Origin of the sequence: Rhizobium sp. Root708, assembly GCF_001429725.1 — a bacterium.
GTDB lineage: Bacteria > Pseudomonadota > Alphaproteobacteria > Rhizobiales > Rhizobiaceae > Rhizobium.
Window position 1 is genome coordinate 1 of the sequence record NZ_LMHV01000005.1, and the last position, 57,671, is coordinate 57,671.

At 60.5% G+C, this 57,671-nt stretch carries 50 protein-coding genes and 4 pseudogenes (1 of these 54 running past the window's edge); 33 read left to right on the top strand and 21 right to left on the bottom strand.

What is annotated here, in order from left to right; all coding sequences use genetic code 11:
* Positions 1 to 51 precede the first annotated feature (51 nt).
* A complete protein-coding gene (locus ASE04_RS05370; RefSeq protein ID WP_056813187.1) occupies positions 52 to 765 on the top strand; it encodes an IS6 family transposase in 714 nt (237 codons plus the stop codon).
* 278 nt (positions 766 to 1,043) lie between these two features.
* A pseudogene (locus ASE04_RS05375) lies at positions 1,044 to 1,883 on the top strand (adenylate/guanylate cyclase domain-containing protein); the annotation flags it as partial.
* A 158-nt stretch (positions 1,884 to 2,041) separates the two neighbouring features.
* Here the strand turns inward: ASE04_RS05375 and fhuB are convergent.
* The 6 genes from fhuB to msrA form a co-directional block, all read right to left on the bottom strand.
* The gene (fhuB, locus tag ASE04_RS05380; RefSeq protein WP_338012486.1) at positions 2,042 to 4,042 is read right to left on the bottom strand and encodes a Fe(3+)-hydroxamate ABC transporter permease FhuB; all 2,001 of its coding nucleotides are present in this window, start codon (positions 4,040 to 4,042) and stop codon (positions 2,042 to 2,044) included.
* Complete coding sequence (locus ASE04_RS05385; RefSeq protein ID WP_244490344.1) at positions 4,005 to 4,817, bottom strand: ABC transporter substrate-binding protein; 813 nt, start codon at positions 4,815 to 4,817, stop codon at positions 4,005 to 4,007. Before ASE04_RS05385 ends, fhuB begins: the two co-directional genes overlap by 38 nt.
* Before the next feature lie 74 nt (positions 4,818 to 4,891).
* Positions 4,892 to 7,360: a TonB-dependent siderophore receptor gene (locus tag ASE04_RS05390; RefSeq protein WP_244490345.1), complete on the bottom strand. Its 2,469-nt coding sequence runs from the start codon at positions 7,358 to 7,360 to the stop codon at positions 4,892 to 4,894.
* A 102-nt stretch (positions 7,361 to 7,462) separates the two neighbouring features.
* Complete coding sequence (locus tag ASE04_RS05395; protein WP_056813194.1) at positions 7,463 to 8,398, bottom strand: FecR family protein; 936 nt, start codon at positions 8,396 to 8,398, stop codon at positions 7,463 to 7,465.
* Positions 8,399 to 8,449: 51 nt separating this feature from the next.
* Positions 8,450 to 8,962 (bottom strand): RNA polymerase sigma factor, encoded by a 513-nt coding sequence (locus ASE04_RS05400; RefSeq protein ID WP_056813197.1) that lies wholly within the window; start codon positions 8,960 to 8,962, stop codon positions 8,450 to 8,452.
* A 146-nt stretch (positions 8,963 to 9,108) separates the two neighbouring features.
* Positions 9,109 to 9,843, bottom strand: coding sequence for a peptide-methionine (S)-S-oxide reductase MsrA (gene msrA / locus ASE04_RS05405; protein ID WP_244490346.1), 735 nt, complete (start codon positions 9,841 to 9,843; stop codon positions 9,109 to 9,111).
* 431 nt (positions 9,844 to 10,274) lie between these two features.
* Between msrA and ASE04_RS05410 the strand changes: the two genes are divergently transcribed.
* The 7 genes from ASE04_RS05410 (at position 10,275) to ASE04_RS05440 (ending at position 18,036) form a co-directional block, all read left to right on the top strand.
* A complete protein-coding gene (locus tag ASE04_RS05410; protein WP_056813202.1) occupies positions 10,275 to 11,564 on the top strand; it encodes an epoxide hydrolase family protein in 1,290 nt (429 codons plus the stop codon).
* Between the two features lie 370 nt (positions 11,565 to 11,934).
* A complete protein-coding gene (locus ASE04_RS05415; protein ID WP_056813205.1) occupies positions 11,935 to 12,657 on the top strand; it encodes a FadR/GntR family transcriptional regulator in 723 nt (240 codons plus the stop codon).
* Complete coding sequence (locus tag ASE04_RS05420; protein ID WP_056813208.1) at positions 12,654 to 13,820, top strand: PLP-dependent transferase; 1,167 nt, start codon at positions 12,654 to 12,656, stop codon at positions 13,818 to 13,820. Before ASE04_RS05415 ends, ASE04_RS05420 begins: the two co-directional genes overlap by 4 nt.
* Before the next feature lie 37 nt (positions 13,821 to 13,857).
* Positions 13,858 to 15,117, top strand: coding sequence for an ABC transporter substrate-binding protein (locus ASE04_RS05425; protein WP_056813211.1), 1,260 nt, complete (start codon positions 13,858 to 13,860; stop codon positions 15,115 to 15,117).
* An 84-nt stretch (positions 15,118 to 15,201) separates the two neighbouring features.
* Positions 15,202 to 16,137 (top strand): carbohydrate ABC transporter permease, encoded by a 936-nt coding sequence (locus tag ASE04_RS05430; protein ID WP_056813213.1) that lies wholly within the window; start codon positions 15,202 to 15,204, stop codon positions 16,135 to 16,137.
* Between the two features lie 4 nt (positions 16,138 to 16,141).
* Complete coding sequence (locus ASE04_RS05435) at positions 16,142 to 16,972, top strand: carbohydrate ABC transporter permease (protein ID WP_056813216.1); 831 nt, start codon at positions 16,142 to 16,144, stop codon at positions 16,970 to 16,972.
* Positions 16,973 to 16,977: 5 nt separating this feature from the next.
* The gene (locus ASE04_RS05440) at positions 16,978 to 18,036 is read left to right on the top strand and encodes an ABC transporter ATP-binding protein (RefSeq protein WP_056813219.1); all 1,059 of its coding nucleotides are present in this window, start codon (positions 16,978 to 16,980) and stop codon (positions 18,034 to 18,036) included.
* Between the two features lie 35 nt (positions 18,037 to 18,071).
* Here the strand turns inward: ASE04_RS05440 and ASE04_RS05445 are convergent, their stop codons facing one another.
* Together ASE04_RS05445 and ASE04_RS05450 are read right to left on the bottom strand one after the other, a co-directional pair.
* A complete protein-coding gene (locus ASE04_RS05445; protein WP_056813223.1) occupies positions 18,072 to 20,366 on the bottom strand; it encodes an FdhF/YdeP family oxidoreductase in 2,295 nt (764 codons plus the stop codon).
* Positions 20,367 to 20,462: 96 nt separating this feature from the next.
* On the bottom strand, positions 20,463 to 21,494 hold the full coding sequence (locus tag ASE04_RS05450) for a cation diffusion facilitator family transporter (RefSeq protein ID WP_056813226.1): 1,032 nt from the start codon (positions 21,492 to 21,494) through the stop codon (positions 20,463 to 20,465).
* Positions 21,495 to 21,980: 486 nt separating this feature from the next.
* Between ASE04_RS05450 and ASE04_RS05455 the strand changes: the two genes are divergently transcribed.
* The 8 genes and pseudogenes from ASE04_RS05455 to ASE04_RS05480 all read left to right on the top strand — a co-directional run bounded on the left by ASE04_RS05455 (position 21,981) and on the right by ASE04_RS05480 (position 26,651).
* On the top strand, positions 21,981 to 22,754 hold the full coding sequence (locus ASE04_RS05455) for an alpha/beta fold hydrolase (RefSeq protein WP_056813229.1): 774 nt from the start codon (positions 21,981 to 21,983) through the stop codon (positions 22,752 to 22,754).
* Between the two features lie 151 nt (positions 22,755 to 22,905).
* A pseudogene (locus ASE04_RS32145) lies at positions 22,906 to 23,064 on the top strand (GTP 3',8-cyclase MoaA); the annotation flags it as partial.
* 1 nt (position 23,065) lies between these two features.
* Positions 23,066 to 23,447: pseudogene (locus ASE04_RS31435) on the top strand (radical SAM protein); the annotation flags it as partial.
* A 1-nt stretch (position 23,448) separates the two neighbouring features.
* A pseudogene (locus ASE04_RS31440) lies at positions 23,449 to 24,150 on the top strand (GTP 3',8-cyclase MoaA); the annotation flags it as partial.
* A 14-nt stretch (positions 24,151 to 24,164) separates the two neighbouring features.
* Positions 24,165 to 24,638, top strand: a complete 474-nt coding sequence (locus ASE04_RS05465) for a nuclear transport factor 2 family protein (protein WP_056813232.1) — start codon at positions 24,165 to 24,167, stop codon at positions 24,636 to 24,638.
* Between the two features lie 200 nt (positions 24,639 to 24,838).
* Positions 24,839 to 25,411: a response regulator transcription factor gene (locus ASE04_RS05470; protein WP_056813235.1), complete on the top strand. Its 573-nt coding sequence runs from the start codon at positions 24,839 to 24,841 to the stop codon at positions 25,409 to 25,411.
* 11 nt (positions 25,412 to 25,422) lie between these two features.
* Positions 25,423 to 26,265: a formate dehydrogenase accessory sulfurtransferase FdhD gene (gene fdhD, locus ASE04_RS05475; protein ID WP_056813635.1), complete on the top strand. Its 843-nt coding sequence runs from the start codon at positions 25,423 to 25,425 to the stop codon at positions 26,263 to 26,265.
* A gap of 149 nt (positions 26,266 to 26,414) precedes the next feature.
* Positions 26,415 to 26,651, top strand: coding sequence for a hypothetical protein (locus tag ASE04_RS05480; protein WP_056813238.1), 237 nt, complete (start codon positions 26,415 to 26,417; stop codon positions 26,649 to 26,651).
* An 83-nt stretch (positions 26,652 to 26,734) separates the two neighbouring features.
* Here ASE04_RS05480 and ASE04_RS05485 read toward each other — a convergent pair whose 3' ends face one another.
* Complete coding sequence (locus tag ASE04_RS05485) at positions 26,735 to 27,982, bottom strand: oxalate decarboxylase family bicupin (RefSeq protein WP_056813241.1); 1,248 nt, start codon at positions 27,980 to 27,982, stop codon at positions 26,735 to 26,737.
* A 434-nt stretch (positions 27,983 to 28,416) separates the two neighbouring features.
* A complete protein-coding gene (locus ASE04_RS05490; RefSeq protein ID WP_056813242.1) occupies positions 28,417 to 28,887 on the bottom strand; it encodes a DUF992 domain-containing protein in 471 nt (156 codons plus the stop codon).
* Between the two features lie 222 nt (positions 28,888 to 29,109).
* On the opposite strand from ASE04_RS05490, the gene ASE04_RS05495 reads away from it, so the two are divergent.
* The 3 genes from ASE04_RS05495 (at position 29,110) to ASE04_RS05505 (ending at position 30,584) form a co-directional block, all read left to right on the top strand.
* A complete protein-coding gene (locus tag ASE04_RS05495; protein WP_056813247.1) occupies positions 29,110 to 29,388 on the top strand; it encodes a hypothetical protein in 279 nt (92 codons plus the stop codon).
* 270 nt (positions 29,389 to 29,658) lie between these two features.
* The gene (locus ASE04_RS05500) at positions 29,659 to 29,865 is read left to right on the top strand and encodes a hypothetical protein (RefSeq protein WP_056813250.1); all 207 of its coding nucleotides are present in this window, start codon (positions 29,659 to 29,661) and stop codon (positions 29,863 to 29,865) included.
* Positions 29,866 to 29,885: 20 nt separating this feature from the next.
* Positions 29,886 to 30,584 carry a helix-turn-helix transcriptional regulator gene (locus ASE04_RS05505; protein ID WP_056813253.1) on the top strand — a complete coding sequence of 233 codons (699 nt, stop codon included), beginning with the start codon at positions 29,886 to 29,888 and terminating at the stop codon, positions 30,582 to 30,584.
* Between the two features lie 56 nt (positions 30,585 to 30,640).
* Here ASE04_RS05505 and ASE04_RS05510 read toward each other — a convergent pair whose 3' ends face one another.
* From ASE04_RS05510 to ASE04_RS05520, 3 genes are read right to left on the bottom strand one after another with little or no spacing between them, the layout of a single operon-like run.
* The gene (locus tag ASE04_RS05510) at positions 30,641 to 32,257 is read right to left on the bottom strand and encodes an MFS transporter (protein WP_056813256.1); all 1,617 of its coding nucleotides are present in this window, start codon (positions 32,255 to 32,257) and stop codon (positions 30,641 to 30,643) included.
* A complete protein-coding gene (locus tag ASE04_RS05515; RefSeq protein ID WP_056813260.1) occupies positions 32,254 to 33,399 on the bottom strand; it encodes an HlyD family secretion protein in 1,146 nt (381 codons plus the stop codon). The genes ASE04_RS05510 and ASE04_RS05515 overlap by 4 nt, the downstream gene beginning before the upstream one ends.
* 8 nt (positions 33,400 to 33,407) lie before the next feature.
* The gene (locus tag ASE04_RS05520) at positions 33,408 to 34,241 is read right to left on the bottom strand and encodes a formate/nitrite transporter family protein (protein ID WP_056813261.1); all 834 of its coding nucleotides are present in this window, start codon (positions 34,239 to 34,241) and stop codon (positions 33,408 to 33,410) included.
* 277 nt (positions 34,242 to 34,518) lie between these two features.
* On the opposite strand from ASE04_RS05520, the gene ASE04_RS05525 reads away from it, so the two are divergent.
* The 11 genes from ASE04_RS05525 (at position 34,519) to ASE04_RS05575 (ending at position 46,538) form a co-directional block, all read left to right on the top strand.
* Positions 34,519 to 35,172, top strand: a complete 654-nt coding sequence (locus ASE04_RS05525; RefSeq protein ID WP_056813264.1) for a helix-turn-helix domain-containing protein — start codon at positions 34,519 to 34,521, stop codon at positions 35,170 to 35,172.
* A complete protein-coding gene (locus ASE04_RS05530) occupies positions 35,169 to 36,755 on the top strand; it encodes an ABC transporter substrate-binding protein (RefSeq protein ID WP_056813266.1) in 1,587 nt (528 codons plus the stop codon). The genes ASE04_RS05525 and ASE04_RS05530 overlap by 4 nt, the downstream gene beginning before the upstream one ends.
* Before the next feature lie 63 nt (positions 36,756 to 36,818).
* Positions 36,819 to 37,844 (top strand): ABC transporter permease, encoded by a 1,026-nt coding sequence (locus ASE04_RS05535; RefSeq protein ID WP_056813269.1) that lies wholly within the window; start codon positions 36,819 to 36,821, stop codon positions 37,842 to 37,844.
* Entirely contained in the window at positions 37,841 to 38,674 is an 834-nt protein-coding gene (locus ASE04_RS05540; RefSeq protein ID WP_056813272.1) for an ABC transporter permease, read from the top strand. The genes ASE04_RS05535 and ASE04_RS05540 overlap by 4 nt, the downstream gene beginning before the upstream one ends.
* On the top strand, positions 38,671 to 39,558 hold the full coding sequence (locus tag ASE04_RS05545; RefSeq protein WP_056813273.1) for an ABC transporter ATP-binding protein: 888 nt from the start codon (positions 38,671 to 38,673) through the stop codon (positions 39,556 to 39,558). The genes ASE04_RS05540 and ASE04_RS05545 overlap by 4 nt, the downstream gene beginning before the upstream one ends.
* Entirely contained in the window at positions 39,555 to 40,367 is an 813-nt protein-coding gene (locus ASE04_RS05550) for an ABC transporter ATP-binding protein (protein WP_056813276.1), read from the top strand. The genes ASE04_RS05545 and ASE04_RS05550 overlap by 4 nt, the downstream gene beginning before the upstream one ends.
* Positions 40,360 to 40,860 (top strand): GAF domain-containing protein, encoded by a 501-nt coding sequence (locus ASE04_RS05555; protein ID WP_056813638.1) that lies wholly within the window; start codon positions 40,360 to 40,362, stop codon positions 40,858 to 40,860. The genes ASE04_RS05550 and ASE04_RS05555 overlap by 8 nt, the downstream gene beginning before the upstream one ends.
* Complete coding sequence (locus ASE04_RS05560) at positions 40,857 to 42,929, top strand: hydantoinase/oxoprolinase family protein (protein WP_056813279.1); 2,073 nt, start codon at positions 40,857 to 40,859, stop codon at positions 42,927 to 42,929. Before ASE04_RS05555 ends, ASE04_RS05560 begins: the two co-directional genes overlap by 4 nt.
* A 12-nt stretch (positions 42,930 to 42,941) precedes the next feature.
* Entirely contained in the window at positions 42,942 to 44,606 is a 1,665-nt protein-coding gene (locus ASE04_RS05565) for a hydantoinase B/oxoprolinase family protein (RefSeq protein WP_056813282.1), read from the top strand.
* Positions 44,607 to 44,611: 5 nt separating this feature from the next.
* Positions 44,612 to 45,424, top strand: coding sequence for an aspartate/glutamate racemase family protein (locus tag ASE04_RS05570; RefSeq protein WP_056813642.1), 813 nt, complete (start codon positions 44,612 to 44,614; stop codon positions 45,422 to 45,424).
* 10 nt (positions 45,425 to 45,434) lie between these two features.
* On the top strand, positions 45,435 to 46,538 hold the full coding sequence (locus tag ASE04_RS05575; RefSeq protein WP_056813285.1) for a M24 family metallopeptidase: 1,104 nt from the start codon (positions 45,435 to 45,437) through the stop codon (positions 46,536 to 46,538).
* Between the two features lie 64 nt (positions 46,539 to 46,602).
* On the opposite strand, the gene guaD is transcribed toward ASE04_RS05575, so the two are convergent.
* The 8 genes from guaD to ASE04_RS05615 form a co-directional block, all read right to left on the bottom strand.
* Positions 46,603 to 47,964 carry a guanine deaminase gene (gene guaD / locus ASE04_RS05580; protein ID WP_056813644.1) on the bottom strand — a complete coding sequence of 454 codons (1,362 nt, stop codon included), beginning with the start codon at positions 47,962 to 47,964 and terminating at the stop codon, positions 46,603 to 46,605.
* A 16-nt stretch (positions 47,965 to 47,980) separates the two neighbouring features.
* Complete coding sequence (locus ASE04_RS05585; RefSeq protein ID WP_056813288.1) at positions 47,981 to 49,312, bottom strand: amidohydrolase family protein; 1,332 nt, start codon at positions 49,310 to 49,312, stop codon at positions 47,981 to 47,983.
* A gap of 4 nt (positions 49,313 to 49,316) precedes the next feature.
* A complete protein-coding gene (locus ASE04_RS05590; protein ID WP_056813292.1) occupies positions 49,317 to 50,174 on the bottom strand; it encodes an aromatic ring-hydroxylating oxygenase subunit alpha in 858 nt (285 codons plus the stop codon).
* 13 nt (positions 50,175 to 50,187) lie between these two features.
* Positions 50,188 to 51,588 (bottom strand): 8-oxoguanine deaminase, encoded by a 1,401-nt coding sequence (locus ASE04_RS05595; RefSeq protein ID WP_056813295.1) that lies wholly within the window; start codon positions 51,586 to 51,588, stop codon positions 50,188 to 50,190.
* 15 nt (positions 51,589 to 51,603) lie between these two features.
* Complete coding sequence (locus ASE04_RS05600; protein WP_056813299.1) at positions 51,604 to 52,539, bottom strand: ABC transporter permease; 936 nt, start codon at positions 52,537 to 52,539, stop codon at positions 51,604 to 51,606.
* Positions 52,540 to 52,549: 10 nt separating this feature from the next.
* The gene (locus tag ASE04_RS05605; protein ID WP_056813302.1) at positions 52,550 to 53,593 is read right to left on the bottom strand and encodes an ABC transporter permease; all 1,044 of its coding nucleotides are present in this window, start codon (positions 53,591 to 53,593) and stop codon (positions 52,550 to 52,552) included.
* A 1-nt stretch (position 53,594) separates the two neighbouring features.
* Positions 53,595 to 55,169, bottom strand: coding sequence for an ABC transporter ATP-binding protein (locus ASE04_RS05610; protein ID WP_056813304.1), 1,575 nt, complete (start codon positions 55,167 to 55,169; stop codon positions 53,595 to 53,597).
* 75 nt (positions 55,170 to 55,244) lie between these two features.
* Complete coding sequence (locus tag ASE04_RS05615) at positions 55,245 to 56,366, bottom strand: BMP family ABC transporter substrate-binding protein (RefSeq protein WP_056813309.1); 1,122 nt, start codon at positions 56,364 to 56,366, stop codon at positions 55,245 to 55,247.
* Positions 56,367 to 56,791: 425 nt separating this feature from the next.
* Here ASE04_RS05615 and ASE04_RS05620 point away from each other — a divergent pair, with 425 nt between their 5' ends.
* Entirely contained in the window at positions 56,792 to 57,037 is a 246-nt protein-coding gene (locus ASE04_RS05620) for a hypothetical protein (RefSeq protein WP_244490348.1), read from the top strand.
* A gap of 13 nt (positions 57,038 to 57,050) precedes the next feature.
* Positions 57,051 to 57,671, top strand: the 5' portion of a protein-coding gene (locus ASE04_RS05625) for a Rieske (2Fe-2S) protein (RefSeq protein ID WP_056813313.1). The gene runs 54 nt beyond the window's last position; the window shows 621 of its 675 coding nt (coding positions 1-621); its start codon is at positions 57,051 to 57,053; the stop codon falls past the right edge of the window.

Sequence of the window (57,671 nt, forward strand, 5' to 3'; positions counted from 1 at the left end):
GGTGGCGTCGCCTTAACCGACTGTTGCGGATCGAGGCAATAGTCTATTGGCATGACTAAAGATGCGACCGCCCACTACAAACGCCACCGATTTCCCGCCGAGATCATCGCGCATGCGGTGTGGCTTTATTATCGGTTCCCGCTGAGCCTGCGCGACGTTGAACACGTGCTTGCCGAGCGTGGGATCGACGTGTCGTTTCAGACCGTCGCAGAATGGGCGAGGAAGTTTGKCCTGAAGTTCGCCCATCAACTTCSTCGGCGGTCCCGTGGCAATTTTGCTGACAAGTGGCATCTCGATGAGATGGTCGTGTTGATCAAGGGAAAGAAATACTGGCTGTGGCGGGCCKTCGATGCCAACGGCTACGTTCTCGATGCTCTGCTACAAAGCCGCAGAAATAAGGGAGCTGCTCTTCGRTTGATGCGCAAACTGCTGAAGAGCCAGGGCGTCATGCCACGCGTGATGGTAACAGACAAGCTGCGCTCYTACTCCGCCGCAAAGCGACAGCTCATGCCGGGTATCGAGCACCGTTCGCATAAAGGGCTCAACAACCGCGTCGAGAATTCTCACCTTCCCGTGCGACGACGAGAGCGACGCATGATGCGGTTCAAGTCGGCGCGGCAATGCCAGTGTTTCGTCTCAACCCACGGCCAGATTGCCAATCTTTTCCATCTTCATCGAAAACACCTGACTGCCGCCGACCACCGCCAACTCCGCGCCCACGCCAGCACCACCTGGCGTGAAATCGCCTTGTCGATCAAAGCGTGAAATTCACGCCGAAGCAACGATCGCGTGCTCTGCTCGGTTAAGGCGACGCCACCTGAATAGCCCCTAGATTTGTAGACGCCTTCTCCCCTAAACTTGAGGCAGGAGGCCTATATGGGCAAAGGCAATTTCACAGAAGAGTTCAAACGTGATGCCGACCACCGCCAACTCCGCGCCCACGCCAGCACCACCTGGCGTGAAATCGCCTTGTCGATCAAAGCGTGAAATTCACGCCGAAGCAACGATCGCGTGCTCTGCTCGGTTAAGGCGACGCCACCCCCTGGCAGCATATCGACGTGTTCGAGGGCAGGGGATTGGTCCAGCTCATGATCGCGCCCCTATGCAACGTCGACGGGCCGGTGAGCGCAGCCGTGTTCGGAACCAGGCGTCCATCGGGCTTCACGCTTTCCGAAATCCACAGCATCGAACGGATACTGCCGGCGCTTCGCAACACGTGCGAGATGCGCGTCATGCGACAGGCCGAACTGTCCCTCCTCGACGTCTATATCGGCCCAATGACGGCACAGCGCATCCTGGCCGGTCGGATCAGGCAAGGCGAGATCGAGACGATGGAAGCAGCGCTGTTGCTCTGCGACCTGCGCGGCTTCACCGAGTTGTCGAACCGTTTGCCCGACGAAAAGGTGCTCGAACTCCTGAATGCCTATTTCGATGTCGTGGTGCCGGCCATCACCAGCCAGGGCGGCGAGGTCCTCAAGTTCATGGGCGACGCTGTGTTGGCGTTCTTCCCAAACTCCGACGCGGCCACGGCATGCGAACAGGCGCTGGCAGCGACCGGGGAAATTCTTGATGAGCTATCGAGGTTCGTACTGGATGGCGTCCGTATCGATGCGGCGGTCGCGCTCCACTACGGCCGCGTCAGCTACGGCAATATCGGATCGGGTCGACGGCTGGATTTCACCGTAATCGGTGCGGACGTAAATCTTCTGAGCCGCATCCAGACGGCATGCGGTACCCTCGGGAAGGCGATTCTGATGTCGGACGCTTTCCGCCAGCATGTGGGAAGTGAGAGCGTCGTGAGCACCAAACTCCACCATTTGAAGGGCTTCGAGGATCCCGTCGAACTCTTCACAATCTCGAGTTCCCGTCGGAACGTGACGTAAACTGGTTGGCACGCCAACCGGTGGCCGCGCCGGCGCACCAATTCAACCTCCACGTATGGGCGTTCGAGTTCAAGAGTTTGCGGGCTTGGAGCGGGAACCTCGCGTGTGCTGCGTTGATGGTGGTTTTGCGGAACAGCGATGAAAGCCCCATTGGCTAGCTATCGTTGCCTCGTTCCTTGACGAAAAATCAGAACGATGAAGTAAGGGCAACCTATGAACGCCGCGAGAACACCTGCCGGAATCTCGTAAGGGAAATCGGCACTTCGGCCGACCCAGTCGGCGACCATCATCAACAACGCACCTATGGCGCTTGACGTAAGCATGAGCGATCCGGGCCCGCGTGGGCGGGTCATCCGCGCCATGTGTGGGGCCATGAGCCCGATAAAGCTCAATGGCCCGACAATCAGGGTGGCCGCTGCTGTCAATGTCGCGGAGAACAGGAGAAGCGATGCGCGGGCGCGCGGCGGGCTCATACCGACAGATAGTGCGAGTGCGTCGCCCATCGGCAAGATTTCGATCCAGCGACGGAAGAGCGGCGACAGCAGGAGCGAGAGGATGGCGATGGCAGCGGCAATGATCGCGACGATGGAGGTAGCGCGAAACGTCGGGCCCATCGTCCATGCGAGAATGTAGGTGGCGCGCGGATCCCCACTGGCGACCACAAGCGAGATAACGGAAGTAACCAATGCGCCCACGGCCACGCCTGCCAACAAGACCGGGCCCGGCGCGAAATTATGACGCTTCGCGACGAAGACGATGATAGTCAGCGCCAACAGCGCGCCGATGATGCCACCGGCCAAAGGCATGATCGGGGAACTCATGCCGCCGAGGAAAAGCGCCGCGATTATGCCCAAGCCGGCACCGCCGCTGACACCCAAACCCTCCGGACTGGCCATGGGGTTTCTGGCGACGGCCTGCAGGATTGCTCCGGCTAGGGCCAACATCGCGCCGGCAGACGCGGATGTGAGAACCCGCGGCCAACGTCCGCCCACCAGGACAGAGATGTCGATGTTGCTGGAGAAAAGGTGTTCGGTCAGCGAAAATCCTGCGACGGCCATCATCAGCACTATGGACATCGGTAGCACGAGAGTTCGGGGAGCTGCCGCCTGGTACCTGCTTTCGGCGGTTCCGTGGAGCACGGCTGGCGGGATTTGGCGGAGCATCAACAACATGGAGAGCGCCCCGACAAGCGCGGTAATCGTTCCTGTCGGTACCTCTCCGATAATACCTGCGCTCGTTAAAACGATGCCATCCGCCAGCAGCAGCAACGCGCCGCCCAGTAGCCCTCCCCAGAGAAGTCTCTGCGGCAGTGTTCGCGCTGCGCACATGCGCGCGATGTGAGGAGCAGCCAAGCCGATGAATGCGACGACCCCGATACGGGCCACGACCATCGCTGACAGAACGGTCGCCAAGAACAGAACGGCCAGGCGCAGTTTCGAGGGGGATAGCCCGAGGCTTCGGGCCCCCGCATCGTCAAGTCCGGCGACTGCCAGTGGTCGAACGAAAAACAGCAGCACCGGGATCAAAATCAGCATCCGTAGCGACAATGCTGCGGCATTGGAAAAATCGTTCTGGATGAGTGAGCCGCTTCCCCAGATGAACACGCTGCGCAAGTATTCGTGGTGGAATAGCGCCATGACCACTGAGGCGGAACCGGCCGCAAAACTGACGATCATTCCCGAGAGCAGCAAGGTGACGGGTGCGAATTCGCTTCTGGATGCCACTCCGCAAACGAGTGCAATGGCAGCCAATGCGCCGACTACGCCAGCAAGTTCACGCTGTTCAGCCGAGACGCTGGCAAGGGTGAGCGAAGCCAGGGTGATCGCCAGTTGAGCGCCGGAAAGGACGCCAAGCGTCGATGGCTCGGCCAGGGGGTTTTTCAGGAGTTGCTGAAAGATCGCGCCGACAAAGCCCAAGGCCGTTCCGGCGAGCAGCGCGACGGCGATGCGTGGAAGAAGGGAGAAGTGAACGTAGGCTTGACCAAACGAGGTATTGTCCGGATACAGCAACGCCTCCAGGAGGCGATCAAGTGACACATATCTCAGCAATCCCGCAAAGCAGAGGGCCAGCGCGAGTATCATGGCTAGGCAATAAACGCGGGCTGGCGTCGCAAATTCGTTCTTATGCAAAGCCAAGGGCCTTTCGGAGGACTTCGGCAAATCGCATTGCTGATGGAAACGCCCCAAACACCCAAGTGGGGGGGATCGTGATGACATCGCCGCGTCGCGCAGCGGGCAGGGACCGCCATAGCGCGCTGCTGAGGAATGCATCGGGCGGGCCGGGTTCGATGATCAGCAGCCGCGCTTCAGGGTAGCGGGCGATCGCGTCGAGGCCGGCGGTGGCGAAGCCCCAATTGTTGGTGGGTTCGTTCCAGGCGTTTTCGATGCCGATAGTTGCCAGAACGTCGTTGAAGAGGCTGCCTCTGCCGTAGATATCGATCACCCTGTCATCCGTGAATTTGATGATGAGGAGAGGACGGTCGTCATAGGCTTTCGTCTCCTTGGTGATGGCGGCGAGCCTATTGTAGCTGCGATCGAGGAAGGCTTGGGCTGCGACAGAGCGGCCGATACGCTGTCCGATCGCAACCAGCGCCTCGTGTGATCGCCGCAATGGCTGTTGCTCAGCTGTGTAAAGTGGAAGGGCCATCGTCGGCGCTATTTCCTGCAGTCGCGCCGCCGAGACCCCATAATTGGCCTGCGAGAGGATCAAGTCCGGTTGCAGGGATCTCAGCAGTTCCATGTTGGGCCACGAACGCAGGCCGAGATCGATCGTGTCTTCCGGAAGGAAGGGAACGACAACGCGATCGCCATAGAGCGGAGCTTCGGCAACCGATTGCGGTGCCACGTCAATCGCAAGCAGGCTTTCGGCCCACCCCCAATCCAGGACGGCAATTCTGGGAGAAGCGACTTTGGCCGAAGCGACACCCGGCATCATAAATGCACCGAGCGCGGCGGCAAATTGCCGCCGCGTCAATTGACCGTGATGGGGTTGTTGAGGTTTTGACACCGTCACCAGCTGTATTTCAAGGTAGCGTAGACGCTGCGACCTTCGCCCCAGTAGCACCCCGTTGCTGCAATGCAGGTCGACACGTATTTCCGGTCGAACACGTTGCTCACGTTGATCGACGCCTTCAGGCCTTCGAGCTTCGGATTGGCCTTGCCGAAGTCGTAGCGGAGGGCGGCGTCAAAGACCGTGTAGCTCGGAATGCTGAACGTGTCGGCGTTGTCGCCGAATGTCTGGCCGGTATATCGCGCACCGGCTCCCACGCTGAGACCGTCCCAGTTGGTGGAAGTTTGAAGTGCGTAGTCCAGCCAGGTGGCGGCCTGATTCTGCGGCACAAACGCGAAGCGATTACCGCGGTTGGCATTATCCTTGGTAATTTCGCTGTCGGTGTAGACGTAGGATGCGATGACGGAAAGACCGTCGGTCAACTCGGCCTTTCCTTCGGCCTCGACCCCCCGCATGGTGACTTGGCCGGTTTGAACACGCTCGCCGGAGTGAATTGGATCGGGGGTGAGGACGTTGTCCTGAACCAGATGATACGCGGACAGAGTGACGAAGCTGTTCATGCCCTCCGGCTGATACTTCACGCCAATTTCGTACTGTTCTCCGACCGTAGGCCTGAACGGGTTCTTCGAGTAATCGACCCCAGCTGCCGGATTGAACGATGTCGAATAGCCGGCGTACGGCGAAATGCCGTTGTCGAAATTGTAGACAACGCCCGCTTTCCAGGTGAATCGCCCGTCGTTCTGATCGACGGCGGTCAAGCGGTTCGTACTTATCTTCAGGCTTTTGGTGTCGGTATTGGCCCAGTCGTACCGAGCGCCGGCAGAAAAGGCAAAGCGATCCCACTCCACTTGATCTTGCGCGTAGATACCCAGTTGGCTCCGGTGCTGGTTCGTCCGGGTGTCTATCGGCGGACGCGTGATGGAACTTGCGCCATAAACAGGATCGTAGCCGTTGAATGGGATGAAGATCGGCGAAAGCACAGACTCTTCATAGCGGCTGCTCTCGTAGGAGTAATCGAGCCCGAATAAAGCGGTGTGCTCGAGTTCGCCCGTAGAAAACTTGGCGATGGCCTGATTGTCGACGGTGACGGCGCGCGCGCTTTCCGGGAACGCCCACGCGTAGCGATAGAAGGCCGCCGGGTCGCAGGCGCCCGGGCAGTAGGGCTGGACACGCTGCGTATCCGTCCCGACATATGAATAGCGAAGGTTTTGGCGCACGGTCCACGTGTCATCGAATTCATGTTCGAACTCGTAGCCGACCGACGCCTGATCGCTCTTGTAGTGATCATAGCCCGGTTCGCCTGGGAAGGCGCCGCGCGGCAGTTCCGGATAAACCCCCGTGTAGAGTGTGCCGTTTGCCGTGAGCGCGGGTGCGCCGCCACCGCCCGGCGAGTTGATCTTCTGGTAGTCGGCATGAACAGTCAGAGACGTCGCTTCATCCGGCTTGATGGTGAACGACGGCGCGATATAAGCTTTCCGTTCCTCGACGAAATCATACTGCGTGTCTGTCGCGCGGCCAACGCCCACGATGCGGTAAAGGAAGGCATCGTCACCGTTGATCGGGCCACCAAGATCGAAAGCGGTCTGGATACGCTTGTCCGTTCCAAGCTGCAACTCGACCTCGTTGCTGGCTGTTGCGCTCGGTCGCTTCGACACCATGTTGATCAAGCCACCCGGCTCGCCTTGTCCATAGAGGACGGATGACGGGCCTTTGAGAACTTCCGCTCGCTCAAGGCTATACGGTTCGACGCGCGGCTGCGCATAGCCATGGGAACCGAACGGCAAGCGAAGGCCATCGAGATAACGCCCCGGTCGAAAGCCGCGAATGGTGAACCAGTCGTAGCGGGAGTCGTCGCCGTATTGGCTGATAACGCCCGGCGTGTACCGCAGTGCCTGCGTCAGCGTTGCCGAGCCTTGTGCCGTCATCTGATCCTTGGTGACGACGTTGATAGCCTGCGGCGTTTCCTTCAGCGGCGTGTCGGTCTTCGTGCCGGTTGCGCTCTGTTTGGCGACAATGCCATCGACGGGACCAAGTGCCTGCTCGCCAATCACGTTGATCGGCTGAAGCACGGTCGAGCCATCCGCGGGCGCAACACTTGTGCCCGCGGCAGGGTTCACCAGAACGACCGTGCTCGGTGATGAGAAGCGGAAAGACAGGCCCGTTCCGGCCAAAAGTCGCGACAGGCCCGCCTCGGCGGGCATGTCACCCGAGAGCCCCGACGTGCGCAGGTTGCCGGGCAACGCGCCGTCGAACACGACGTCGACGCCCGTGATCGACGAGTATCGGACGAGCGCGGCCGACAGGGATTGCCCTGGAATTGAGAACTGATAGCTCTTGCCAGCCGTCTGGGCATGAAGCGTCGTCGCTGCGGCAAGTGGAAGGACGGATATGCAAGCCGCGAGAAGGGCCCCGCGCGCAACTTTCAGCTCGCTTCGATGGGTCTTTCCCGAATAGTTCAACACAGACACAAACGCCCCCTTGAAAACATAGTCACCACCCCGGCGTCGCGGGGGGCTTCAAAGGTGTGACGATCCAGCCTGGAAAAAACCTGAGTAGTTTCTGAAATATTTTTATCGCGGGTATATCAGCGCCAGCCAGGGGGAATAGGTGTCCACACGGATTGGAAGGCCGTTCTCGAGCGTTTGAAGGATACTGCCGGCCCGCCTGATATCGACGATCAGCGAGATCGGCCGCCTTGCAAGAGTGCTGTCCATGACAATCATCTTTCCGCGACGCCACTTCGAAAGCGCGCGGACGGCATCCTCCAGCGGTGTGGAAATAAACACCAGCTTGCCGTCGCGCCAGGAAAGCCGGGATTCGACGTCGGTCTCGGAAGGTTTTGAGATTTTGTCGTTGGCGAACACAACGGATTGTCCCTCATGGACATCGAGCGCCTCGAATGGCGAGGACACTCTTACCGAATGTTCGGAGACGGCGACCACTATCTGATCGTCGTCGTCGGAAACGGAAAACTGCGTTCCGAGAGCAACGGTGCTGAGGATGCCGGCATTGACGACGAAGGGACGGGAGCTGTCTTTGGCGACCGAGAAGAACACTTCCCCTTCGACCAGAGTGATAGTGCGCGCCGTCGCTGTATAGGACAAAGAGATGGCAGATGCCGCAGAAAGCTCTGCGGTCGATCCGTCGGGCAACGCAACAGTTCGGGTTTCTCCGGTGCCCGTCCTGAAGTCTGCCGGGAGCGGCCGCATATAGGCCGCCGTTGCCAATGCGGAGGAGGCGACAACCACAGCGATGCCGCCTGCTTTCAAAAGCTTGCGGCGCGACAGTCGCGCCGCGTCTGCTTTGTCCGGGACCATGCCGGCGCCAAGCCAAAGCCGCTCAATCTCGGCATAGGCTGCGGCATTCGATGCGTCGACTTCCAGCCATGCCCGGAAATTCGCCAGGTCATTTGCAGTTGCACTGTCATCCAGCAGGCGTGCGAACCATTCGGCAGCGCTTACTGAGGCCTCAGCCTGCGTTCGCGATTTCTCGTTAGCATCGCGCATTTTCTCAGGCTTCCCCAACGGTTCAGAGATGGACCGACCGGCGCACGCCGATCATTCGTCTTTCAGCATTTCGCTTCGCAGACGTTCAAGTGCAACGACCATATGGCTGAAAACCGTCTTGGAGGAAATCCCGAGTTGAGCCCCAATCTCCGCATAGGTGAGGCCATCGATGCGAGACATCAGGAAGACTTGCTTGGCCCTCGGTGGCATGTCGTCAATGACAGCGGAGATGCGCCGTAGCTCGTGCACGCCGATTGCGATTTGCTCGGCGGAGGGAGACGGATCTGATACCCTCTCCAATCCATCGATGCCGTCGACGAAGGGCGCGATCTTTTTCCGTCGCTGATGGTCGAGGGCGAGATTGCGACCCGTCGTCATAAAATAACCGGCTAGGTCGGCAACCTCGCGCAGCAAGGACCGCCGCTCCCAAAATCGAAGGAACGTATCCTGCAACAAGTCCGCTGTCGTGGCCGAGCATTTAACCCGCCGGTAGATGACAGCCGAAAGACGCGTGCGTACATGGAGAAACGTATCGAGAATGTCGGGGCGATGAGCAGTGTCCATGCGTCGCTGCTAACATCCGCGAACGGAATGGCGCAACAGTAAAGTTGATTATAAATGTCATATTTATAAGGCGCGATTTTTTTGCCACAAGGAGTAACCCGGAAGCGGCCGCCCCGCAGCACGGCGCGGCCGCCACCGGTGCGGGTTCATCCACGATTGTCGGTGGTCAGGAGCGGCTGATCCTTCCAAAGTTTCGGGAAAAGCTTGTTTAGGGCGTCCACTTTTGGCTGTTCGACAAACGCGATGTATGGCTGGGTGGGGTTGTGAACCAGGTAGTCTTGGTGGAAAGCCTCGGCTGCGAAAAACGCTTTACCCGGTTCGATCGTTGTGACGATTTTCGACTCAAACGAATTGTCTGCGTCCAGCTGCTCTATGTAGCTCTTGGCCACTTTGGCTTGGTCGGGGGTCTGAGGGAAAATTGCGGATCGATACTGTGTTCCGACGTCTGAGCCTTGCTTGTTGAGTTCCGTCGGATTGTGAGCAACCGAGAAAAATACCTGCAGCAATTTTCCGTAGGTGATCTTCCGGGAATCGTACACGATTTGCACCGCTTCAGCATGTTTCGTTGTGCCGGTTTCCGTAAGCTCGTAGGTTGCGGTTTCTGCCGTGCCGCCTGCATATCCCGCTTTTGTCGAGACGATTCCGGTTACATGTTGGAAGATGCCTTGAGTTCCCCAAAAGCAGCCGCCGGCGAAGACAGCAGTTTGCAACGGTGCGCGGTCAATCACATCATGGACCGGCGTTGCCAACACCTTTGCCTGCTCAGCTGCGGCGGTTCCCTGCGTAAACCAGTTTGCATAGAAGGCTCCCAGCAGCCCTCCTGCAAAAATAAGCGGTCGGACTGGTGCTGCCCGGCGAACCAATGACATCAGAGTACGCAATTTTTCTCTCCTCAACGAGATGGATGTTAGGGAGCGCCCTGGAACAGCGCTTCGTTCCCTGAGAATTCACGCTGTTGATGTATCGTTGATGTGTTGAGCCTTCCGGTGTTTTGTAATCCAACGCTTTCGATGGCCGTGGAGATACACTAGACGACAATTTGCCCGCGCACTTGCTTCAATAGTCTGTCGTCATCTGGCGCTATCCGGCGGGCTGAGCGCCCTGCCGCCATTGCTCGGTCGGTCCCTGACGTTTGTCCATTTGTTTGGTGGAGCTGCAGGGTATCAACACTGAAACTGCTCTGTAATTCACTGTAGCATCTTCGTTGGAAGACATCTGCCGATACAATTCGCCAAACTTCGGCACACATCCGAGATACATCCATCTCGGACATCTTGGGGGTACCTTTTCAAACCCCATACGGAGTTTTCCGATGACGTCCTTCTCTCTTAATATTAACCGGCGCAATTTCATGACAGCAGCCGCGATTGCCGGCGCAGCGACCATGCTCAAGCCCGCGATGTCTTTTGCGGCCGCCGCTGCATCAGACGAAATCCGTGCATTCAAGGTGAATGTGCCGGACAGCGCTATCCAAGACCTGAAGCAGCGCATCGCGAACACGCGCTGGCCCGCCAAGGAAAATGTGCCTGATGACTCCCAAGGTCTTCAGCTTGAACGGCTGCGGAACCTCGTCGACTACTGGGGAACCGACTACGATTGGAGGAAGATCGAGGCCAAACTGAACTCACTGCCGATGTTCATTACCGAGATTGACGGTCTGGACATCCATTTCATCCACGTTCGGTCCAAGCATGAGAACGCACTGCCTCTCATTATGACACACGGATGGCCGGGCTCTGTTCTCGAAATGCTCAAGGTCATCGATCCGCTGACAAATCCGACCGCGCATGGCGGCACCGAGGAAGATGCATTCCATCTGGTTGTCCCCTCGATCCCGGGATTCGGCTTCTCCGGCAAGCCAGCCGTGCGTGGCTGGGGATCCGACCATATCGGTCGCGCATGGGCGACGCTGATGCAGAGGCTTGGATACGACAAGTATGTTTCCCAGGGCGGTGACTGCGGATCGGTTATTTCCGAGCGCATGGCACACCAGAACGTCCCAGGATTGCTCGGCATTCACCTCAATATGCCAGCGGTGGTTCCCAAGGAGATCGTCCGCATCCTCGCGGTCGGCGATCCGGCGCCTGCGACCCTCGATGGCAAGGAGAGGGCTGCGTTCGACAAGCTGGCGGAGTTCTACAGGGACAATGCAGGCTACGCACAAATGATGGTCACACGTCCTCAGACTATCGGCTACTCGCTGGACGACACGCCGGTAGGGATGGCTGCCTGGATGTACGATAAGTTCGTTACCTGGACATACACCAACAAGCAGCCCGAGAAAGTCCTGACCAGGGACGAGATGCTGGACGACATCTCTCTCTACTGGTTCACCCAGACAGGGACATCTGCCGCCCAGATCTACTGGGAAGACAAGACGAACAATTTCAACGCTCTCGGCACCATCCCCTCGGTTCCAGTAGCCGTCAGCGTCTTTCCGGGCGAAATCTTCCAGGCGCCCAAATCCTGGACCGAACGCGCATTCGGGAACCTGATCTACTTCAACGAAGTGGATAACGGCGGACACTTCGCCGCCTGGGAAGCACCGGATCTGTTCACCAAGGAAGTCCGTGCGGCGTTTCGTTCGCTGCGCTCAGCTTAACTGGATGGCCGCCGTTTGGCGGCGGCCATCCTTCCCGCCCCGGGAGGTTGCCTGCGGGAAGCTGTCAGCTGTCGACCTTCCACTCCCCGGCGCACCAACATCAACCGCTGCGCATTGCTCTTTCTGCCGCCAGGCATCGCAGGGCAGCCATTGATCGACGCCACTAACTGGCCAAAGGCCTTGTGGCTGATCGCGACTACGATGCTCGGGTCAGTGTTGCTTCGGTGCGCAAGCGGTGGTCACGCACACATTCCCACGCAGAAGGATCGCAACGACATCCATCGACCTCTTGACGCGTCTCCATCTTTGAGAAATGCTAAGATGTCAGACCAATTTAAGAGTCTGGCTGCCTATAAAAATCTGGGGAACCATGAAGGCACCAATCAGCGACAGGCCGCTCATCCGGCCGCTTCCGGCAATGGATCGGGCACGTCAGGTGACCGATGCGCTGGCCGAGTATGTGCAGAGCGCGCAGCTGAAGGCAGGCGATCGGCTGCCGGCGGAGCGTGAGCTGATGGCGGCGCTGGTGGTTGGCCGTTCGACGATCCGGGAAGCGATCCGTCATTTCCAGGCCCTCGGCGTCATCGAAACGCGCAAGGGCAGCGGCACGTATCTGCTGAAGCCGGTTTCGAAGGCAACGATTCACATGCCGCTGTCGCTCGATACCGGTCATCTGCGCGACGTTCTTCTGCAAACTCTCGAGGTGCGTCGCGGGATTGAGTGCGAGGCCTGCATGGTCGCCGCGCGCAAGCGCACCGACAAGGATCTGATCCTGATCGAGCAGAATCTGAACGAGATGGAGCGTGTCCACATAGAGAAGGGCACCTCGGGTCCGGAGGATCTCGCCTTCCATCTGGCAATTTACGACGCTAGCCACAATCCGCTTTTCCGTCAGCTTCTCGAGCAGATGCGCGAGACCTTCTGGCAGTTCTGGGAGCATCCGTTCGAGCGCGAGGATTTCGCCCGCCGCTCCTTTCCCTTTCACCGCACGCTCTTCAACGCGATCGCCGCCCGGGATACCGAGGCCGCGCGGGAAGAGACACTAAAAATCCTCGAGGTTGTCGAGGAAGATATCAAGGAAATGTCGAAATGAATAACGGCGCCGACGCGTTCGATCTTGCCTCGCTCATCACCGCCCACGACGAAGGAAACTTCGCCGAAGCCGTCGTGCCGCCGATCTTCCAGACGTCGCTTTTCACCTTCTCCGATTATGACGATATGATTTCCTCCTACCGTGGCGAGAAGGTGCGGCCGATCTATACGCGCGGTCTAAACCCCACCGTTCGCATGTTCGAGGAAATGCTGGCAAAGCTCGAAGGTGCAGAAGATGCGCTCGGTTTTGCAAGCGGCATGGCGGCGATCTCCTCGTCCGTTCTATCCTTCGTCGAGCCTGGCGACCGGATTGTCGCGGTCAAGCATGTCTATCCCGATGCGTTCCGCCTGTTCGGCACGATCCTCAAGCGCATGAAGGTCGAAGTGACCTATGTCGACGGCCGCGATGAGGAGGCTGTCGCGAAGGCGCTGCCCGGCGCCAAAGTCTTCTACATGGAAAGCCCGACCAGTTGGGTGATGGAAGCCCACGACGTCGGCGCGCTCGCCGCACTTGCCAAGAAGCATGGCGTCGTCAGCATGATCGACAACAGCTGGGCGACCCCGTATTTCCAGCAGCCGATCTCGCTCGGCGTCGATATCGTCATCCATTCTGCCTCGAAATATCTCGGCGGCCATAGCGACGTCGTCGCCGGTGTCGTCGCCGGTTCGAAGGAGATGATTGCCCGCATCAAGGCGGAGGCCTATCCCTATCTCGGCGGCAAGCTTTCGCCGTTTGATGCATGGCTCTTGATCCGCGGCCTGCGCACATTGCCGATCCGCATGCGGGCGCATGAGGCTGCGGCGATGACGATCGCCAAGCGTCTGCAGGAGCTCGACGTGGTCGAGACCGTCTGCCATCCGGGCCTTGCCAACCGCCTGCCTGCAGGTCTGAACGGCACATCGGGCCTGTTCTCCTTCATATTCCGCGAGAGTGTCGATATTCGCGCCTTCGCCGATCACCTCAAGCTCTTCAAATTGGGAGTGAGCTGGGGTGGGCATGAAAGCCTGATCGTACCAGGCGAGGTCGTCCTTCAGCAGAAGGCTCAACCGAATTCCGCGCATACCTTCGGGATCCATGCGCGGTCCGTACGCCTCCACGTCGGTCTCGAAGGAACCGAAGCCTTGTGGAAGGACATCGAGGCGGCGTTGGCGGTCGCCTCTTAAGTTCACAACCTGAAAAACCTGAAAAGGGGGAGCAAGCATGAAAAGACTGATCACCGCCACTCTACTCGCCACGATGATGGCTGGTACGGCGCTCGCCGATACCACGCTGAAACTGGTCGAGGTCATCACCAGCCCCGAGCGCACCGAGACCTTGAAGTCGATCGTTGCGAAATTCGAGGCTGCAAATCCCGGCACCAAGGTCGACATCATCTCGCTGCCCTGGAACGAAGCGTTCCAGAAGTTCGCCACCATGGTTTCGGCGGGCGACACGCCAGACGTGATGGAAATGCCGGACACCTGGCTTTCCCTCTATGCCAACAACGGCATGCTCGAAAGCCTTGAGCCATACCTTGCCAAGTGGGAATACACCAAGGGCCTGACGCCGCGCGCGCTGGAACTTGGCCGCGACGTCAAGAACACCGCCTACATGCTGCCCTACGGCTTCTACTTGCGCGCCCTGTTCTACAACAAGAAGCTGTTCCAGGAAGCCGGCGTTGCCGAACCGCCGAAGACGCTCGACGATTTCGTCGCCGCCTCCGAGAAGGTTTCCAAGCTGCCTGGCAAGTCGGGCTACTGCCTGCGCGGCGGTCCGGGTGGCCTGAACGGCTGGGTGATGTTCGGCGCGACGATGGCCGGCTCCAACAAGTTCTTCAATGAAGACGGCACTTCGACCATGAACAGCGAAGGCTGGGCTAAGGGTCTCGAATGGGTCGTCGACCTTTACAAGAAGGGCCTGACCCCGAAGGACAGCGTCAACTGGGGCTTCAATGAAACTGTTGCCGGCTTCTATTCCGGCACCTGCGCCATGCTTGACCAGGATCCGGACGCTCTCATCGCTGTCGCCCAGCGCATGAAGCCCGAGGATTTCGGCGTTACCAAGATGCCGGTCGGCCCGAGCGGCAAGGGCTTCACCACGATCGGCTTTGCCGGCTGGTCGATGTTTACGACAAGCCAGAACAAGGACCTGTCCTGGAAGCTGATCGAGACGCTTGAATCGCCCGAGGGCAACATCGAGTGGAACAAGCGTACGGGCGCACTTCCGGTTCATACCTCGGCCGAGAAGGACCCCTTCTACGCCAGCGAACAGTTCAAGGGCTGGTTCGACGAACTGGCCGACAAGAACATCGTACCGACGGTGATGCCGACCTACCTTGAGGAATTCGCGTTCTTCAAGGATTCGCTGGCCATCAAGACGACGCAGCAGGCACTTCTCGGCGATATCACGCCGAAGGAACTGGCTGACCAGTGGGCAGACTATCTGACCAAGGCGCAGCAGAAGTTCCTCGCCAAAAAGTAATGGACCACCGGCGGCGGACTTGTCCGCCGCCTCCTTCACTGTCTTGCGACGGCGCAGATTGCGCCGAAGAACGGATTTTGCCTGATGACCCTCACTGCCGATACGCTGGAAAGGCGCCAGGATCGACGCCCTTGGCCAAAGCGCGTCGCCGATGCGTCCGAACCATACCTCTACAGCGCGCCCTCACTGATCCTGATCATTGCGGTGATGCTGGTGCCACTGGTTATCGGGGTGTCCTACGCGTTTCGCGATATCCAGCTGCTCAATCCGTTTTCGGGCGGCTTCATCGGGCTCGACCATTTTCGCGCACTTTCGAAGGACGCAGCCTTCTACGGCGCGCTGAAGAATACACTCTGGTGGACGGGCGCCTCCGTCCTGCTCCAGTTCGTCTTTGGCCTCATCCTGGCCCTTCTGCTTGACAAGCCGTTCTGGGGCAGGGGCATCGTGCAGGCTCTCGTCTTCCTGCCCTGGGCCGTCCCGTCCTTTCTTGCCGGTCTGAACTGGGCGTGGCTCTTCAATCCCGTGATCGGACCGATCCCGCACTGGCTGTTCGGGCTTGGCCTGATGAGCGAGCCCAACAACATCCTTTCCGATCCGCATTATGCGATGTGGGGCCCGATCATCGCCAACGTCTGGTGGGGCATCCCCTTCTTCGCGATCACGCTGCTTGCAGCCCTGCAGGCGATCCCGCGCGATCTCTACGAGGCTGCTTCCATCGACGGCGCCGGCTGGTTCCAGCGCTTCCGCTCAATCACCTTGCCGTTCCTCGCGCCGACCATTGCGATCACCGTGCTTTTGCGCACTGTCTGGGTGTCCAACTTCGCCGACCTGATCGTCGTCATGACCGGCGGCGGGCCGGCTGACCGGACCCAGATCGTCGCAAGCTACATCTTCACACAGGCTTTCAGGCGCCTGGACTTCGGTTACGCCTCGGCGATCGCGCTGGTGCTGCTGGTACTGCTGCTTGCCTATTCGATGCTGATCATCCTGCTGCGGCAGACCCTGCTGAACAAGGATTGATGCCATGAAGCGATCCCTCCTCCCCACCATCGCGCATCGCCTGGCCATTCTCTGCTACATCGTCTTCGCGCTGTTTCCGCTGTTCTGGCTTCTCAAGGTTTCGGTGACCCCGAACGACCTGCTCTATACCGAGGGTGTCCGCATGTGGCCATCGCGGACGACATGGGAACACTATACCTTCGTCATCCAGCACAGCGCCTTCCCGACGTTCTTCAAGAACAGCCTGATCGTCTCGGGCTCGACCGCGATCGTCGTGACGATCTGCGCCTCGCTATCCGGCTATGCGCTGTCGCGGTTCAATTTCCGGGCGAAATACTGGATCGTCGCGCTGATGCTTTTGACGCAAATGTTTCCGCTCGTCATGCTGGTCGCGCCGATCTTCAAAATCCTGACGCCGTTGCATCTGACGAACAGCCTCGCTGGCCTCGTTGTCGTCTACACTGCCTTCAACGTGCCCTTCGCGACCTTCCTGATGCAGTCGTTCTTCGACGGCATTCCGAAGGACCTCGAAGAGGCGGCAATGATCGATGGCGCAACGCAGTTTACCGCCTTCCGGCAGATCATCCTGCCGCTGACGCTGCCTGGTATCGCGGCAACGCTCGGCTTCGTCTTTACCGCAGCGTGGAGCGAACTGTTGTTCGCCCTCATGCTGATCAACGGCAACGACGCTGCGACCTTCCCGGTCGGGCTTCTGACCTTCGTTTCCAAATTCTCCGTGGATTTCGGGCAGATGATGGCGGCGGGTGTGCTCGCGCTCATCCCAGCCGGTCTCTTCTTCCTGCTCATCCAGCGTTATCTCGTCCAGGGCCTGACGGCCGGCGCGGTCAAGGGTTAATCACAATGGCATCGATCGATATCCAGAACGTCAAGAAGGCCTATGGCCCTGTCAAGGTGCTGCACGACGTCGACCTCCGGATCAAGGACGGCGAGTTCGTCGTACTCGTCGGCCCGTCCGGCTGCGGTAAGTCGACCTTGCTGCGCATGATCGCGGGCCTCGAGGACGTCACCGGCGGTGAAATCCGCATCGCCGGCAATCGCGTCAACGAGCTGCATCCGAAGGACCGTGACATCGCCATGGTGTTCCAGTCCTACGCGCTCTACCCGCACATGAATGTCGCCGGTAACATGAGCTACAGCCTGAAGCTTCGGAAAACCGCCAAGGAAAAGATCGCCAGTGCCGTCGGCGCCGCAGCATCCAAGCTCGGTCTCGATCCGCTGCTGGAGCGTCGGCCGAAGGCGCTTTCGGGTGGCCAGCGCCAGCGCGTCGCCATGGGCCGCGCCATCGTGCGTCAGCCGAAGGCCTTCCTGTTCGACGAGCCGCTGTCGAACCTCGACGCGCGCCTGCGCGAACAGATGCGGGCGGAAATCAAGAAGCTGCACTCCGATCTGAAGGCGACGTCGATCTACGTCACACACGACCAGATCGAGGCGATGACCCTGGCGGACCGGATTGTTGCCATGCATGGCGGCGTCGTGCAGCAGGTCGGCAGCCCGCTCGAACTCTACGACCGCCCGGCCAATCTCTTCGTCGCCGGCTTCATCGGCTCGCCGGGAATGAACTTCCTCGATGCGATCTATGCGGATGGCGGCATCAAGCTGAAGGATGGCACGATCGTACCGCTGGCAGCTCCACTATCGCTGGCAAACGGCGCCAAGGTCACGCTTGGAATCCGGCCGGAGCATGTCGTCATCGCGGATGCGGGGCAGGGGATCACCGCCGCTATCGAGCTGATCGAACCGACCGGCTTCGGTATCATCCTCCACCTGTCGCTTCACGGCCTGCCGTTCAAGATCTTCACGCAGAACCGCGAAGCGCTGGCGGCTGGCCCACATGTCAACGTCGTGTTTCCTGCCAAACATCTGCACGTCTTCGACGACACCGGAAATCGGGTCGACTAAGCCCGATTTCACGTCGGCGGACGGCAAAGGTTGGCCTAGCCCTGACTTGCAGCAACAGTAACCGGCACGCCTTTATACGAAGGTGTGCCGGAAAGCCGGTCGTAGTGCCGCAGCGACACGACGGCATTCATTTCGGGATAGTAGCCGGCAATCGATCCCCGTGGGATGTTGTACTCGACCGCCGTGAAGCGGCTGACGCGATGCGACGTGCCGTCAGAGCCGACGAGCCCGCGGATGTCGATCAGATCGCCATCCTTGAGGCCGCGGCCGGCAAGGTCGTCCCTGTTCATGAAGATCACGTCCCGTCGCCCGAAGACGCCGCGATACCGGTCGTCGAGGCCGTAGACGGTCGTATTGTACTGGTCGTGGCTGCGGATCGTGGTGAGGACAAGTGCCTCGGGATTGCGGATTAGCGGATCCTCATCCAGCCCGGGCGCAACCAAGAAATTTGCCTTGCCCTTTGGCGTGTTCCATCGGCGGTATGACGCCGCTACGTCAAGCCGGAAGCCGCCGCGGATGCGGACGCGCTTGTTGAACTCGTGAAAATCGGGAAACACCTCTTCGATCTTGTCCCGCACGCGATCGTAATTGCCGATGAGGCCATCCCAATCGATGCCGTAGCGATCACCAAGCGTTGCTTTCGCGATATTGGCGACGATCGCGGGCTCCGATTTCAGTTCATCGCTCGGCGGCTTCAGGAAACCTCTGGAGGCGTGGACCATCGACATGGAATCCTCGACGGTCACCGATTGCGGACCTGATACCTGCGTATCCAGGTCGGTACGTCCGAGACACGGCAGAATGAGCGAGGTTCGGGCGGTCAGGAGATGCGAGCGGTTGAGCTTGGTGGCGATGTGAACCGCAAGGTCAAGTTTCCGCATGCCGGGGAAGGTCGCTTCCGGATCGGACATTGCAACGGCGAGATTGCCGCCGAGGCAGATCAGCGCCTTGGACTCCCCGGCGATAATCGCCTCGATCGCCTCGACGGCATTGTGGCCCTTCTCGCCCGAGGGCCGAAAGCCGAATGCCCGCTCCATCCCGTCGAGAAGAGCCTTGTTCGGGATTTCGGTTATGCCGACGGTGCGATCGCCCTGCACATTGGAATGCCCGCGGATTGGGGCGATGCCGGCGCCCTGGCGGCCGAGATTGCCACGCAGCATCAGCAGATTGGCGATCTGCTGCACGTTGCCGGTGCCATTCGCGTGCTGCGTGATCCCCATGCCGTAGCAGATGATCACGTTCTTTGCGGTCAGATAGACGCTGGCAGCACTCTCGATCGCTTCCCTGGATAGCCCGCCGACGGTGACGATCTGGTCCCAGCTTGTGGCCTCAACGTCGGCGCACACAGCTTCCAGTCCGTTGGTATGCTCCTCGATAAAGGCGCGGTCCAGCAGGCCTGGACCTCCATGTTTCAGATCAACTGCGTCTCGCTCGAAGATCGCTTTCATCATGCCTTTGAGAACGGCAAGATCGCCGCCTGTCCGAACCTGGTGATAGGCCGAGGCGATCGGCGTCGACGACAACGTCGCCATCTCGATCGGATCCTGCGGCGCTGCGAAGCGCTCCAGTGCCCGCTCCTTCAGCGGGTTGAAGACGACGATCGGGACGCCGCGGCGTGAGGCATTGTGGAGCGTCGTCATCATGCGTGGGTGATTGGTGCCCGGATTATGACCGAAGCTGAAAATGGCGTCGGCGAAATCGAAATCCTCGAGTGTCACCGTGCCCTTGCCGACGCCGATCGACATTGGAAGGCCCACGCTTGTCGCCTCGTGGCACATGTTGGAACAGTCGGGAAAGTTGTTGGTGCCGAAGGCGCGGACGAAAAGTTGGTAGAGAAACGCAGCCTCGTTGGAGGCGCGTCCGGACGTATAGAACTCGGCCTTGTTCGGATCGTCGAGCTTGTTCAGCTCCTCGCCGATCAGCTTGAACGCTGCCTCCCATTCGATCGGCTCGTAGCGATCCCGATCCTTGTTGTAGTGAAGCGGCATCGTCAGCCGTCCGGCGTCTTCCAACTGGTGGTCGCTCCAGGTCCAGAGTTCGGAGACGGTGTTGTTTTCGAAGAGTTCCGGTCCCGATCGCTTGGCCGTGGATTCCCAGGTGATCGCCTTCGCGCCATTCTCGCAAAACTCGAACGACGACGTATGCTTGGGGTCCGGCCACGCGCAGCCGGGGCAGTCGAAGCCCTCGGGCTGGTTGGCTTTCAGCAATGTCATGGTACCTTGCGCAACCACTTGCTGATGCGCCAGCGTCTTGGCGACGGCCTTGAGTGCACCCCAGCCACCGGCGGGCTGGTCATACTGTTCGATACCTTCGGGTCGCTGATCCTTCATGTCCGAACTCCTTCGTGCTGCATGGCCAAAACGGCGGCAGGTAATTGATGTGCCTATCAGTCAAGCGAGATTAGCAACGGCGTCGAGCCGCGCCCATTATACAGAAGCATAGGGTGTTGCCGCGCGTTCGCCAGGGACGCGGACGTGAGAGAGACGCATGCCATGCCCGCGCAGGTCGCGGTAACGTTCCGGCGATTGGGGTTTGATGAAAAGCGCCAGGATTTGCGGGTGACGGCGGCGCAGATCATCCTCTACGTTTGCGATCGCCTGCTCGACACCAGCTTTCGACAACTCTTCGGTAAACCAGACGCTGAGCGCAACGATCAGCTGCTCGGGCGCGAGGTGCGCACTGATAACGCCGTTCACGGCCTGGACGGTCGGATTTCTCTTCGTGTCCTCGATGATCTCGGCAACCACGGAAGGATCGGCGGGCACGCCGATGAGCAATGATTTGCTCTGTGCCGCCAGCTTGAAGGCGGTGACCGCCAGGATCCCGGCGATCGCCAGCGATGCCAGACCGTCAAAACGTGGGTCTCCCGTCCACCATGAGGCAAGGAGCCCGCCTGATGTCACCAATATTCCCGCGACCGAAGCGACGCCGCCGAACAAAATGGTGGAAGCTGTCGGATCGCGCCGGCGCCGCAGAAACTGGAGCAGGCTGTCGTGGCCGCGTCCAACGCCAGTGCGACGCACCGCCGCCCACAGCGCCACTCCGTCAAGGATCGCGGAGCAGGCGAGCACGATGTAGTTGATCGTCTCACCGGAAATTGGCTTTGGCTGGGCGATCTGATGCAGGCCATCGAGAAGAGCGATGCCGGCCCCGAACGCAAAAATCAGAACGGCGACGACGAAGTTCCAGAAATAGACTTCGCGGCCGTATCCCAATTGGTGCTCGGGGTTCGCCTTTCTGCCTGATGCAATCAGGCCGTAGAGCAGAATGATCTCGGTTCCCGCGTCGACCAGCGAATGGACGCCCTCGCTCGACATTGCGGTGCTGCCCGATGCGTAAGCCGCGACGAACTTTATCGAAGCAAGGACGAGGTCGGCCAGCAGGCTGATGGCAACGGTTCCAAGACCGCTTCGCGTCGCCGTGGTCGGCCACGAAAGGTTGGTTACGTTTCCATGCATCTGCCCGTTCCTCTCGTGCCTTTCAAAAAAGAAGGGCCGTCTCCGGGGCGGACGGAGACGGCCATGGCGGATCTTGGGAGGATCCGCGGCTTCGGCGGAGGGGGAGGGACGCCGAAGATCGGTAGCTGGGAGGCTGCTACCCGCCTCATCGAGGGGTGAGGCGATGGGGTAGAAGGTAGACGGATCGGGCGGGCGGCGGAACTGAACTTAGGTATGGGTCGAGCCAACCTCCGGCATAGTTCGCTCGTCTATGCCGCGGCGGATCGTCGGGACCGCGTTCTGTAAAGCCGTTGCTTAGACGGCTGTCTTTCCCGAGGACTGAAAGCTGCCGCACGCCGAATGTGCGGTTTCGCCTATACCCACGGATAGATGTTTTTCGAGAGGGGCAAGCCTAGAAGGATATTCGATCCCGGCACAGGCAAAGCCACATCGGTTTGCTACGGCGCCCGAAGGATCGGCACCTTGTTCCCATGGACGGAGACGATCATGCTGATGAACAGAAGAACCTTTTCCACCGCCCTTGTGGCCGGCGCGGCAGCATCCCTGCTCGTCAAATCCGAAGCGATCGCCAAGACAATCACTCCCAATGTTCGAAACGTCGTCTTCGTGCACGGATTGTTTGCCGACGGATCTTGCTGGTCGAAGGTGATCGGTCGCCTCCAGGCGCAGGGGCTGAATTGCACTTCGGTGCAAAATCCGCTCACCTCCCTTCCTGATACGCTGGATGCCGCGCGGCGCGTCCTTGATCGCCAGGACGGCCCGACGGTGCTGGTTGGCCATTCCTTCTCCGGCGTCGTCGTCTCGGACGTAGGTGTGCACCCGGCGGTGTCGTCTCTCGTCTACATCGCGGCGCGCGCCCCCGATGCAGGCGAAGACTACACGGCACTCGCAAGAGAGTATCCGACGCCTCCGGCCAGCGCAGGCATTGTCTTCGACGACGACGAGGGCAGACTTTCCGAGCAGGCGTTCCTGCACGATTTTGCCGGTGATCTGCCGGAAGCTGAGGCGAAAGTGCTCTACGCGGTGCAGCAGCCATTCCACAAAGCGCTTCTTTCAGGTGTAACCGCCAATGCCGCCTGGCATTCGAAGCCAAGCTACTATGCGGTCTCGGCAGAAGACCGGACGATCAATCCCGACCTCCAGCGGTTCATGGCCAAACGCATGAACGCAACCACGATCGAGCTCAAGGCGAGCCATTTGTCGCTGGTTTCACAGCCGGACGCGGTCTCGCAACTCATTCTGAAAGCCGCCGGCGCCTAGCATGCTTGAGCCGACGTAACTGGCAGGACCGCTTGTCGCATCCAAGGACGACGAGCGGACCTGCAGGTGACCAGATGTCACGTCGATACCTTGAGATAGCTTGGTTTATATCCCAGAATGCCTATCCTGGCGGACAATGCGGGGAACTCTTATGCTGAACGATGCCGTTGTCTCGTCGATCCCGTTTGAAGCGCCGGTTGGTCAGCAGACTTTGATCGACCCGTTCAAGCGGGCCGTAACCTATCTGCGCGTCTCCGTCACCGACCGCTGCGACTTCCGCTGCACCTACTGCATGGCCGAGCACATGACCNTGATCGACCCGTTCAAGCGGGCCGTAACCTATCTGCGCGTCTCCGTCACCGACCGCTGCGACTTCCGCTGCACCTACTGCATGGCCGAGCACATGACCTTCCTGCCGAAGCAGGAGCTGCTGACGCTCGAGGAGCTGCACCGGCTCTGTTCCGCCTTCATCGCCAAGGGCGTCCGCAAGCTGCGGCTGACCGGTGGCGAACCGCTGGTGCGCAAGAACATCATGTATCTGGTGCGCGAACTCGGCAAGCAGATCGGCTCCGGCCTCGACGAGCTGACGCTGACCACCAACGGCTCGCAGCTTTCCCGCTTCGCCGACGAGCTCTACGCCGCAGGTGTCCGCCGCATCAACGTCTCGCTGGATACGCTCGATCCCGACAAGTTNACCAACGGCTCGCAGCTTTCCCGCTTCGCCGACGAGCTCTACGCCGCAGGTGTCCGCCGCATCAACGTCTCGCTGGATACGCTCGATCCCGACAAGTTCCGCCAAATCACCCGCTGGGGCGACTTCAACAAAGTGATGGAAGGCATCGATGCCGCTCAGAAGGCTGGCCTGAAGATCAAGCTGAACGCGGTGGCGCTGAAGGATTTCAACGATAGCGAGATGCCGGAAATGATCCGCTTCGCGCATGCCCGCGGCATGGACCTGACCGTCATCGAAACGATGCCGATGGGCGAGATCGAGGAAGACCGGACCGACCGCTACCTGCCGCTGTCGAAGCTCAGGGCCGATCTCGAACAGCAGTTCACCTTCTCGGACATCGGCTATCGCACTGGCGGTCCGGCCCGCTATGTCGAGGTCAAGGAGACCGGCGGCCGGCTCGGTTTCATCACGCCGATGACCCATAATTTCTGCGAGAGCTGCAACCGCGTGCGGCTGACCTGCACCGGCACGCTCTACATGTGCCTCGGCCAGAACGATGCAGCCGATCTTCGCGCCGCCGTCCGCGCTACCCCTGATGATGGGCTTCTCTATGCGGCGATCGACGAGGCGATCTCGCGCAAGCCGAAGGGCCACGACTTCATCATCGACCGCACCCACAACCGCCCGGCCGTCGCCCGCCATATGAGCGTCACCGGCGGGTAATGAAAGGAAAGGCCATGACCGAAGAACGCCCACCATTCCCTCCCTATACGATGGAGACCGCGGCCCAGAAGGTCCGTGCCGCCGAGGATGCCTGGAACAGTTGCGATCCACACAGGGTGTCGCTCGCCTACACGGCCGACAGCCAATGGAGAAACCGCGCTGAGTTCGTCAACGGCCGCGACGCCATCGTCGCCTTCCTGAGCCGAAAATGGGCACGGGAGCTCGAATACCGGCTGATAAAGGAGCTGTGGGCGGTGCATGAAAGCCGGATCGGCGTGCGTTTTGCCTATGAGTGGCATGACGATTCCGGCAACTGGTTCCGGTCATACGGAAACGAGAACTGGGAATTCGCGCCAAGCGGCCTGATGCAGCGCCGCTACGCCTGCATCAACGATTTGCCGATAAAGGAGCAGGATCGCAAGTGCCGGTGGGATCGCGGCGCACCCCGGCCAACAGACCACCCCGGCCTTTCGCAACTCGGACTTTAACGGAAATCCGCGTTCATTCAGCAACCATGTGCGGCGCTCGAGCGGGCGGCGCGGCACTATGGCTGCGTATTTCCCAGAGGCGCTGTACCAGAATCCCTCGCGATCTAACCCTACGTATCTCGCGATCTAACCCTACGTATAGTGTCTGCGACCGCGCAATCCTCCTACACTTCCTTCAAATCGAAGTAACGGAGATGGTGATGATTGATGCAGATCTCATGCACTCAGGCGCGCATCAGGCCGCGACCCGGCGAACGACTGCGCTGATCGTCGATCCGGAAATAGGTTCGGCTTCGCCGCTCGTTCAGCGCCTTATCGAGGAAGGGCTGCATGTCTGCCTTGCCGATAGTGCTGATGCGGCGAAGCGACATCTTCGCGAGCGCCCAATCTCCTTTGCCGTCGTGGAACTCGTCCTTGATGATGGTGATGGCGTCGAAATCGTGGACGCTATTGCCAACAGTAGCCCGGGCTGCCGGACCCTCGTTCACAGCCGGTTCTGCAATCTTTCCAATGCGGTGTCCGCCATCAAGGCTGGCGCAAGCGACGTTCTCCCGAAGCCGACGGAAACGGACTTTCTCGTTGCTCTGCTGCTGGATAATGCCAGCGTAGAGCCGCGCTTCCTGTCGTCTTTCCCCGCGCCCAACAGCGTGCGCCAGGAGCACATCAGGGACGTCTACATGGCGTGCGGCGCCAACGTGGCGCGGGCGGCACGGCAGCTGTCCATGCACCGCAGAACACTACAGCGCCTGCTCAAACGCTCCCCGATGCTGTGAAGGTCGCAACGATGCAACCATCGCGCCCGCTTTCGGCTCTCGCCCGTCGGCTGTCCTTTCGGGACGGCCGGTTCTCCACAGATCCCCGCATCGTGCCGGAGGAGGTGCCGGTTGCGATCTCCTATGCCGGATCCTCACATGCAGTCATGATGGCAACGCCCGGTGATCTCGAGGATTTCGCCGTCGGGTTCAGTCTCACGGAAGGCATCATTGCCTCGCAGGATGAAATCGCGGAGATCGAGGTCGTCGAGACCGGCATCGGTATCGACATCCAGATATCACTCAACGAGGATGTCACGCAGGCGCTGCGCGTTCGCAAGCGCAGCATGGCGGGACCAGTCGGCTGCGGCCTCTGTGGCATCGAATCCATCGAACAGGCCGTGCGAAAGATACCCCTCGTGTCGAACACGGGTCTCGCCCTGACTGCGGAAGACCTGCCTTACGCGGTATCACTGCTGAACCGCTCTCAGCCGCTGCATCGCGAAACACGCGCAGTCCATGGTGCAGGCTTCTATATCCCGGGTCAGGGGCTCGTCGCGACACGCGAGGATGTCGGTCGGCACAACGCTCTCGACAAGTTGTGTGGTGCCGTCGCGCATGCCGGCGGAAACGGAGCGAAGGGCGCCGTCGTGGTCACGAGCCGAATTTCGGTCGAGATGGTGCAGAAGACGGCAATTCTCGGGAGCCCAGTGCTGATCGCGATCTCCGCGCCGACTGCGCTGGCAATCCGCACGGCGGAGGAGGCTGGCATGACCCTCGTCGGTCTCGTTCGCGGCAACGATTATGAGATATTCACCGGTGAGAGCAGGATCTCGTTTCCTGCAACGATCGGACAGCTGCACCATTTCGGCTGATGCGCCGCGGGTGCTTGCGAGCGCTCGCAGTTCAGCAAACGCTCTCAAAAAGAAATGATCCCGATAGTCTCCGAGCCCTGAAAGCTCGCGGCAGGTCTTGACATGACTTCGTCAAGTGTCAGGCTGATGTCGCATGAAGGGGGATGAGAATGTTCGATATTGGAGCGACGTATCGGTTCGTCTTGATTGAGGGAACCTCGGAGGGCTGGGGAGAGAATGACTTCACGGATACTGTGATCGATATCGATGGGCCGTTGCTCAAGCTTTCCTCTGGCAGGATCATCAACTCGCATTCTTCGCTGTTCGTCAGTGCGACGCTGATCTCGATGATTGCGTCCGCGTCATCCGCGGAAGAGCAGGTCGAAGAGACGGAAGCGCTGGCTTAGCCGGCGACCCGCTCTCCACTGCGCTTTTCGATGTATCTGCGGAGGGACACGGCGCCGAGCAGCGCCGTGTCCCTCCATCTCGATCAGCGCGGCATCAGTGCGGGCTGATCGGCCGGGAACCTGGCGATGTCGCCAACACTGAGATTGAGGTGCTGCGCGACCAGCGCCGCCGGTGTGTGGGTCAGCCAGGACGACAGGCCGATCTCCTGATACTCGGCCACCTTGAACACGGCGACGAACTGCAGATCCGTCGTGCCGGTGTTCTCGATGATGTGGCCCTGGCTTTTCTTGACATATCCGATGTCGCCGGGACGGAAGTCTGCCGTCTGGCTGCGCGGACCGGCGTCGAACACCGTCATGCGGCCCTCGCCCTTGATCCAGTATTGCCACTCGTCTGCATTCGGGTGCCAATGCATTTCCCGCACGGCGCCCGGCTTGATCGTCTCGATCGCCGCCGCAATGGTCTTGGACACCTTGAAGATGCCGCTGTCGGCAAGATGGATCGTGCCGGAGGCGTTCTGCTTCAGGGGCGCCGATGCCGTCAGCCTGTAGGTGAAAGGATAAGGCGGCAGTCCGGCGGAGGCGACGGCTTCCTGATCTTCAGAAAGCGGGCCGGGCTCCTTGCCCTGAAATATCCAGAGGTCCTGCAGAGGAATGTTCTTGAAGGTTTCCTGCGGAACGCCGAAATTCTTGGCCAGCAGCTCCGGAGAGGTATGCGCGAGCCAGTCCGTCAGAAGCAGCGTGCCGTACTCGGACTGATCGCCCTCGTCGAAGACAATCACGAATTCGGAGCCATCGGGGCCGAGGCCCTGCAGCGAATGCGGAAAGCCTGCCGGGAAATACCAGAGGTCGCCAGCCTCGACGTCCTGCACGTAGGCTCGCCCTTCAGCATCGAGAACGGTGACGCGGCAGCGTCCGTTGGTCATGATCGCCCATTCGGCGGCGCGGTGCCAGTGCATCTCGCGGACGCCACCAGGACCGAGGCGCATGTTGACGCCGGAGACGGCGTCGGAAATGGCAAAATCGGACTTGGTGACCTGACGTGCCCAGCCGCCATTCTGGATGCGCTTGGCGGCATTGTTGAACGAGCCCCAGAAGAGCTGCATGTCACCCACGTCAGTTGCCGGCGGGCTTTGAAACGAGGGAAACTGCTCGTTGATCGCGGGGTTCTTCGGGCCGGGGTCCGAGAGGCCGCCGGGATTGGCATTGATGGCGCCTTCGGCCGGCTGATCCGGATTGCCAAAGGTGGCAGCATGGGCGGCGCCTGCCGCGAGGGCCGTGCCTCCCATTGCTCCAAGGGCAAGCACTGTGCGTCTTGAAAGAGAGTCCATAGCTATCACTCCGTTAGTTTCGATGAATTAGAGCTGCCTAGCCGCCCCTCTTGGCGGTTCAAGCATGTACAGGCCGGCAGTCGTCACTTGTTGTCGCCTACGCGGTACCACTGAGATGGGCGGGCACTTACTGCATTGAATATGCCGGAGCCTCGACCGGTACGGCGGCTACACTTGCAGCCGCTGCGGTTGGTTCTATGTCGGCGATCCACAATGTCGCTGCGCTAAGACTAGCAAGCCCGACCCCCAACACGATCGCAGCGATGGCGTATCGCCGATGGTTTGAGGGAGCGCGAAGGATGCGGATCGTCGTCATCTTGGACACCGGCATTGCATGAAATGGTTTGTCACGACCGCGCGCCAAGGCCCACGATCGAAACAAAGCATGCAAAAGGAGATTGAAGGGTCACGCCAAGCGCAAACTCGCGGCAGCGTCAGTTTGCCAGACGCAGCTTGAGCGCGGCCACGCCGACCGCCAGGTTCAGTCCCACGTCGCCTTCAAGGGAGACTGGCTGCAGCGAGAGGGTCTTTGCGCTTCCGCCGACGAGCACGTTGGCTCCGCCGCCAATGCCGACGCTGGCGTCGGCTGTTACGCCGCTATAGGTTCCCTGCAGACCGGCAATCGGTTCGCGCGTTGCGTTGTAGACGAGCCAAAGCATGCGTCCCTTCTCGACCGTGCCGACATCGAGGCCGAAGTCCGTGATGTTTCCGACGTAGTGCTGTGTCGCGCCGGACGCCGTCGGCGTGAAGGTGCAATCCACATCCTGCTTCGATCCGACGATTACACCGATGCCGGCGGAGACGTCGCAATCGAGCTTTCCGACTTCCGCGCGTTCGGCGTTCGCAACAGCAGGAGCTGCGAGCATGCCGGCGGCGAGCAGCGAGAGGAGGTATGATTTTTTCATGGTGAAAGTCCTTCGTTGGGAGTTGGTGGCTGGTTGATGCCCAGAAGGATAGGAGCCCAGCGGACGCGCCGAAATCAGCCGCTGGTTTAGAAGAGGCCATACCTAAGTTTAGGGCTTGGTCTGCGCGCCGGTGTCGTCGGCCACCTAAACCAAGGTACAGCTTATGGATGTTCGCCATCGCGCTAAGAACCTCTGTGTCTCAACAACGCCACAGGACCCGCCATGGACTTCAACGCCCCAAACCTGTCCAGCCTTTCCCTTGAAACGGGAGACAGTCCGGTTCGCGCCGTTCTGGCCGGGCTTTGCAGCAGGTTGTCCGACTTGGCCGCAGTTGCCACCCTTCAGGGAAACGAGCCTTTGCAAGCTCTTCTCTACCAGATCGCCGGCGAGTTGCGCGCGAGGCGTGGCGAGATCCATCGCCAATCCTGGGGGCCGCTGCTGATCGGCAAACTGGCAGCGTCCGTTGAACGCATCGAGGCCGCGCTGCTGACGGAATCGTGAGCCCGGCGGACCATTTGGAATGGTCTCCGGCTAGCTCGGCCACAACCATCGTCTAGCCCCATCCTTCTATGTACATTTTTCTGCAAGCACGGGCACCTTCGCCCGCTCCCGACGCGTCTGCCTGCTGTCTTTCGCTTACGAATTCCGGGCCATCCTATGCCTCAGTATAGTGTGCAGCGGAAGGTGTCCTTGCTAATTTAGCTTGAGAGATCGCGGCGCGCCGCGGCTTCGTCCGGTTCGTCTGAAATCGACATCGCGAAGGATAGGAAAATGATTTCGTTCACGAATACGCATCTTTCGGAAGAGGACGGGTTGCTGTCCCTGAGCTTGCGGCTGCTTAGCGATCGCTCCGGCTCCTCCTACACGCTTCGGTGCGAGCTGCGGCGCGATGTACCGACGTACGCCGTCTCGACGAATTTCGATCAACGTCTCCAATCCCTGCGCAGATCAATCGACAACTCCGTTGCCGGCAACTGACCCGTCGTGACTTTCCTTCAATGAAATCTTTTCCATCCAATCGCATCGAGAGCGCCGTCGACCGGCGCCTGATGGCGCTCGACGGCGCGATGCACAAGCTGATGCCATCATACGCGCTGCAATTCTTCATGATCGGCCATTTCCCCGAGGCTGATCGCAGCGGGCTTCTCGAAAACCTCCTCGTTTCCAACTGGCCGGCCGATCTGCTTGTCAGATACGAAGCGACCGACATGTTTCGGGAAAGCCGGATCGTGGCGAAGCTGAAGGAGAGCATTCTGCCGGTCTGTTCCGACGCGTTGCTGTTTGCGCGTGCGCGAGATGCGGGTGTGAAAAGCCGATTGGCGGGTGTCTTTTACGACGATGGGTTCGGCAATACGATTGGCCTATCGCTGCATGACGCCAACCGCCGACAATACCTGATGTTGCTCTCCGGCCCAGGGCTGCCCCTGACTGAGCAGGCACTTCCCTCGCTCGTATTCGAGCTCATGAAGGCGCTCGACGATTTTGCTGCGGGCAAGGACAAGAAGCCTCCCCTGTCGGCTCGCGAACTGGACTGCCTGCGGTGGTCTGCAGCCGGCAAGAGCAGTGAGGAAATCGCAGTCATCCTCGATCTCAGCAGCCACACAGTGAACAGCTACATGCGCTCGGCAATCGAGAAACTGGATGTGGTGAACCGCGTGCAGGCTGTCGCTACGGCATGCCGCCTTCGCTTGATCTAAGCGGTATTCGAGGCTTGCTCAGGCTTCACGTTGACGCGATAGCCGGACGGCCGCCGTCAGGCTGAGCGCACCGGACTCTCAACCGCATTGGTCGACGTCTTCCGGAAGTCGGGATGCAACGGACCGAACGGCATCGCGCCCATGAACGCCACGAAGACCAGACCCGCTAGGGCGAACCAGAACGAGAGAACGAAGCCGTCGGCATAGGACAAGATATATGCTTGCGCGCGAACGCCGGTAGCGACTGTCGATAGTGCTTCGAGATGTCCCCTGACGCCCGTTCCGAAGAGAGCGCCGAGCTTGGCGAGAATCCCATTCAGGTCATGCGACGAGGCAGCGATCGGGCCGGTCAGCACATTGGAGTGAAACTGTTCGCGTTGGCGCAGCCACGTATTCAGCAGACTGACGGCGAGCTCGGCGCTGCCGAGCCGGATGACCTGGATATACGCGGATGCGGCGGTCGCCCGCTTCGGATCGGTGTTGGCGATCAGGTAGACGACGGCGGCAAAGAAGACAAAGCTCTGGCCGAACGTGTAGAGGAGCACTACGGGCAGGAAGTTCGTTGGCGACCATTCGATTGTCAGCCGTGAGCCGAGGAGCGAGGCGGCGGCCATCGCCGCCAGTCCGGCGATAATGCAGAACCTCGCGTCGATCCGGCGCAGCAGGTAGATCGCCGCCGCCATGAAGAAGAAGACCGGTATCACCGCCCCGACGATGTAGAGCGAGGAGATCGAGACAGGGCGAAGGCCGACGACGGTCTGAAGGAACGATGGGATCACGATAGACCCGGCCGAACTGGAGAACGTGAAGGCGATAATGATCGCGTATCCGGTGCCGATGTTGCGCGACAGGATAACGCTGGCATGCGCCCAGGGCCTTGCCACCAGGCTCTCGTTGATCAGGAAGCCCACGGCCAGAATGAGGCCACCGACGAGAAGCGAGGTCACGATTCCCGATTGGAACCAGTCCAGCCGGTTGCCCTGGTCGAGGGCGACGTAGATCATCGTCATCGATGACCCGAGCAGGAGCATGCCGCCCCAATCCGCATTTTCAAGCAGGCTGAAATTGATCTCTTCCTTTGGTGCGCCAACGATCAGCAGCAGCGCGATCAGCGGCGCGATGATCACGTCCTGCCAATAGAGCCATTGCCAGCCGAGGTAGTCACCGTAGAGGCCGACGAGCACAAACCCCAGGCTCTGCGACAAAGGCAATCTCAGCGCATAGATGGCGAAGCCGATCAGCCAGTATTTCATGTCGAGATTCCGGAAGATGACCATGATTGTCGCCGGAATGAAGACACCGAGCAGCAATGCCCTGACGGCGTGGAGAGCAAAAAGCATCTCGGTGCCGTGAACCATGGGGATCGCCAGCGAGATGCCGGCGTAGACCAGGCACGCGGGGATCATGACCCGGCGTATGCCGAATACGGTGGCAAGCCAGGCGACGGCCGATGATATCAAGATCTGCGGTGCGTTCGCGATCGTGCTGAGCCACGAGGCCTCGTCGACACCCAACGAAAAGGCGCCGCGCAGATCCGGCAATCCGACTGCGAACACCCGAGTGTCGAAGCCGACGACAAAGGAGGCCAGGAGAAGTGCGGCAACGATAAGGTAGGGGCGGCTCGCCGTCGTGCCCCGCGTCAGAGGGCCGAAGGCGTGCGGCGCCGCGGTCATGGCGCTGTGCCTTCGGATGTGTCAACGCGGACCGTTGCCGACATGCCGGGCTTCAGCCTGTCGACGAGCGGCTGTCCTGCGTCAAATTCGATCCTCACGGGAACGCGCTGGACGACCTTGGTGTAGTTGCCCGTCGCGTTGTCGGGCGGCAGCAGCGCGAAGACCGAGCCGCTGGCTGGCGAAAGCCGCGAAACCTTGCCATGCAGCGTCTGTCCTGGAAACGTGTCTATGCTGATCGAAGCCGGGCGTCCCGGCGGCATGCGCGCGAGCTGCGTTTCCTTGAAGTTTGCCGTCACATAGACATTCGGGAGGGGAACTTCCGAGATCACGCTGGTCCCGGCTGCGACGAAATCCCCTTCATGGACGAGCTTGCGACCGACGGTGCCGTCGAATGGTGCGTGGATTTGGGTGTAGCCCTGGCGGATCAAGGCTGTTTCCAGATTTCCCTGCGCTGCGCCGACCTGCGCTTGCCACAGCGGCGCCTGGCCATCGAGTACCTTTCCCTGAGCCTTTTGTTGCTCGATCGCGGCCGCCGTCGACTTAACGGCGGCTTCTGCCTGCAGGTAAGCCGACTGGGCTTGCTGGAGTTGCTGCTGCGACGTTGCATCGCCGAGGTTCGTCTGCCTGTGAAACTCGAGTTCTGTCTGGGTTTTCAGGGCTGCCGCAGATGCATTCTGTGCCTCGGCGGCCTGCACGACGGCATTTTGCAATGTGATCTGATTGGAGAGGTTCGCCAGCGATGCGTTGGCTTGGGCAAGGTTCGCCTTCGCGACATCGACGGCGGCGTTGTATTCTCGAGGATCGATTTCTGCGAGCAAGTCGCCCTTGGACACGTGCTGATAGTCAGCGACCGGCGTGCTTCGCACGGTTCCACTCACCTGGGCGCTGAGCGTCGAGAGGTCGGCGCTGATGACGGCATCATCGGTGGACTGATGGGCGGCATCCGCCACCCATGTGTTCCAGTCGAACATAACGAGTGCGACCGCCGCCCCGACAACGAGGACAGCGACAACAGGGGCAGCGAGCCTCCGGACTGTCGCCCCCGTCGTCGAAGGTTGTTCGTTCGGGCTTGGGATGTCCGGCTCGGGCGTCGGCTTGGTGATCGAGGGTGCAAGACTTGTTATGTTGAGCGGGTCTGCCATCGCCCACCTCACTTTCTGGCCGGACTTGTCGTGGTCTTCACGCGGACGGGCACAGAGGTGGGATTGAACGAGACGTGTCCGGTACCGTGAAACTGTACCCAATAGCCGAGTGCCATGAAAACGGAACCGCCGACCAGATTGCCGAGCGTTACCCAAATCAGGTTGTGAACGGCGCCTGCAATCGTGACATTTGCCGGGTGTTCGCCGAGCAGGGCCATCGAGAAGGTGAACATGTTGGCGACCGAATGCTCATATCCGGCGGCGACGAAGATCGTGATCGGCCAGAAGATCAGCATGATTTTCGCAGCCGCATTGTCGGTCCGTCCTGCCATCCAGATCGCCAGGCAGACGAGCCAATTACACAGGATGCCTCGCGCGAAAAGCTCGAGCGACGTTGCCGACATCTTGGCCGCGACAGCCGAGAAGAAGGAAGTGCTGCCGTCACCAAGAAGCACGCCACCGCCGGCTAGGTGAAAAAGTCCGGCGAGCACAAGTGCGCCGATAAGGTTGCCGACCCACGTGCTGCACCAAACGAGCAGCACGTCGGAAAGACGGGCGCGCCGTGTAAGCACGGCAAGCGGCATGTACATTGCGGTGCCGGTAAAGAGCTCGGAGCCGGCGAAGACCACGATCGTCAAGGCCGACGAAAATACCACGCCCATGACAAGGTGAGCCCAGGCGGCATCGACGTGGGCGCCGGCTGTGAACATCAGGATATCGCCGAAGCCGATATAAGCGCCCGCCATCGCCGCGCCGACAAGGAACGCGAAGAACTGGGTGCGAGCGACGAGCGCCTTGTGTTCGCCGGATTGTGCGAAATCGCTGATGCTGTCCTGATACATGAGGAGGCCCTCGCAACTGGCTCGATGGAATCGAGCGTTTCATTGGTTGATGCGATAGAGGCTAGCGTTACTTTGCGGTGCGTTGAATCATACGTTGGTGTAGCTGGCGGCGCTGAAAGTTCAGGTTCGGGCCGCCGCCGCTGTCTTTATGACAGATTTTTTTAGTCACACTAAAAATCAGATTGACAATGCCTCCTTCTAAAGCTTCATTGAAGTAATACTAAAAATAAGGCGGAACATCTTGGAAACACACGCAGGTCCTGACGGAGCTGGGGAGATGTCTCTTGGCGAGAGATTGCGTGATCGTCGCCGCGAGCTCAAACTGACGCTCCAGCAAGTCGCCGATCAGGCCGGCTTCTCGGTCGGCTTCATCTCGCAGATCGAGCGCGGCATTACTGTTCCGTCGCTGACTTCCCTCGTTTCCGTCTGTCGTGTCCTGAAGGTGGACGTAGGCTCGTTCTTCAAGTCGCCGCGTGTCGATGCGCCGGTGACGCGCCGGGAGACCCGACCCGTCTATGCGCTTGGCGGCACGCCCGGCAATTCCGTGACATACGAGCGCCTGTCCGCGTCTTTCCCCGGCAATATTCTGCGTAGCACGCTTATCCATGAGCCGCCGGGCTTCCGAAGCGAACCGATGTCGCACGAGGGAGAGGAGATTTTCTTCATCGTCGAAGGCTCCCTTACCCTGGAGGTCGATGGCGAGCGGACGATCCTCGAAGCGGGCGACTCGGCGCATTTCCCATCGTCCCGAACGCACGTGACCTGGAACCACACCACCGAGCCGGTGACCATATTTCATACCTGTACGATGGACGTCTTCGGTGACGACGTACCGTCTGGCGAGCCTGAAACCAGCCTCGTCGTCAAGCGCGCCGCGACCCGGCGCAGCGCACCAAAAAGCCTCAAGATAAATCAAGGGAACAAGAAATGAGAACAAGCCTCAAGCTGGTGGCTGCAGCACTGCTCGCAGCAACCTCGATCTGCACTTATGCCAAGGCCGAAACCGTATTGAGGCTCGATGAATCGCCGGTCGGCGAACTCGACCCGGCAAAGGCGTCGGATTATGCCGACTCCATTCTGATGTTCAACGTCTATGACACCCTGGTCATCCCGAAGCAGGGGCAACCCGGCTACGATCCGTTCTTGGCGACGGCCTGGGAAAGCACAGGCACGACCTACACCTTCAAGCTTCGCACGGATGTGAAGTTCCAGAGCGGCAATCCCATGACGGCTGATGATGTCGTCTTCTCGCTGCAGCGCATGAAGGCACTGGGCGCGGGCCTGTCCTACCTGTTCGAAAACGTCGACAAGGCGGAAGCGACCGATCCTGCGACCGTCAAGTTCACACTTAAGGAACCCTACGCTCCATTCATCTCCGCGCTGACGCGCCTGCCGATCGTCGACAAGAAGCTGGTGTTGGCAAACCTGGGTGCCGGCGATGGCGAGATGAAGGACTGGGGGCAGGGATACCTTTCGACGCATGCCGCCGGCAGCGGTGCCTACACGGTCGTCTCTCATAATCCCCAGGAAGAGACGGTCATGGCGAAGAACGCCGGCTACTTCCTTGGTGCAGCTCCGAAGGCCCCCGATACGGTTCGCTTCCGCTACGGCCTGGAAGCCGCAACGGTCCGCACGCTGATCGCCCAGGGCGAGCACGACATCTCCTCGCAGTGGTTGCCGCCGGAGGTCTTGAAGTCCCTTGCCGCGAGTGGCGCGCAGTTGCTGACCGAGAAGGGGACGACCGAGTTCTACGTGAAGATGAACACGACCAAAGCGCCGTTTGACGACGTCGAATGCCGCCTGGCCGTCTCCTATGCCTTTGACTACGACACCGGCGTGAAGATGGTTGCCATCAACGACAAGGTCTCCCAGGGGAGCCCGGCAACCGGTGCCATTCCGGTCGGGATGCTCGGATCGTTGCCGGAAGACCAGCCGATCAAGCGCGACCTGGCGAAGGCCAAGGAGCATCTGGCCAAGTGCAAATACAAGGCCGACGAAATCAACATCGATATCTCCTGGATCGGCGAAGTTCCGCTGGAAGAGCGCTTCGCGCTGCTGATGCAGGCAAACTTCACCGAGCTCGGTATCAAGACGCAGGTCAAGAAGCTGCCTTGGGCATTGTTCTCGGAGCAGGTCTCGAAGCCGGAGAATACGCCGGCTATCAGCCAGGTCTTCGTGAACACGATGAGCGGAGATCCGGATACGCTGCTCTACAGCATGTATCACTCCACTGCCGCTGGCACATGGATGTCGCCTGAATATCTCAAGGACAAGGACGTCGATGCGCTGCTGCAGCAGGGCCGCGAGGCCTCCAGCGACGAAGAGCGCTCGAAGATCTACACCGATCTCAACAAGCGGCTGATTGCCCTTGCGCCTTCCATTTTCGCTCAGGACCAGACGGCGGTCTTTGCAGCAAGCAACCGTGTCTCGGTTCCGGCCTTGTCCGATCCGAGCAAGGCGTTTGCGCTTGCTGGCTTCGGCTTCACGTTCCGCCTGATGGAAATGAAAGAATAGTCGGGTCGTAAACAGGGCCGCCCGACGCGGCGGCCCTTTCCTCGCACAAACGGAATTATCGGTATGCCTCCACTCGTCCGCCTCCTTGCGAAGCGGCTCGGTACCTCTTTTGTCGTCTTGATAGGGGTATCGCTGCTGATCTTCGCCATTGCCCGGATCATTCCGGGGGATCCCGCGCGCATCGCGCTCGGCCCCAATGCGACCGCGGATGCGGTGGCTGCGCTGCGGGAGCGCCTCCACCTCAACGATCCGTTCATTGCGCAGTACGGTTATTTTCTTCGCGATCTTCTGCGCGGCGATCTCGGCGTGTCGCTTTATACCAACCGGCCGGTGATGGTCGACATCGCGCAGTTTCTGCCCGCGACGCTCGAGCTTGTTATCGTTTCCGGCATCATGATGGTCGGCATCGGCCTGCCGCTCGGCATCATCTCGGCTCGCCATCGCGGCAGCCTGATCGATCATGTGATCCGGATGGTCACCTTGCTTGGTGTATCCGCGCCGGGGTTCGTCTGGGCCGTCATCCTCATGCTGGCTTTCGCCTATTTCCTGCCGCTGTTTCCAATCGCCGGAAGACTGTCGGACACCATGACCGTCCCGACAACGACGGGCTTCCTGCTGGTCGACAGCTTGCTCGCGGGAAATCTCAAGGCGTTTGGCAATGCCCTCTGGCATATCATCCTGCCTGCCTTTGCGCTGGCGCTTTCCGGTATCGGCCAGGCAGCGCGCCTCGTTCGTTCGAACATGGTCGAGACCTACGAGAAGCCCTACATCGAGATGGCGCAGGCCTATGGTTTTGCTGAAAAGCGGATTGCGCGGCGATATGCGTTTCGCCCCTCTCTCATCCCATCCCTGACGATCATCGGTCTAGATTTCGCAGCCATGCTCGGCAACGCCTTCCTGGTCGAGGCCGTCTATGCTTGGCCCGGCCTGTCGCGTTACGGCGTCGCCGTCATCCTGAGAAAGGACCTGAACGCCATCGTCGGCACCGTCCTCATCATTTCGGCCATGTTCCTGATCGTCAACCTAGTGGTCGACCTGCTGGTTTCGATCATCAATCCCCGCATTCGTCTGTCTCAGAGGGCATCATGAAGAAAACCCTCATTATCCTGGCGCGCAATCCGCTATCGCTGATCGGCCTGATCCTCGTTGGGATCGTCGTCTTTTCCGCAGTCTTTGCGGATTTCATCGTACCCTTCCCCGAGCACCGGGGCGCGGTCGTTGATTTTGTCAACTTCAACAAGCCGCCCGAGTGGCCTTACATTTTCGGTACCGACCTCGTCGGGCGCGATCTCTTTTCGCGCATTGTCTACGCCTACCGGATTTCGTTGATACTGGGCGTTGTCGTGCTGGCGATTGCCGTTCCGATCGGTGTCGCGATCGGTCTTGTGGCCGGCTATTTAGGCGGCTGGACCGAGTATGTGCTGATGCGGTTGACGGATGTGTTCCTGTCGATACCGCCGCTTGTGCTGGCAATGTCGATGATGGGGCTGCTGGAGCCGACCCTGACGAACGGCATGATCGCGGTCACCGCGATGTGGTGGCCATGGTACACGCGCCTCGTCTACAATCTCGCTCGCGCTGAGAAGGAAGAGGGCTACGTGCTGGCCGCCGAGGTGATCGGCGCCTCGAAGATGCACGTGATGTTCCGCGAGATCCTGCCGAACTGCGTGCCGTCGATCGTTACCAAGATGACGCTCGATTTCGGTTTTGTCATCCTGATCGCTTCGTCCCTGTCCTTCCTGGGGCTTGGCGTGCAGCCGCCGACACCGGACCTCGGCTCGATGGTGGCGGAAGGCGCAAAATACCTTCCCGATAGCTGGTGGCTGACAGTCTTCCCCGGCCTTGCAATCCTGATCGCCGTGTTCGGCTTCAACCTGATCGGTGACGCGCTTCGGGAAATCCTGGGAGTCGACCAATGATGCCAACCCTCAAGATCGATGGCCTCAAGTTAGGCTTCAAGACGCACGCTGGCATGATCGAAGTGCTGCATGGAATCTCGCTCCATATTCGCAAGGGAGAACGCGTCGCGCTCGTTGGCGAATCTGGTTCGGGAAAATCTGTGACGGCGCGGATCGTTCTCGGCATGCTCCAGCAACTCAAGACGGCACGGATATCCGGCGGTATCGAGTTCGAAGGGCGCGACCTGCAGCGGATGAGCGCACGGGAGCGACACGCCCTGCGAGGGACAAGCATGTCGATGATCTTCCAGGATCCGACGTCGTCGCTCAATCCGGTCTATACGATCGGTGCGCTGTTCCGGGAGGTGCTGTCGCGAGCCCATTCCGGAATGTCGGCCAGCGACATGCGGAAGATGGCGATCGAAGCCCTGTCCGATGTTGCGATCGGAGAACCGGAACGCGTTCTCGACTCCTATGCCTTTCAACTCTCAGGCGGGATGAATCAGCGCGTGATGATCGCCATGGCGCTCGCCAACAATCCCTCGCTGCTGCTTGCCGATGAACCGGGAACAGCGTTGGACGTGATGGTTCAGGCGCAGACGTTGAAGCTGATGAGCGCGCTCGTCGAAAAGCACCATACCTCGGTGCTGTTTATCTCGCATAATCTCGGCGTGGTCCGCGAGTTCGCCGACCGCGTCTACGTGATCTACAAGGGCAGCATCGTTGAGCAGGGTCCGACAGCGGCACTGTTCGACGATCCCCGTCATCCCTACACCAAGGCACTTCTGTCGGCCGTTCCACGCATCACCGGCGGCGGCATCCCAGATGTCGATGACGGTGCCGCCGATTTTCTGGCGCCACTCGTTGCCCATGAAGGCTTTAGCGAGAAGGAGCTTCTGGCATGAGCGCGCTTCTATCCGTTTCATCGGTTTCCAAGGAGTTCACAGTAGGCACCCGAAAGGTGCAGGCTCTGAGCGATGTGTCGTTCGATGTGAAGCGCGGCGAATGCCTCGCGATCGTGGGAGAGTCCGGCTCCGGAAAGAGCACGATCGCCAATATCATTCTCGGCATCTATGGCGCGACATCGGGCACGCTGACGTTCGACGGCAAGAAACTGCCCGCACGCCGCACGCTTGAGCATCGCCAGGCGATTCAGTTGGTTCAGCAAAACCCGCTCTCGTCGCTAAATCCGCGCCGCTCTGTCGGTGCCTCCCTGCGATTGGCGCTCGATGTCCACGACATCGGCCCGAAGCCGGGGCGTGGCGAGCGGGTCGGCGAGCTGCTGGAAGAGGTCGGTCTTCCGGGCGAATTCAGCCGCAGGTCGCCATCGGCCCTTTCAGGTGGCCAGCGGCAGCGCGTGGCGATTGCCCGTGCCCTTGCCTGCCAATCCGAGCTCGTTGTTCTCGACGAGCCGACATCGGCCCTCGATGTCCTCGTTCAGGCCCGCGTATTGAGGCTCCTGAAGGAGCTCAAGGACAAGCGCGGCCTGACCTACGTGTTCATCACGCATGACCTTTCCGTCGTGCGCAACATCGCCGATCGCGTTGCCGTGTTCGAGAAGGGCAAGCTCATCGAGATCGATCGGACCGATGCGATTTTTACCAAGCCTGAACATCCCTATACGCGCCGGCTGATCGGCGCCGTACCGGTCGTCAGCCGTGAGGAAGCGGCCCTGCGCGATCGTCTTTTGGAGCACGAGAATGGAAATGCCTGATTATAGCGGATTTGTCGCCGCCCTTGCGGACAGGAACGGCCAACCGGAGTCGGCCTTCGCGGCGTTGGAGGCGCTGACCAAGGAGATCGTTGGCGTGAAGCTGTTTACGATCATGACCAGCGACACGACCGAAAAGGTGTCCGAGCGCATCTATTCCAATATGCCGGAAGCCTACCCGGTCTCGGGAACGAAGCCTTACAATGAGACCTACTGGTCCGACATCGCGCTCAAGCAGCGCCAGACTTTCGTCGCCAACACCATCGAAGACATTGCCGGCGTTTTCGATGACCACGAGTTGATCGACTCGCTCGGGTGCCAATCGGTCATCAACGTGCCGATCGTTATCGCAGGCGAGGTCGTCGGCACCATCAACTGCCTGCATGAAGCTGGTTTCTACACGAAGGAGCGTGTCGAGGCAGCCGAAGCACTGAAGCTGCCGGCTGCCGCCTGCATGCTTCTCCATGACAAGCTGAAGAACGGGAGCGGGAAATGAACGCCAAGACTATTCGTGTTGCCACCGACGTCGGTGGCACCTTTACTGACCTGGTCTGCTTCGAGACGGACAACGCAACGGGTCTGTCGCGGATCATCACCGCCAAGTCGGACACGACCCCCCCGAACTTCGAGAAGGGTGTTCTGAATGTGCTCGACAAGGGCAAGGTTGATCCGAAAAGCATCGATTTCCTCGCCCACGGAACCACCGTCGTCATCAACGCTCTCACCGAGCGCAAGGGTGTGAAGGTCGGTCTTGTCACCACCGAAGGTTTCCGTGACTCGCTCGAGATCGCGCGCGGCAATCGCCCGGACTTCTTCAACCTGCATTATGAAAAGCCGGAGCCATTCGTACCGCGCTATCTACGTCGGGAAGTCCCGGGGCGGTTCAGCTATCACGGCGAGGAAATGAAGCCGCTCGACCTTTCCGGTCTGCCTGGCATCCTCGATGACTTCCGTGCCGATGGTGTCGAGGCGATTGCGGTCTGCTTCCTGCATTCCTACACCAACCCGAGCCACGAACAGGCGACAATTGCCGAGATCGCAAGACTATGGCCGGAGATCTCCACCGTTGCCTCGCACCAGATCACCCGCGAATGGCGCGAGTATGAGCGCACGAACACGACTGTCATGTCTGCCTATGTTCAGCCGACCGCCGAGCGCTACCTGTCGCGGCTCAACGAGGGTCTGACGACCAAGGGTTTTGACGGCAACCTCTTTATCATGCAGTCCAACTGCGGCGTCGACTCGCTGGAATCGGTGAAGAAGATTCCGATCACCATGGTCGAATCCGGCCCTGCCTCGGGCTTCTGGGGTGCCGCCGAACTCGGCAAGCAGATCGGCGAGCCGAACGTCTTGGCGCTCGATATTGGCGGCACGACGGCGAAGTGCTCGCTGATCGAAGACGGTAAGGTCAAGATCATGACCGACTACTGGATCGAGCGCGATCGCACGTCGGCGGGCTACCCGATCATGGTGCCCGTCGTCGATCTCGTGGAGATCGGCAACGGCGGCGGTTCGATCGCCTGGGTCGATGATTTCGGCAAGATGCACGTCGGTCCGAAGTCGGCGGGTGCGATCCCGGGGCCTGCGGCCTATGGCCGTGGCGGCACGAATGCCACGACGACGGACGCCAACCTGTGGCTCGGCCGGATCAACCGCGATTACTTCTGCGGCGGCTCGGTCGAGGCGGATATGGCTGCGACCGAAAAGGCGCTCGCCGACGTTGGCCAGAAGCTCGGTATTTCCGCGGACGAAGTTGCCCGTGGCATCGTGCGCATTGCCAACAACAACATGGTCAATGCCCTCAAGCTGGTTTCGCTCAATCGCGGCTTCGACCCGCGTGACTTCACCCTGGTCGCCTTTGGCGGCGGCGGTGCAATGCATGCGGTGGCGCTTGGTACCGAGCTTGGCGTCAAGAAGGTCGTCATCCCCGCCGGTGCCTCCGTGTTCTCGGCATGGGGCATGATGATGTCTGACCTGCGGCGCGATTATTTCGTGACAAAACTTGCCGAACTGAAGGCCGGCGCGGCTGCGGCCGTCGAAGCCTTGTTTGCCGAAACCGAAGCCCTTGCGCTGAAGCAATTCGGTGAAGAGGGCGTGGCGCGCGAGAAGGTGAAATTCCTGCGCTACGGCAAGTTCCGCTATCAGAACCAGGAGCACACGACCGAAGTCCTGATCGATGGCCCGATCAGCGATGAGCGTCTCGCTGGGATCGAAACGGCCTTCCATGAGGCTTATGAGCGTGAGTACACCTATCGCCTTCATGCACCGGTCGAACTCGTCGGCGTCCATCTGGTCGCTTCCGCCGAGGTCGGCAAGTTGACCATGCAGGAAAAGCCGCTCACGGAAGGGCCGACTACCGCTGCGCTGAAGAGCGAGCGGATGGTCGACTATGCTCTCGAAGGACGCCATCAGGCCACGATCTACGACGGCGAGAAGCTGGAGCCCGGCATGAACTTCGTCGGCCCGGCGATCATCGAAGATCCGGGCACGACGATCGTGATTCACCCCGGCAATCGGGTCGAGGTCGATGGCTTCGGCAACATTCACATTCATCTCAAGGCTTGAGGAGGCCGGGTCATGACATCACAGATCCACGATCCGATTACGCTCGAAATCATCCAGAATTCGCTGCAGGCGACAGCAGATGAAATGTTCGCCGCGATGCGCAAGACGGCGATGAGCTCGATCATCTATGAAGTTCTCGACATGGGCACCGGGATTACCGACGCCAAGGGACAATTAGCGTCGTCGGGCGCCGGCATCCCCGGTTTCATCGGCGTTCTCGACAAATCGGTCAAGGTGCTGCTCGAGAAGTTCGGCAAGCCGGGACAGATCGAGCCGGGCGACGTCTTCATTACCAACGATCCCTACTATGGCGGCGTTACGCACCTGAACGACCTGGTCGTCGCCATGCCGGTGTTTGTCGGTGACAGGCTCATCGCATGGACCGCCAACATCGCCCACAATTCCGATGTCGGCGGCAAGTCGCCGGGCTCGCTCTCGGCCGATGCCACGGAAATCTTCCAGGAAGGATTGCGTCTTCCCGCCATCAAGATGATCTCGAAGGGTGAGCCCATTCCGGGTATCTTCGACATCATCACCGTCAACTCGCGCATGCCCGACTTTATCGAAGGCGACCTCTGGGCCGCGATCGCCTCGGTGCGTATCGGCGCGAAGCGTCTCGCCGAACTTGCCGAGAAATACACGATCGCAACCTTCGAGGCTGCGATGACGAGCTTCATGGATTTCGGCGAACAGGTCACGCTGGCTGAACTGGCAAAACTGCCGCACGGCACGTTCGAACTGACGGAGGAGCAGGACGACGGACGCTTCTTCAACGTCAAGATCACCATCTCCGACAAGGAATTCTTGATCGATCTTCGCGACAATCCCGATCAGGATGCCGGGCCCTCCAACGCATGCTATGACGATACGCTTGTGAGCATGCAGGTCATCTTCAAGGCATTGGCCGCGCCGGCTTCGCCGGCCAACGAAGGCTCGTTCCGCCCGCTCAAGGTTCTAACGAAAGAAGGAACCTGCTTTCACGCCAAGGAACCGGCCGCTGTCGGCTTCTACTACGAGATCGGCATTCGCGGCTACGATCTGGTATGGCGCTGCCTGGCGCCGCACATGCCGGAGAAACTGCCTGCCGGTCACTTCTCGTCTATTGCCGGAACCTTCATCGGCGGCATCCATCCCGATACCGGACGGCAATACACGATCATCGAGCCGCAGATCGGCGGATGGGGAGCGTCGAGCGGACGCGACGGCAACAGCGCGATCTTTTCGGGCGTGCACGGCGAAACCTACAATTGCCCCGCCGAGATTTCCGAAGCGCGTAACGGCCTCATCGTTGACCGGATGGAGCTCAATTGCGAACCGGGCGGTGAGGGGAAATGGTCCGGCGGTCGCGGCATTCGCCTCGACTACCGCATTCGTCGCGACGACTCGTTCCTGACGCTTGGCTACACGCGCTCCCGCATTCTTCCCTGGTCTTTGCAGGACGCAAACGAAGGCACCGCCAACTATGCGCTGGTCATGCGCAAGGATGGGTCGAGCGAACGCTATGCCTTCGCTTCGGGCATTCGCGTCGACAAGGATGACGTCATCCGCATCATCACCGGGGCAGGCGGCGGACTTGGCGATCCCAAGGAGCGAGATGAAGCCCTTGTCGCCGCAGACATACGCAACGGTTTCATCACGCCCGAGCGAGCGGCCGACGTTCACGGCTACAAGAGTTGATGGCCATGGCATCCAATCCCTTGAAAGTCATGTATCTCAACCCGGTCGCCGAGGATGCGGTCGTGGACGAGATCTTCGCGGAAATGGTGCGCGGCTACAAACTGCCCGGTACCGAGGTTCATGTAACGGCCTTGCCGAGCGAGCACTATGGCTTCTCCCACATCGAATTTCGAACCTACGAAGCGCTGGTGACCCGTGGCATCATGCGGGCAGTGAGGCAGGCGGCGGCGGAAGGCTTCGATGCCTTGGCGATCGGCTGCTTCTACGACACCGCTCTGCACGATGCGCGCGAGATCTCGGATAGAATGGTCGTCACCGCGCCCTGCGTCGCATCGTGCGAGATCGCCGCGAGCCTCGCCAACAGGTTCGGAGTGATCGTCGGGCGGCGCAAATGGGTTCACCAGATGCAGTCCACCGTGGTCGGCTATGGGCACGGCGATCGGCTGGCCGGTTTCTATGACGTCGACCTCGGCGTCGACGATTTCCAGCGGGATCACGCCGAGACGGGCAGGCGTCTGATGGCCGCAGGCCGGAAGGCGATCGATGAAGGTGGCGCAGAGGCGCTCATCCTCGGTTGCACGATGGAGGTCGGTTTCTACAAGGAGATCGAAGACGCCCTCGGCGTGCCCGTTATCGACCCGTCGATCGCGGCGCTCAAGCGTGCCGAGTATGCCGCTGTCCTGAAGCGGCAATGCGGCTGGGTTCCGAGCCGGAAAGGTTCCTGCGAGGCTCCTCCAGAGGTCGAAATCACACGCTTTCACGCGTTCGACGATACGGCTTCGGTCTTCGGCAGCCGCATCGTCATCGAAGCTGAGTAAGGAATTGATCATGAATGAACAGACGACCAGAAAGCTCGACCTCCTGCGTGAGCGGATGCGTCAGACCGGCACCGGACTGGTCGCGATAGCGCCGGGTTCGCATATGGACTGGGTGCTCGGATTTCATCCGCATCCCGACGAGCGTCCGTGCCTGCTACTCATTGCGCCGGAAAAAGAAGCCTTTCTCATGCCGGCTCTCAATGCAGAAGGAACGCGTGAGTTCACGGATATTGCATTCTACAACTGGTGCGATGCGGAAGGACCGGAGAGAGCTCTTCAGGAAGTCTTGCAGGCGATCGGCGCAACCGCGCCTGTGCGTGTCGGTCTCGATGAGACGATGCGTGCGGACTTCGCCTTGCTGCTTTTGAAGTTCCTGCCGACGGATACAGTCCATGACTTCACCGGCCCGACGCTTGGCGGTCTGCGCATGAAGAAGGACGCGGGCGAGTACGCCAAGCTCAAGATGAACGCCGCGATCGCCGACCGCGCCATGGAAGCGGCCTTCGCAACCATCAAGGCCGGCATGACCGAAAATCAGGTCGCTGCCGAAATCCGTTCGCAGTTCTCGGCGCAGGGTGCCGCACCTGCATTCTGGATCGTCGGCGCCGGTCCGAATGGCGCTTTCCCGCATCACCAGGCCAGTGACCGCGTTATCGAGGAAGGCGATGCCGTCGTGATCGACATCGGTGGCCGCAAATCCGGTTTCCCGAGCGACATAACCCGCATGGCCGTGATCGGGCTGCCACCCGAGGGCTATGGCGAAATTCATGCCATCGTCGAAAAGGCGGTGCAGGCGGCCTTGAAGGCAGCCAAGCCCGGCGTCATGGCAAAGGACGTGGATTTCGCTGCGCGCAAGGTCATCTCGGATGCCGGCTACGGCGAGTACTTCGTGCACCGGACGGGTCACGGCATGGGCATCGACGGTCATGAGCCGCCCTATATCACCGCGACATCCGAAACCATACTCGAGGAGGGAATGGTCTTTTCGATCGAGCCCGGCATCTATCTGCCGGGACGCTTCGGCATTCGTCTCGAGGATATCGTCATCCTTCGTGCGGATGGGCCGGAGGTGTTGTCGTCGTTGTCGCGCGACGCGAGGCGCATCGATCGCTGATCTGCGAGTGACGAGCCGCTGTTCAGCGGCTTGCCTTTATCGAGAAGACGTCGCGAACGCCAAACTAGTGAACCTTCAGGCCGCCGACCCAGGTGATCGCGATATTGGCTTTCGAAGCCGTGTAGATGATCTTCTGGAGGAGCTGGTCATCAACTTCGACTTGGTCGAAGAGCCGCATCGAGCCCTTCTCCGCTGTCGTATCGATGACAATCGCGTCGAAAGCATATCCTGGCTGGAATTGTCCGACGGGCAGGTCGAGCGCGATGCCTCCACCGGTCGTGGCGATGTAGAATGCATCACGGAAATCGATCTGTGCCGCGCCGGCGGCGCTGCGCTCGCCTTGGGGAAGAGCCGGGTCCACTCCGCTTGCCAGCATGCGCGAAACCAGAACGGCAGCGCGGCTGTTTTCCAGCATCGAGGCGCTGGGCCCGCCCGAAATGTCCGTGCCCAGTCCGACGTGCAGGCCCTTCTCCAAGGCCTGCCGAAGAGGAAATACCGCGTTTGCGAAGTAGGCGTTCGAAAGCGGGCAATGGGCGATGGCGGCCTCGCGGACCCGAATGAGTTCCATGTCCGATTCTGTCAGGAAATTCGAATGTGCGAGGACGCTGCGGCGACCGAGCAATCCGAAGCGATCGAGCATCTTCGTATCGGTGGCGCCGAAGCGTGCGAGCGCATAGCCGTGAGCCCAATCGCTCTCGGAGCAATGCGTTTGAACATGGCAGCCGCATTCCTGCGCGAGGGCTCCCAGTCCCTCCAGCGCCGCATCGGTGCAGGAGGGGATGAATCGGGGTGTCACGACAGGATGGACCCGTCCCTCGCCATTGTTTGGATGAGATCTGATGTAGTCGATAATGGCGCGCGTCCCGTCGATCGCGGCCTTTGCCGAGCTGTCACGATAGTAGGGTGGGCATTCGTCTTCGTTGTCCATCGCCACCTTGCCGATCAACGCGCGCTGCCCGCGTTGAAGGCAGACATCCACGAGAACCCGGGTCGCCTCCTGATGAATGGTGGCAAAATAGAGCGCAGTCGTTGTTCCGTTGGCCAGCAGATCATCAACGAGCAGCCGGTAGTTCCGCTGCGCAAAGGCCAGATCCTCGTAGCGCGCTTCTAGCGGGAACGTGTACTTCTGCAGCCAGACCTCCAGCGGCACGTCGAGCGCACCGCCGAGTTGGGGGTATTGCGGCGCATGGACGTGGAGATCGACAAAGCCTGGAAGGAGATAAGAGCCGGATGGCAGGACAACCAGCTCGCCGGTCTCCTCACGTGCTTCGCGAATGCTGCGATAGTTCGGCTCGCCGGGCCGGTGGATGGCCCTGATCGCGCCATCGGCGCCGATATCGATGAGAACGTCTTCCAATATGTCGATATGTCCGCGTTCCGGGGCGTGAAAGCCGGAGGCGCAGAGCGTCTTCTTACGCAAATCCACAGCTATGTCCTTAAATTCAGTCCAGGCTTCGTTGTCTGAGCGCGAGCGCGCCCTCACGAAATCTATGTCGGATTTCCGCCTCGTCTATACCAGGAAGCACATGGTCTTCCATCACAATCCGCCCGTCGCATATGGTCGTCACCACATCGTCGGCGCGGGCCGAGTAGACAAGCGCGGCCGCCTCGTCATAGACGGGCAGGCAATGGGGCCGGTCAAGATCGACGATGATGACATCCGCCTTCATGCCCGGCACCAGCCTGCCTGTTTCCGGGCGGTTCATCGCCGCGGCGGCTCCTGTTGTCGCCATTTCCAGGAGTTCGGTCGTCTTCAGGAACTCCACGTCGCCGGTCTTGTCCTTGTGGATCATCCCGGCAAATTTCATCTCCTGGAACATATCCAAGGAGTTGTGGCTGGCCGGGCCATCCGTCGCCAGCCCAACCGTCAGCCCGGCCTCGCGCACGGCGCGCAGACGTAGCGTACCGGAGTTGAGCTTGGCATTGCAGCACGGGCAATGGGCAATCTTTGTGCCCGTTTGTGCCATGATGCGAATATCGTCGTCGGTGAGTTGGGTGCAATGGGCAGCCGTCACATCCGGCCCAAGGAAGCCCAGCGAACGTACCCATTGCATGGGCGTTGTGCCATAGGTCTCCTTCACATACGCCACCTCCTGCGGCCCCTCGGCCAGATGGGTATGGATCACCACTTTCTGGGCGTCAGCGACCTCGCGGACAAGCTTGAACATCTCCGCGCCGCATGAGTACGGCGAATGCGGCGAGAGAGCGACGTGGATGCGGTCGTTGCCGCTTCGGTGGTGCTGGGCGACAATATCACCAAAGCCGTGAAGCGCCTTCCACGACCAGTCGGTGATCGGCGCGTAAAGACCGCGATCGGCAAAGCCGTAGCCAAGCGTGGCCCGCAATGGCAGCTTGCCGAGCGCGGCAATCTGGGGGGCCACCCGATAGGCGTCGAAATGCTCGTTGAAGGTCGTGATACCGGCCTTGGCCATTTCGACGAGACCCATGAGGCTTGCCCAGTAAAGTGTCTCCTCATCGAAATTGCGCTTGAGCTGCCACATAGTTTGCAGCCATTCGAAGAGCTGCACGTCCTCCAGCAGGCCACGCAGCAGCATGTTGGAGGCAATGTGCGTGTGGCAATTGACGAAGCCCGGCATGACGACGCGGCCCCTGGCGTCGATCAGCTTCCGTGCGCCGTCCGTAGCCACCGAAGCAGCCGGCCCCGCGGCCGTGATGCTGTCACCCGTGATCGTCAGGCTGCCGTTCTCGATCTTTTTCGCGCCGCCCATCGGCAGGATGGTGGCGTTGACGATGGCGATATCGGGATGGCTCATGCTCTCAGGCTGCCATCGCGGTGGTGCCGTAGGTGATGCCCTTCTCTTTCAGCCAACGGCGATAGGCGATCGAGCTTGCATCGGCGCGGGTCGGGATTTCCGCGCGGGCTTCCATCGGCAGCAGCGACGGACGCTGGTTTTCGAGGATGATACGGTCCTGCAGGAAGATCAGCTGTTGGAAATGCACGAGCTCTGTCGTTGTCGAGACGTCATCGATCAGGAACATGACCGGATGAGCGATGCAGCGATCGGGCTCCAGCGGCTGCACGAACAGGCAGATCACATCCGAGCGATTGGCGGAGTTCGGGCAGGTCTTGTAGAGCAGCGTCGTGAACGGCGTCATGACCCGGTAGATGTAGTCGGTCATGATCCCGTCGGTTGCCGAAAGGGCTGCCTGCGGCTGAAAGAACTGGCAGTTGGTGGCCCAGACCTCGTCGACGTCGCGACGGATCTCGGCATTGTAGTGCATGACCTCCGTATGCGGCTCGGCCCCCAGGATATCCGTATGGACGAACGGGAAATGCGCCATATCGAGGAAGTTTTCGACGATACGCAAGCCCGACGCACGGACGCTGACGGCTCCACAATTGACGACGCGACGGTCGTCTTCATCTGCTTCCGGCAATGCGAACAGACCACCCTTCGGTGTGCCAAGCGTCGCCCACAGCAGGCCGAATCGGCTGATGATGTCGAGCGGCTCCGCCCGGCCATCCGCGGTTACAACAATCGATCCGTCTTTGGAGCGTTCGATGTCGAGATCGGTGCCCAGCAGGCGCGTGGTGGAGTGACCGTATGCAATCTCCGTCTCGGTGCCGAGCGGATACCACTGGTCGAGGGCAGCCTTGTCCGAACATTGGCTCATGGGACGCTCACTTTCATTGGTCATAGATACGGTCCATCACAGTTTGGTGGCTCGCCAACAATCCGTCCACATCCAAATGACGAAACTGGCCGTCGGCGATGATTTCGCGGCCGTTGATAAAGGAATAGTCGACCTTGAACGGACCACACATGACGAGGGCCGCCAGGGGATCGCGCTGCGTGCCGGAGAGGCCGAGCTGGTTCAATTTCACGGCGATGAAATCGGCGCTCATCCCGGGAGCGAGATAGCCGATATCGTCGCGGCCGAGGATCTTGGCGCCACCGCGCGTCGCCATCGTCAGCGCCTCGCGGGCGGACAGTGCCTTCGGCGTGCCGCCAAAGCCGCCGCGTCCGCCTGGCGTCTCCGAGAGATACCTGTTGGGCGCGACACGCTGCAGCATCATCGCAAGGCGGGCTTCCATGAACATGTTCGAGGTATCGTTGGAAGCAGACCCGTCAACGCCGAGGCCGACATTGACGCCGAGATCGAGCATTTCCCGGATCTTGGCGATGCCTTGCCCACAGCGCATGTTGGCCGATGGGCAATGGGCGACACCGGTGCCCGAATCCGCAAACAGCCTGATCTCGTCCGACGTCATGAAGATCGAGTGCGCGAACCAAACATCCGGCCCGAGCCAGCCGACGGATTCCGCAAAGCCTACCGAGCGCATGCCGTAGACGTCGTGGCAATAGTCTTCCTCGAAGAGGTCCTCTGCCAGATGCGAATGCAGATGCACACCCTTGTGGCTGCGCGCCAGTGCTGCTGCATCCTTCATCAGGCCCGGCGTCACGGAAAACGGCGAGCAAGGGGCAAGGATGATGCGGCTCATCGAATGGCGGGTATTGTCGTGGTAGGTGTGGATCAGCCGCTCCGCGTCCTTGAGGATATCCTCTTCCTTCTCGACGCAATTGTCCGGCGGCAGTCCGCCCTGGCTCTGGCCGCGCGACATGGCGCCGCGCGCGGCGTGAAAACGCAGGCCGAGGTCGCTCGCCGCGTCGATCGTCGCATCCAGCGTGCAGTTGTTCGGCAGGATATAGAGGTGATCGGAGCTCGTCGTGCAGCCTGATGCGATCAGTTCGGCCATGGCCACGCGGGCCGATACGCCGATCGCATGATCATCAAGCGCCGACCAGATCGGGTAGAGCGTCTTCAGCCAAACCAGAAGTTCGTCGTCCTGAACCATGACGCGGGTGAGGTTCTGGTACATGTGGTGGTGAATGTTGACCATGCCCGGCATCACGATATGCCCGGATAGATCCAGCACGCGATCGGCCGCGGCACCCTCGAGTTCTGCCATTGTGCCGACAGCCTCGATGACGTTGTCACGCACCAGCAGCGCGCCGTCCTTTATCTCGCGCGCCTCATCATCGAAGGTTGCGAGATAGGCGATGTTTTTAATGAGCAGCGTGGTCATGGCATTCCCGGTATTTTAGCGGACATCGCGATAGTAGGGCACGCCGATCGCCGCGGGAGCCGCCATGATCCGACGCATGCGCTGCCAGGCAAGGACCGGCACGATAATGAAGGCCATGGTGCCGAGGTAGGGCAGCATGGAAAGGAAGGCAGGCGCAACCGGCCAGCCGCGCGCCTGCCCGACGAAGCCGAGTGCGGTGATAAAGCCGAAAAGCAGGCCGGAGAGGACCGCTGGGATCGGCCGGTATCCGGCGAAGATGACGAGCGCAACGGCGATCCAGCCACGCCCTGCGACGACACCATCCGACCATGATGGCACGAAGGTGAGTGTCAGGTAGGCACCTGCGCCCGCCGCCAGCGCCGAGCCGGCCGTCACATAAGCGAAGCGGATGAGATTGACCGGGATGCCCGCGGCATCCGCCGCAGCCGGGTTTTCGCCCACGGCTCGCAGGTTGAGACCATGGCGGGTGCGGAACATGACGTAGCTCAGACCGACCGGCAGGATGATGAAGATCAGATAAAGCAGGATATTCTGCGAGAAGAAGGCCGGGCCGATGACCGGGATCTTGCTCAGGAGCGGCACCTCGATCGGCGCAAACGTTGCGCGAGCCGGCATGCCGGAATAGGCGCGGCCGATGGTGGAGGCGATGCCGCTGCCCATCAGCGTCAGCGCCAGGCCGCAAAGCACCTGATTGGCGCGCAGGATGACGGTCGCGAACGCAAATAGTGCGCCGAACAGTGCGCCGACCGCGAGAGCGGAAAGAAAGCCGATCGTGGGCGAGGGTATCGCGGCAACGGTTGCGATTGCCGTTAGTGCGCCCATCGCCATCAGGCCTTCAACGCCCAGATTGACGACGCCGACGCGTTCAGCAAGAACCTCGCCGAGAGCCGCGAGCGCCAGGACGCCGCCCGCCAGGAAGGCCGTGGTGAAGAGGCCGGTCAAAAGATCCATGTCGCTCTCCTCAAGCCTTGTCGCGTGCGATGCGGTAATGGGCGAGCTCGTCGCCAATTGCCGTCAGAAACAGAATAAGCCCGGTGATCGCCAGCACCGTCGAGGTCGTCAGGCCCTGCGTCTGCAGGATGATGCCGGAGTTCAGGATGAAGGCCATGAGTGCCGCCGAGAAGATGACGCCGACGGCGGAGCTTCTGGCGAGAACAGCCACCATGATGCCGAGGTAACCGTAGTTATTGGAGATGCCGCCCTGCAGACGGTGCACCGTGCCGGCGATCTCCAGCATGCCGGCAAGGCCGGCAATCGCGCCCGAAAGCAGCATGACGGTGATGAGGTGGCGGCGCACCGGCATGCCCGCATATTTCGCCGCCGACGGATTGGAGCCGACAAGCCTCACTTCATAGCCCCAGCGGGAGAAGGCAAGCAGACCGGCGACAAGCAGGGCCACAAGAATTGCGATAGGCAGACCCCAATGGATCGAACCCCAGAACTCCGGAATTTCGGCGGAAAGGCGCGGCGTCGCCGAATTCGCCATCTTGTCCCGCCAGGCGTTGGTGGAGACGAAATAGACGAGCAGGATCGCCACGAAGTTCAACAGCAGCGTGGTGATCAGTTCGTTGACGTTGGCATAGGCGCGCGCAAGCGTCGGCACGAGAATCCAGACAGCGCCGCCAACCAGGCCGGCGACGAACATCAGCACAAGAATGAGTGCCTGCGGTCCGGGCACGAAGAGGCCAACGGCCGCAGCGGCAAAGGCACCGGCATAGAACTGACCCTCCGCGCCAATGTTCCATGCACCGATCTGCTGCGCGACGGCGACCGACAGGCCGGTCAGGATCAGCGGAATGACGAGAACGCCCAGATCCTCCATACCGAAGCTGGAGCCGAAACTCGCGTCGACGACCTCGGAGGCGAGTTCAACCGGATTGGCGCCGGTCATCGCCAGAATGATGCCGGCAAAGACGAGCGCCAGAACGATGGCGGCGGCGCGGGCAGCCAGCGCGATGCCGGGCGAGGCGGATGGCAGGCGCTGCAAACGGAAGGAACCTGCCATGCTATGCGACCTCACGGACCTGGGTACGGCCACCCATCAGCAGGCCGATTTCGTCGATGTCAGTCTTGTCGTTGTCGACGATCCCCATGATCTTCCCTTCATAAAGCACGGCAATGCGGTCGGAGAGGTTGAGCAGCTCTTCGAGTTCTTCGGAAATCAGAATGATGCCGGCGCCGGCATCGCGCAGCTCGACGATGTAGCGCAGCATCGTGTTGATGGCGCCGACGTCGAGGCCACGGCTCGGATAGGCGGCGATCAGAACCTTGTCGGCTATGCGCATCTCGCGCCGGGCGACGAGGCGCTGCTGATTGCCCCCGGACAGATTGCGGATCGGCATGGCGAAATCGGGAATGGCAACCTCGGCGGCCGAGGCGATCTCCTTGGCGAGCGCCGTTGCCGCGCCCGGCTTGTAGCTTCCGCCTGACGAAACCGGCGGCTTCTTGTATTCGCGCATCACGGCATTCACCGTGATGCTCAGCGCCGGTGCAAGGCCGCTGTGCAGGCGATCTTCCGGAATGTGACCGATGCCGCTTTCGGCAAAGGCCGCCGCATTGCTTTTGTCGACCGGTTTGCCTGCAATCAGGATCCGGCCGGCGCTCACCGCGCGAATGCCGGTCAGGACCTGGCTGAGTTCGCGCTGGCCGTTGCCGGCGACACCCGCAACACCGACGATCTCGCCAGCCCGGACATCGAGTGAGATGCCGTACAGCGCTTCGTTGCCGCCGTCACCGATCGCCGAGACATTTTCGAGCGAGAGCACGGGCCGCACCGACATCGGGGCCGCTCCCGGCGGGCGCTGGCGCATGTCGGCCAGCACGATGTCGCGGCCAACCATGAGCTTGGCGAGCATGCGCGGATTGCAAGCGGCAGTGTTTTCGGTGGCGATCTTGCGCCCGCCGCGCAGAATGCTGATGCGGTCGGAAATCTCCAGCACTTCGTCGAGCTTGTGGCTGATGAAGATGACGGCATTGCCGGCGGCCACGAATTCGCGCAACGCCTTGAACAGTTCGCGCGCTTCGGCCGGCGTCAAAACGGCTGTCGGTTCGTCGAGAATGAGAACGCGTGCCTGTCTGGCGAGAACGCGCAGGATCTCGACTCGTTGCTGTTCGCCGGTCGACAGATCGCTGACGCGGGCGCCCGGATGAGTCTTCAGATTGAATTTCTCGGCCAGAGCGCCGGTGCGCTGCTCCAGCACCTGCGCCGAAGCGCGGCGCGGCGTCTCAGACCAGCCCAGATGAATGTTCTCGGCGACCGTGAATGCCTGAACCAGCTTGAAATGCTGGTGAACCATGCCGATGCCTGAAGCAATTGCCTGCAGCGGCGTTGCAAATTCCTTGGCGTAGCCGTCGATGATGATCTCGCCGGCGTCCGCCTGGTAGATGCCGGTCAGGATATTCATCAGCGTCGATTTTCCGGCACCGTTTTCGCCGAGCAGGGCATGGATTTCGCCCGGCATCACGTCCAGATCGACGTTCTCGTTGGCAATGACGCCTGGAAAGTATTTGGCGATACCCTTCAGCTGAACGAGAGGCGGGGTGCCCGGAGGGGGCGAATAGCGGGTCGCATTTTCAGTCATGGAGTGGCACCGGAGCGTGAAGGGGGGAGCCCGGCCGATCCTGGACGGCCGGGCTCTTGGCTTGGGAGGCCAGATTTAGGAGGTGAGGCCGGTGACACCCTCGACCGACCAATCCCAGTTATAGAGCTCGAGTTCGGTCATCGTCTGCCCAGCAGCGACACGCACCTTGCCGGTGGAATCCTTCAGCTCGCCGGTGAACGGCGACCAGCCGCCCATGATCTTTTCACGCACGGCATCGGCAGCGGCGGCAACGTCCGCCGGAACCTTCTCGCCCCACTTGTCGCGATCAACGCCGGCGCCCATCGCAAACAGCTGCTCGCTTGGAGCCCAGGTGCCGGCAAGACGCTTGCCAACCTGATCGACGTAGAACTTGGTGAAGTCGATCAGGATCGACGAGACGTAGGAGTTCGGACCGTAGCGACGGATGTCGGTGTTCCACATGGCCGCCCAGACGCCGCGCTTTTCAGCGACCTGGAGGTAGCCGGCTTCGTCCATGATGCCGAAGAGGAAGTCGCAGCCGTTGTCGATCAGTGCCGTGCCGGCCTGCGTTGCCGCCTGCGGGTCGAACCAGGAATTGATGACGATCGTTTGCACCGTTGCATTCGGGTTGACTGTGCGCGCGCCCATCAGGAAAGCGTTGGTTGAAGCGTAGACCGAAGGCACCGGGAAGGAGGCGATGTAGCCGAGCTTGCCGGTCTTCGACAGATGGCCCGCGGCAACGCCGAGCACGTAGGTCGGATACCAGTGCGCGAGGTAGTACCAGCCGAGATTGTCCATTGTGATGTGGCCGTTGCATTCCATGAAGGCAACATCGGTCGCGCGCTTGACCACCTCATGCAGGAAGTCGCCGTTCGAGGACGTGTCGAAGATCATGTTCGCGCCTTCGGAGACGAACTGGCGATAGGTGCGCGTCGCGTCGGCCGAGTAGGGAATGTTTTCGACTTCGAGGATCTTCTTGAGCTTCGGATAGGCTTCCTTCACGGCCAGCAGGCCCTGATGGTGCGCCCATGTCCAGCCTTCGTCGGAGATCGGGCCGACGTGACCGAAGCCGATGACGGCGTCTTCTTCCTTGATCGCAGGCAGCGGCGAGGCGGCAAGAGCCTGGCGGGCAAGGCCGGCCGGCAGCATCATGGCCGCTGCACCGACAGCACCCATGTTCAGAAATCCGCGGCGGGAAAGCGTACGCAAGTCAATCATGTGATCCCCTTCTGGTTTTGACGCGGACGACCGCGCTTATGATCGTGACCGTTCGGCCCTGGTAATTCCAACGCAACAATTATGCCAACTGCCTTGCTGCCACCGGCGACCCAGTTCCGGGTTGCCGGACGCCACTTGCCGATCGACCCACCAGATCTGGAGGGGCGTCGCAATTGGCGTCCCCGCAGGTCTTGAAAAGCAGGCGAGGACTGGGCAGCAGGAGACTGACAAATCGGAATTGTTCGGAATAGAGCGAATTTCCGGATCAACCTGGTGCGTAAAAGGCAACAAGAGACATTGCGAAGTCACTTGAATTCCGACGCAGACAATGCCTAAAATGCACAAAAGTAAAGCATGATTAAAAAATATGCAGACAGGCGTAAATTGAGGCGAAGAATGATGCGGTTGCAGGCGGTGAACAGACAATGTCCGGGATAGTTCAGACGGCGCGTTTTACCTTCCGGGGTCAGATGGTGCCGGCAAGCTTCAGAGAATTTGCGCTTCACCGCGCCGGCAGGCTGGATCTCGAAATCGAGGTCGAAGCCTGCGAGCCGATGAGCGCTCGCGTTTCGGTTAGGGGTCAGGAGGACCTCGTCGACGCCTTCGAGATGGCCTGCAGTCTCGGGCCTTACGACTGCATCATTCTGGATATTGAGCGGGCAACCGCGTGAATAGGAGCAAACTATGAAGTTGAACGAGGGGTGGGTCCCGGTTGCGCTATCGTCGTCGATCGAAGCCGGAACGTCGGCGGGTGCTGTCGTCGAAGGCAGCGAGATCGTCGTGTGGCGCGACAACAGCGGCCATGCGCATGTCTGGGAAGACCGTTGTCCGCATCGCGGCATGCGTCTGAGCTTCGGTTTCGTGCGCGGCGATCACATCGCCTGTCTGTACCACGGCTGGCAATACGATACCGCCGGGCAGTGCCGATACATTCCTGCCCATCCGACCCTTGATGTCCCGGAGACGATCAAGGTGCCGATCTATCGGGCGCGCGAACAGTATGGAATCATCTGGGCAACGATGTCTGCCGACGTCCCGCTGCTCGAAATCGACGCCACGGCCGGCATCACACCGGTCAGAAGCCTCTATGTTGATCGACCGATTGAGGATGTGAAGGCCGCGTTGATGGCGGATGGCATGACCCTGGTCGCGGACCAGGTCGGGCGCCTGATCGCTGGGAGCGACACGCTGCTCCTGGCGTTTCAGGCCACCGCATCAGGCAAGAGCGCCGTCCACATCGTTCTGCTCGGATCGCCGGACGTCAACGGCGGAGCATTGCAGAAGCACTATGCCCAATGGTCCGAA

Coding starts and splice junctions, on each gene's coding strand:
- ASE04_RS05495 (WP_056813247.1), top strand. CDS start 29,110: ATGGACTTCAACGCCCCAAACCTGTCCAGCCTTTCCCTTGAAACGGGA.
- ASE04_RS05590 (WP_056813292.1), bottom strand. CDS start 50,174: ATGAGCCAATGTTCGGACAAGGCTGCCCTCGACCAGTGGTATCCGCTC.
- ASE04_RS05525 (WP_056813264.1), top strand. CDS start 34,519: ATGTCTCTTGGCGAGAGATTGCGTGATCGTCGCCGCGAGCTCAAACTG.
- ASE04_RS05540 (WP_056813272.1), top strand. CDS start 37,841: ATGAAGAAAACCCTCATTATCCTGGCGCGCAATCCGCTATCGCTGATC.
- ASE04_RS05395 (WP_056813194.1), bottom strand. CDS start 8,398: ATGCGCGATGCTAACGAGAAATCGCGAACGCAGGCTGAGGCCTCAGTA.
- ASE04_RS05560 (WP_056813279.1), top strand. CDS start 40,857: ATGAACGCCAAGACTATTCGTGTTGCCACCGACGTCGGTGGCACCTTT.
- ASE04_RS05445 (WP_056813223.1), bottom strand. CDS start 20,366: ATGAAGGATCAGCGACCCGAAGGTATCGAACAGTATGACCAGCCCGCC.
- ASE04_RS05605 (WP_056813302.1), bottom strand. CDS start 53,593: ATGGCAGGTTCCTTCCGTTTGCAGCGCCTGCCATCCGCCTCGCCCGGC.
- ASE04_RS05385 (WP_244490344.1), bottom strand. CDS start 4,817: ATGATGCCGGGTGTCGCTTCGGCCAAAGTCGCTTCTCCCAGAATTGCC.
- ASE04_RS05420 (WP_056813208.1), top strand. CDS start 12,654: ATGAATAACGGCGCCGACGCGTTCGATCTTGCCTCGCTCATCACCGCC.
- ASE04_RS05610 (WP_056813304.1), bottom strand. CDS start 55,169: ATGACTGAAAATGCGACCCGCTATTCGCCCCCTCCGGGCACCCCGCCT.
- ASE04_RS05500 (WP_056813250.1), top strand. CDS start 29,659: ATGATTTCGTTCACGAATACGCATCTTTCGGAAGAGGACGGGTTGCTG.
- ASE04_RS05575 (WP_056813285.1), top strand. CDS start 45,435: ATGAATGAACAGACGACCAGAAAGCTCGACCTCCTGCGTGAGCGGATG.
- ASE04_RS05415 (WP_056813205.1), top strand. CDS start 11,935: ATGAAGGCACCAATCAGCGACAGGCCGCTCATCCGGCCGCTTCCGGCA.
- ASE04_RS05505 (WP_056813253.1), top strand. CDS start 29,886: ATGAAATCTTTTCCATCCAATCGCATCGAGAGCGCCGTCGACCGGCGC.
- ASE04_RS05545 (WP_056813273.1), top strand. CDS start 38,671: ATGATGCCAACCCTCAAGATCGATGGCCTCAAGTTAGGCTTCAAGACG.
- ASE04_RS05480 (WP_056813238.1), top strand. CDS start 26,415: ATGTTCGATATTGGAGCGACGTATCGGTTCGTCTTGATTGAGGGAACC.
- ASE04_RS05555 (WP_056813638.1), top strand. CDS start 40,360: ATGCCTGATTATAGCGGATTTGTCGCCGCCCTTGCGGACAGGAACGGC.
- ASE04_RS05535 (WP_056813269.1), top strand. CDS start 36,819: ATGCCTCCACTCGTCCGCCTCCTTGCGAAGCGGCTCGGTACCTCTTTT.
- ASE04_RS05615 (WP_056813309.1), bottom strand. CDS start 56,366: ATGATTGACTTGCGTACGCTTTCCCGCCGCGGATTTCTGAACATGGGT.
- ASE04_RS05620 (WP_244490348.1), top strand. CDS start 56,792: ATGTCCGGGATAGTTCAGACGGCGCGTTTTACCTTCCGGGGTCAGATG.
- ASE04_RS05530 (WP_056813266.1), top strand. CDS start 35,169: ATGAGAACAAGCCTCAAGCTGGTGGCTGCAGCACTGCTCGCAGCAACC.
- ASE04_RS05595 (WP_056813295.1), bottom strand. CDS start 51,588: ATGACCACGCTGCTCATTAAAAACATCGCCTATCTCGCAACCTTCGAT.
- ASE04_RS05550 (WP_056813276.1), top strand. CDS start 39,555: ATGAGCGCGCTTCTATCCGTTTCATCGGTTTCCAAGGAGTTCACAGTA.
- ASE04_RS05565 (WP_056813282.1), top strand. CDS start 42,942: ATGACATCACAGATCCACGATCCGATTACGCTCGAAATCATCCAGAAT.
- ASE04_RS05585 (WP_056813288.1), bottom strand. CDS start 49,312: ATGAGCCATCCCGATATCGCCATCGTCAACGCCACCATCCTGCCGATG.
- ASE04_RS05440 (WP_056813219.1), top strand. CDS start 16,978: ATGGCATCGATCGATATCCAGAACGTCAAGAAGGCCTATGGCCCTGTC.
- ASE04_RS05410 (WP_056813202.1), top strand. CDS start 10,275: ATGACGTCCTTCTCTCTTAATATTAACCGGCGCAATTTCATGACAGCA.
- ASE04_RS05455 (WP_056813229.1), top strand. CDS start 21,981: ATGCTGATGAACAGAAGAACCTTTTCCACCGCCCTTGTGGCCGGCGCG.
- ASE04_RS05425 (WP_056813211.1), top strand. CDS start 13,858: ATGAAAAGACTGATCACCGCCACTCTACTCGCCACGATGATGGCTGGT.
- ASE04_RS05450 (WP_056813226.1), bottom strand. CDS start 21,494: ATGCATGGAAACGTAACCAACCTTTCGTGGCCGACCACGGCGACGCGA.
- ASE04_RS05490 (WP_056813242.1), bottom strand. CDS start 28,887: ATGAAAAAATCATACCTCCTCTCGCTGCTCGCCGCCGGCATGCTCGCA.
- ASE04_RS05570 (WP_056813642.1), top strand. CDS start 44,612: ATGGCATCCAATCCCTTGAAAGTCATGTATCTCAACCCGGTCGCCGAG.
- ASE04_RS05470 (WP_056813235.1), top strand. CDS start 24,839: ATGATTGATGCAGATCTCATGCACTCAGGCGCGCATCAGGCCGCGACC.
- ASE04_RS05515 (WP_056813260.1), bottom strand. CDS start 33,399: ATGGCAGACCCGCTCAACATAACAAGTCTTGCACCCTCGATCACCAAG.
- ASE04_RS05510 (WP_056813256.1), bottom strand. CDS start 32,257: ATGACCGCGGCGCCGCACGCCTTCGGCCCTCTGACGCGGGGCACGACG.
- ASE04_RS05430 (WP_056813213.1), top strand. CDS start 15,202: ATGACCCTCACTGCCGATACGCTGGAAAGGCGCCAGGATCGACGCCCT.
- ASE04_RS05465 (WP_056813232.1), top strand. CDS start 24,165: ATGACCGAAGAACGCCCACCATTCCCTCCCTATACGATGGAGACCGCG.
- ASE04_RS05485 (WP_056813241.1), bottom strand. CDS start 27,982: ATGGACTCTCTTTCAAGACGCACAGTGCTTGCCCTTGGAGCAATGGGA.
- ASE04_RS05520 (WP_056813261.1), bottom strand. CDS start 34,241: ATGTATCAGGACAGCATCAGCGATTTCGCACAATCCGGCGAACACAAG.
- fdhD (WP_056813635.1), top strand. CDS start 25,423: ATGCAACCATCGCGCCCGCTTTCGGCTCTCGCCCGTCGGCTGTCCTTT.
- ASE04_RS05435 (WP_056813216.1), top strand. CDS start 16,142: ATGAAGCGATCCCTCCTCCCCACCATCGCGCATCGCCTGGCCATTCTC.
- ASE04_RS05400 (WP_056813197.1), bottom strand. CDS start 8,962: ATGGACACTGCTCATCGCCCCGACATTCTCGATACGTTTCTCCATGTA.
- ASE04_RS05600 (WP_056813299.1), bottom strand. CDS start 52,539: ATGGATCTTTTGACCGGCCTCTTCACCACGGCCTTCCTGGCGGGCGGC.